Raw genomic sequence first — 57671 nt, 5'->3', positions numbered from 1 at the left:
GTCGGCTCCGTCGCGGTGCTCGACCTGGGCGTGAAGAAGTCCACCCTCGAGAACCTGGCGGCGCGCGGGCTCGACGTGCACGTGCTCCCGCAGCAGGTCAGCGCTCAGGATGTGCTCGGGCTCGGCGTCGACGCGCTGTTCTTCTCGAACGGGCCTGGCGACCCGCAGGCCTCCGGCAAGCACGTCGCCCTGCTGCAGGAGACGCTGCGTGCAGGTCTCCCGTACTTCGGCATCTGCTTCGGTAACCAGCTGCTCGGCCGCGCGCTCGGGCTCGACACCTACAAGCTGCCGTTCGGCCACCGCGGGATCAACCAGCCGGTGCTCGACAAGCGCACCGGCCGGGTGGAGATCACCGCGCAGAACCACGGCTTCGCCGTCAAGGCGCCGATCGATGCCTCCTTCGACTCCCCGGCCGGCTTCGGCCGCGTCGAGGTCAGCCACTTCTCGCTCAACGACCAGGTCGTCGAGGGGCTCAACTGCCTCGACCTGAACGCCTTCAGCGTGCAGTACCACCCGGAGGCGGCGGCCGGCCCGCACGACGCCAACTACCTCTTCGACCGCTTCCTCGACATGATCCGCGCGCAGCACGGCGCCGCCGATCCGTCCACCTCGAACAGCCAGGAGAACGTCTGATGCCCAAACGCGACGACATCCAGTCCGTCCTCGTCATCGGCTCCGGACCCATCGTCATCGGCCAGGCGGTCGAGTTCGACTACTCGGGCACGCAGGCCTGCCGGGTGCTGAAGGCGGAGGGCGTGCGCGTCATCCTCGTCAACTCCAACCCGGCGACGATCATGACCGACCCCGACTTCGCCGACGCCACCTACGTCGAGCCGATCACCTGGCAGGTCATCGAGACGATCATCGCCAAGGAGCGCCCCGACGCCATCCTGCCGACCCTGGGCGGTCAGACCGCGCTCAACGCGGCCATGCAGCTGCACGAGCACGGCATCCTCGAGAAGTACGACGTCGAGCTGATCGGCGCGAAGTTCGAGGCCATCCAGAAGGGCGAGGACCGCCAGATCTTCAAGGAGCTCGTCGTGGAGGCGGGCGCCGAGGTCGCGCGGTCGCACATCGCGCACACCGTCGAGGAGGCGCTGGAGTTCGCGGAGGACCTGGGCTACCCGCTCGTCGTCCGTCCGTCGTTCACGATGGGCGGTCTGGGCTCCGGCTTCGCGTACACGCCGGAGGAGCTGCGCCGGATCGCCGGGGACGGCATCCACCAGAGCCCCACCAGCGAGGTGCTGCTGGAGGAGTCCATCCTGGGCTGGAAGGAGTACGAGCTCGAGCTGATGCGCGACACCGCCGACAACACGGTGGTCGTCTGCTCGATCGAGAACGTCGACCCGGTCGGCGTGCACACCGGCGACTCGATCACCGTCGCGCCCGCGCTGACGCTGACCGACCGCGAGTACCAGAAGCTGCGCGACATCGGCATCGACATCATCCGCGCGGTGGGCGTCGACACCGGCGGCTGCAACATCCAGTTCGCGGTGAACCCGGAGAACGGACGGATCATCGTCATCGAGATGAACCCGCGCGTCTCCCGCTCGTCGGCCCTCGCGTCGAAGGCGACCGGCTTCCCGATCGCGAAGATCGCGGCGAAGCTGGCCATCGGCTACCGGCTGGACGAGATCCCGAACGACATCACGAAGGTGACGCCGGCGAGCTTCGAGCCGACCCTCGACTACATCGTCGTCAAGGTGCCGCGGTTCGCGTTCGAGAAGTTCCCGGCCGCCGACCCGACGCTGACCACCACCATGAAGTCGGTCGGCGAGGCCATGGCGATCGGCCGCAGCTTCAGCTCGGCGCTGCAGAAGGCGCTCCGCTCGCTCGAGAAGCGCGGCTCGTCGTTCCACTGGGGCCCGCCCAGTGCCGACGGGTCCGGGCGCACGGTGGATGAGCTGCTCGCCTCCATCGCGACCCCCACCGACGGCCGCATCGTCGACGTGCAGCAGGCGCTCCGCCTGGGCGCGACGCCGGAGCAGGTCTTCGAGGCGACCAAGATCGACCCGTGGTTCATCGACCAGATCGCGCTGATCAACGAGGTGGCCGACCAGATCCGGGATGCGCCGACCCTCGACACCGAGACGCTGCGGTTCGCGAAGGACCACGGCTTCTCCGACGCCCAGATCGGCGAGCTGCGCGGCTTCGGCGAGGCCGACGTGCGCGAGGTGCGCCACATCCTCGGCGTGCGTCCGGTCTACAAGACGGTCGACACCTGCGCGGGCGAGTTCCCCGCCCTCACGCCGTACCACTACTCCAGCTACGACCTGGAGACCGAGGTGGAGCCGAGCGACAAGCGCAAGGTCGTCATCCTGGGCTCGGGTCCGAACCGCATCGGCCAGGGCGTCGAGTTCGACTACTCGTGCGTGCACGCGTCGTTCGCGCTGCACGACGCGGGCTTCGAGACGATCATGATCAACTGCAACCCGGAGACGGTGTCGACCGACTACGACACCAGCGACCGGCTCTACTTCGAGCCGCTCACGCTGGAGGACGTGCTCGAGGTCATCCACGCCGAGTCGCAGACCGGCGAACTGGTCGGCGTCGTCGTCCAGCTGGGCGGCCAGACCGCGCTCGGGCTCGCGAAGGGCCTGGAGGCGGCCGGGGTTCCCATCCTCGGCACCACCCCGGAGGCGATCGATTTCGCCGAGGAGCGCGGACTGTTCTCCGGCATCCTGGATGAGGCGGGTCTCGTCGCGCCGCGCAACGGCACCGCCGTCGACTACCCGAGCGCCGCCCACGTCGCCGAGCAGATCGGCTACCCGGTGCTCGTGCGCCCCAGCTTCGTGCTCGGCGGCCGCGGCATGGAGATCGTCTACGACAACGCCTCCCTCGCCGACTACTTCGAGCGGGTCGCCGGGCAGGGCATCGTCGGCCCGTCGCATCCGCTGCTCGTGGACCGCTTCCTCGACGACGCCATCGAGATCGACGTGGACGCGCTCTACGACGGCGAGCGGCTCTACATCGGCGGCGTCATGGAGCACATCGAGGAGGCCGGCGTCCACTCCGGCGACTCGTCGTGCACCCTGCCGCCGATCACGCTCGGCCGCCGCGAGATCGACCGGGTGCGCGAGGCGACCCTGAAGATCGCCGAGGGGATCGGCGTGCGCGGCCTGCTCAACGTGCAGTTCGCGATCGGCGCGGGCGTGCTCTACGTGCTGGAGGCCAACCCGCGCGCCTCCCGGACCGTGCCGTTCGTGTCGAAGGCGCTCGGCATCCCGCTCGCCAAGGCCGCGTCGCGGATCATGGTCGGCGAGACGATCGAGGGCCTGATCGCCGAGGGGCTGCTGCCCGCGCAGGACGGATCGCGCATCCCGATGGACTCGCCGGTCGCCGTGAAGGAGGCCGTGCTGCCCTTCAAGCGGTTCCGCACCAAGGAGGGCACGGTCGTCGACTCGGTGCTCGGCCCGGAGATGCGCTCCACCGGCGAGGTGATGGGCATCGACAAGGACTTCCCGACCGCGTTCGCGAAGAGCCAGTCGGCGGCCTACGGCGGCATGCCGCTGGGCGGCACGGCGTTCGTCTCGGTCTCCGACCGCGACAAGCGCGCCGTCGTCCTCCCGGTCCTCCGCCTGCACCAGCTCGGCTTCGAGATCGTCGCGACCGAGGGCACCGCCGAGGTGCTCAACCGCAACGGCATCGCGGCCCGCATCGTGCGCAAGCACAGCGAAGCGCAGGAGAGCGGCGGCGACTCGATCGTCGACATCATCAACCGCGCCGAGGTGGATGTGGTGATCAACACCCCGAGCGGACGGTCGGCGCGTGCCGACGGCTACGAGATCCGCGCGGCGGCCGTCGCCGCGGACAAGCCGCTGTTCACGACCATCGCGGAGCTGAGCGCGGCCGTGGCGTCGCTGGACGCCATCCGCGAGGGCTTCGACGTGAAGTCGCTGCAGGTGTACGCGCAGGAGAGGGCCGCTCGCGTATGACGCCGGCGTTCGGCGACCGGCTCGCGCGCGCGTTCGCCAAGCGCGGGCGGCTGTGCGTCGGCATCGACCCGCACGCGCACCTGCTCGAGGAGTGGGGGCTGCCGGCTTCGGCCGACGGCCTCCGCTCGTTCGGCCTGACGGTGGTCGAGGCCGCCGCTGGCCGGGCGGGCATCGTCAAGCCGCAGGTGGCGTTCTTCGAGCGATTCGGCGCGGCGGGGTACGCCGCTCTGGAGGAGGTGCTCGCGGCCGCGCGTGCGGCCGGGCTGCTGGTGATCGCGGACGTCAAGCGCGGCGACATCGGCACCAGTGTCACCGCGTACGCCGAGGCCTGGCTGACGCCCGGCTCGCCGCTGGAATCGGACGCCATGACGGTCGCCGCCTACCAGGGCGTCGGCTCGCTCGCGGACGCGATGGCGCTCGGAGCGGCCGCGGGGAAGGGCCTGTTCGTGCTCGCCGCGACCTCGAATCCCGAGGCGGCTGCGGTGCAGCAGGCCATCGTCCAGAGCGGGCCGCGGACGGGCCTGTCCGTCGCTCGTGCGATCATCGAAGACGTGCATTCGTTCAATCAGGAGCAGGACGCGCGTGCCGCGTACGGATCGGTCGGGCTGGTGCTCGGCGCGACCGTCGAGCTCGCCGACTACGGGATCGATGTGGCGACGGCGGGGGAGCGCACCCCCGCACTGCCCGTGCTGGCGCCAGGCTTCGGCCACCAGGGCGCGCGGGTCGAGGACGTGTCGCGGCTGTTCGGCTCGCTCGCATCCGGCGTGATCGTCAGCGAGTCCCGCGGGCTGCTCTCCGCCGGTCCCTCCGGCCTGGCGGACGCGATCGGCCGCCGCGCCGAGGAGGTGCGCGCCAGCCATGGCTGAGACCTCGAGCCGCCCCGCACCGCCCGAGGTCGACCGCCAGGCCGCGTCGCAGGCCGCCGTCGCCGCGCGCCGTGCCCGTGCCGCCGTGAAGGCGTCCATCGCCTCCCGCGAGGTGTCGCCGCTGACAGTGCTCGACCGCGCGACCGCCGACCCGGAGGGGGTCGAGGGCCGGCTGCGGGTCACCGAGTTCCTGCTCAGCGTGCCCGCGATCGGCACCACCAAGATGCAGGAGGCGCTAGACCGGCTGGCCATCTCGCCCGCCAAGCGGCTGGGCGGTCTCGGCCGCCACCAGCGACTGCGCCTCCGCCAGTTCCTGATCGAGCGGGAGAACCGCACCGGCCGCCAGCGCAACCGCCTGGTCGTGCTCGCCGGTCCCACGGCCGTGGGCAAGGGCACGGTGTCGTCGTACATCCGCGAGCACTACCCGGACGTGCTGCTCTCCGTGTCCGCGACGACGCGCAAGCCGCGCCCCGGCGAGGTCGACGGCGTCAACTACTACTTCGTCGACGACGCCGAGTTCGACCGGATGATCGTCGAGGGCGAGCTGCTCGAGCACGCGACCGTGCACAACGCCTACCGCTACGGCACGCCCCGCGCCCCGATCGAGAAGGCGCTGGCCGCCGGCCGGAGCGTGCTGCTCGAGATCGACCTGCAGGGCGCCCGCCAGGTGCGCGCCTCCATGCCGGAGGCGCGGCTGATCTTCCTGCTCCCGCCGACGTGGGAGGAGCTGGTGCGGCGGCTGATCGGCCGGGGCACCGAGGACACCGCGGAGCAGCAGCGCCGGCTGGAGACCGCCAAGGTCGAGCTGGCCGCCCAGGACGAGTTCGACTACAAGGTGGTCAACCACGACGTCGCCGAGGCGGCCCGCGAGGTCGTAGACTTGATGAAGGTCCGCGCGGCGCCGTCGCGTCCGTGAGCCGTCTCTCCGCGCCGTCACCGGCGCGCCCACTGTCCCCGGCCGCCTGACGCGGCCGTCGATCGGGCCACCGCGCCCGGTCGCCCAGAACAAGGAGCACCCCGCATGGCAACCAGCAACAACGGCATCATCGACCCGCCCATCGACGACCTCCTGTCGCGCGTCGAGTCGAAGTACGCCCTCGTGATCTTCGCGTCCAAGCGGGCCCGCCAGATCAACGACTACTACGCCGACCTGCACGAGGGCAGCCTGTTCGACAACGTGGGCCCGCTGGTCGACTCCTCCGTCGACGACAAGCCGCTCTCGGTCGCCCTCCACGAGATCAACGAGGACAAGCTCGTCCTGAAGCCGATCGCCGCCGCCGAGTAGGCAGCATCCGCCGCACGCAGCAGTAGAGCCGCAGACGACCGCAGCCGGGCAGCGCCCCGGCCGAGGAGAGGTGCCGCCGTTGAGCCCACGATTGACCATCGTCGTCGGAGTGACCGGCGGCATCGCCGCGTACAAGGCCGTCGGAGTCATCCGGGCCCTGGTCCTCGAAGGCCACTCCGTGCACGTGGTCGCGACCGAGGCGGCGCTGCGGTTCGTCGGGCGTCCGACGCTGGAGGCGATCAGCCGCAACCCCGTCGCGACCGACCTCTACGAGGGCGTCGCCGAGGTGCGGCACGTGGCGATCGGGCAGTCGGCCGACCTCATCGTCATCGCACCGGCCACCGCCAACACGATCGCCAAGCTCGCGGCGGGCATCGCCGACGACCTCCTCGGCAACACGGTGCTCGCGTCCACGGCGCCGCTCGTGATCGCCCCGGCGATGCACACCGAGATGTGGCGCAATCCGGCCACCGTCGCGAACATCGCCACCCTGCGCAGCCGCGGTGTCACGGTGGTCGGCCCCGCCAGCGGCCAGCTCACCGGCAGCGACTCCGGCCCCGGCCGGATGGAGGAGCCGGAGGTCATCGTCCGGTCCGCGCTGCGCGCCGCCGGGATCGTCCCGCGCGCCGTGGAGCCGCCCGCGCCTGCGGCGCTGACCGCATCCGACGCCGCCGTCAACGACGTCGTGGTGCTCTCCGAGCGCCGCCGCGCGAACGAGGCGGCCAAGCGGCCCCGGGGCGGCGTCGACCTCGCGGGCAAGCGCGTCGTGGTCACCGCCGGGGGCACCCGCGAACCACTCGACCCGGTGCGCTTCCTCGGCAACCGCTCCAGTGGGCGTCAGGGCGTAGCGATCGCCGCCGCCGCGCAGGCCCGCGGCGCCGACGTCGTGCTCATCGCGGCGCACCTCGAGGTGGAACCGCCCGAGGGGGTGGAGCTCATCCCGGTGCAAACCGCGCTCGAGCTGCAGGAGGCGGTGCAGGAGGCCGCCCGCGCGGCCGACATCGTCGTCATGACGGCCGCCGTCGCGGACTACCGCCCCGCGGAGACGCGCGACGCGAAGATCAAGAAGTCCGAGCACGGGGACACGCTCACCCTCGAGCTCGTCGCCAACCCGGACATCCTCGCCGGGCTCTCCGCCAACCGTCGCGACGGCCAGGTTGTCGTCGGCTTCGCCGCCGAGACCGAGCCGGACCCGCAGGCGCTCATCCACCTCGGGCGCACGAAGCTCGAAGCGAAGGGCAGCGACTTCCTCGTGCTCAACCAGGTGGGCTGGTCGCAGGGCTTCGCAACGGAGAGCAACGAGGTCGTCGTCCTGCGAAAGGGCGGCGATATAGTGATGGAGGCCTCGGGCAGCAAGCTGTCGGTGGCCGACCGTATCCTCGACGTCATCGCCTAGCCGGCGCGTCCGAGACGATCCGGCCGCGACTCTTACGCCCGTCGTCGACCAGGGAGAACCATGGCAGATCTGCGTCTCTTCACGTCCGAGTCCGTCACCGAGGGCCACCCGGACAAGATCTGCGACCAGATCTCCGACAGCATCCTGGATGCCCTGCTCACCGTCGACCCGCACAGCCGCGCCGCCGTCGAGACCCTGGTGACGACGGGACTCGTCCACGTCGCCGGCGAGGTCACCTCCAGCGGCTACGTCGAGATCCCGGCGCTGGTGCGCAACAAGCTCGTCGAGATCGGGTACGACTCGTCCGACGTCAGCTTCGACGGCACCCAGTGCGGCGTGTCCGTCTCGATCGGAGCCCAGTCGCCCGACATCGCGCAGGGCGTGGACAACGCGCTGGAGACGCGCGCCGAGCAGAGCCACGACGACCTCGACCGCCAGGGCGCCGGCGACCAGGGCATCATGTTCGGCTACGCCACCACGGAGACGCCGCAGTACATGCCGCTGCCCATCTGGCTGGCCCACCGTCTCGCCGAGCGCCTGGCGTCCGTGCGCAAGGACGGCACGCTCGACTACCTGCGGCCCGACGGCAAGACCCAGGTCACGATCGGCTACGAGGGATCCGTTCCCAAGTCGGTGCAGACCGTCGTGCTGTCGACGCAGCACGCCCCGCAGGTGTCGAACGAGCAGCTGCAGGCCGAGATCGTCGAGGAGGTCATCAACCCGGTGCTCCACACGGCCGGGCTCGAGACCTCGCACATCCGCACCCTCATCAACCCGACCGGGCGCTTCGAGATCGGCGGCCCCAAGGGCGACGCCGGGCTGACCGGCCGCAAGATCATCGTTGACACCTACGGCGGCGCGTCCCGCCACGGCGGCGGCGCCTTCTCGGGCAAGGACCCGTCGAAGGTCGACCGCTCCGCCGCGTACGCGATGCGCTGGGTGGCGAAGAACGCGGTCGCCGCGGGCTTCGCCGACCGGCTCGAGGTGCAGATCGCGTACGCGATCGGCAAGGCCGCTCCGGTCGGGCTGTACGTCGAGACGTTCGGCACCGCGAAGGTGCCCGAGGAGCGCATCATCGCCGCCATCCGCGACGTCTTCGACCTGCGGCCGGCCGCGATCATCCGCGACCTCGACCTGCTGCGCCCGATCTACGCGCGCACCGCGACCTACGGCCACTTCGGCCGCGAGCTGCCCGAGTTCACCTGGGAGCGGCTCGACCGCGTCGACGACCTGCGCTCGGCCGCGGGGATCTAGCGGTGGCGGCGGCCGCACGGGTCGCCCGGGTGGTCATCGACTCGCCGCTCCCGCAGCTCGACCACCTCTTCGACTACGCCATCCCGGAGGAGCTCGCCGCCGACGCGGTGCCCGGCGTGCGCGTGCGTGTGCCGCTGCGCTCCGCGGGTCGCGTGGCCGACGGGTATCTCGTGGAGGTGGGCGACCCGGACGACGGGTTCGAGGGGACGCTGAGCCCGCTGGAGGCCGTCGTCTCGCCCGCGCGCGTGCTCACGCCGGGCGTCTGGCGGCTGGCGCGACGCTTGGCGGACCGCAGCGCGGGGACGGCGAGCGACATCCTCCGCCTCGCGGTGCCCGGCCGCATGGTGCGGGTCGAGAAGGCGTGGCTGGCCGCACACGCCGCTCCCGGTGCGTCGAGTCGTGAGTCGTTGTCGGAATCGGGCGCGAGTCGTGAGTCGATGTCGCCACTCGGCGCTGCGGCGCGGGATGCGGCCGCGGCGCCTGCGGCGGCGGCGCCCGCACCCGCGCCCGCGCCCGTCGCGGTGCGCGGGTACGGCGAGCGGGTGCTGGAGGATGCGGTCGCGCTCGACGAGCGGATCGCGCTGCGCGCCATCCCGCGCCTGGTCCCGCTGCCCGACGGCACGTGGGTCGGGGAGTGGGCGGTCACCCTCGCGACCCTGGCGGCCGACTGCTGGCGCGGCGGCCGCACGGCGATCGTCGCGGTACCCGACCATCGCGACCTGGAGCAGCTGGCCGCCGCCCTGGCCGTCGTCGCCCCGCCGGCCGCGGTGGTGCGCGCGGACGCCGGGCAGGCGAACACCGAGCGGTACCGCGGGTTCCTGGAGGCGTTGTCCGGTCCGCGCATCATCATCGGCAACCGCTCCGTGGTCTACGCGCCCGCCGAGCGGCTGGGGCTGCTGGTGGTCTGGGAGGACAGCGACCCGCTCCACGCCGAACCCCTCAGCCCGTACGTGCACACGCGCGACGCCGCCCTCGTGCGCCAGGAGCTCGAGGGATGCGCGCTCGTGCTGAGCGGCAACATCCGCAGCGTCGAGACCCAGCGGCTGGTGGAGCTCGGCTGGCTGCGGGATGTCGGGCCCGAGCGCGTCACCTCGCCGAAGGTCGTACTGACCGCGAACCAGCAGGCACCGGAGCCGATGGCGCGGGCCGCGCGCATCCCGTCGCCCGCCTGGCGCGCCGCGCGTGAGGCGCTGAACGGCGACAGCGGCCGGCCGCGCGGCCCGGTGCTCGTCCAGGTGGCGCGTCCCGGCTACGCGCCCGTGATCGCGTGCGCGAATTGCGGCCAGGCCGCCCGGTGCATGAACTGCAAGGGGCCGCTGCACCAGACGCGCGCCGGCTCCCCGCCGTCGTGCACCGTGTGCGGGCGGCTCGCGACCGATTGGCAGTGCGAGCACTGCGAGCACCGCCGGTTCCGGATGGTGACGGTCGGCTCCGGCCGGACGGCCGAGGAGCTCGGGCGCGCGTTCCCGGGCACGCGGGTCATCCTCGCCGACGGCGACCACCCCGTCCAGCGCATCGGATCGGCGCCCGCCCTCGTCGTTGCCACTCGCGGGGCCGAGCCGATCGCGGAGGGCGGGTATCAGGCGGTGCTGCTGCTCGACGGCGAACGGATGCTCGCCCGCGAGAGCCTGCACGTCGCCGAGGACTGCCTGCGCTGGTGGCAGAGCGCCGCCGGTCTTGCCGCGCCCGGTGCGCCGACGGTGCTGGTCGGCGTGTCCGGGCCGCTCGCGCGCGACTTCGCCACCGGCCGCCTCGTCGAGTTCGCCCACGAAGAGCTGGTCGACCGGCGGGAGCTGCGGTTCCCGCCCGCCGTGCGCCTGGCATCCGTCACCGGCACGGAGGCGACGGTGAACGAGGTGATCGCCGCCGTCGATCCGGCGCTGCTCGTGGATGTGCTGGGTCCGGCCCCGGTCGAGCCGGCCTCGCGCACGGCCCGCTCCGGACCCGACCTGGTGCGCGCCGTCCTCCGGTTCGAGTACGCCCACGGCGGCGACGTGGCGGCGGCCGTCCGGGCCGCCGTCGTGAAGAACGCGACCCGGCGGCGCCGCGCGCCGGCAGGCAAGCCGGGCTACCGGCCGGCGCCGACGCTGCGGGTGCGCTTCGACGACCCCGAGATCCTCTGACCTCCGGTCGACCTCAGCGGTGGATGGACGCGCGGGCGGAGTAGGCTGGATCGCCGTCCCGACCGAAAGAACCTTCCCCATGCGCATCGTCTTCGCCGGCACTCCCGCCGTGGCCATCCCGTCGCTCGAGGCCGTCGCGGCCCGGCACGAGGTGGTCGCCGTCATCACGCGCGAGGATGCGCCGCTCGGCCGTAAGCGCGTGCTCACGCCGTCGCCGGTCGCCGAGGCGGCCGAGCGTCTCGGCCTGCCGGTACTGAAGGCGAACCGGCTGCGCGAGGAGGTCACCGAGCGCATCGCCGCGCTCGAACCGGACCTCGGCGTCGTCGTCGCGTACGGGGGACTGGTGCGCGAGCCGCTGCTGTCGCTCCCGCGCCTCGGCTGGGTGAACCTCCACTTCTCGCTGCTGCCGCGCTGGCGGGGCGCCGCGCCGGTGCAGCACGCCGTGATCGCGGGCGACACGGAGACGGGCGCCGCGGTGTTCCACCTGGTGCCCGAACTGGACGCGGGCGACGTGTACGCCGAGCTGCGGCGTCCCATCGGTCCGGAGGAGACCGCGGGGCACCTGCTCGACGCGCTGGCCGTCGACGGCGCGGCCCTCCTGGCCGACACGACGGATGCGCTCGCGGCGGGCACGGCGCGGGCGACGCCCCAGGCCGGGGAGGTCACCCTCGCGCCCAAGCTGACGATCGAGGATGCGCGGCTCGACCTGACCCAGCCCGCCGACCGGGTGCACGCGCGCCTTCGCGGCGTCACGCCCGAGCCGGGCGCGTTCGTGCTGCTCGGGATCGAGCGGTTCAAGATCCACGAGGCGCACCGCACGACAGGGGAGCCGCCGCTGCCGCCCGGAGCGGTCGAGGCGCGTGACCGCCGCGTCCTCGTCGGGACCGGCACGGACCCGCTGGAACTGATCACGGTGCAGCCCGCCGGCAAGCGCGCGATGCCCGCGGCCGACTGGCTGCGCGGCGCGGCCGGCGCCTCGGGCGCTGCGGTGGTGCTCTCGTGAGCGCGCAGCAGCGGCGCGGACCGTCCCGGCCGCAGCACACCGCGGTGCAGCCCGCCCGTCGGGTCGCCCTGGATGTGCTCACCGCCGTGCGCGAGTCCGACGCCTACGCCAACCTGCTGCTCCCGACCCGGATCGCCCGCGCGGCGCTGTCGACCGCCGACGCGGCGCTCGCGACCGAGCTCACGTACGGCACCCTGCGCATGCAGGGCTACTACGACCGCGTGATCGCCATCGCCGCGGGTCGCCCGGTCGACCGCATCGACCCTCCGCTGCTCGACGTGCTGCGGCTCGGCGCGCACCAGCTGCTGTCGACCCGCGTCGCGGCCCACGCCGCGGTGAACGAGTCCGTCGGGCTGGCGCGCGAGGTGGGGAGCCGCTCCGGCACCGGCTTCGTCAACGGCGTGCTGCGCGAGATCGGCCGGCACACGCCCGAGGAGTGGCGCGACCAGGTCGCGAGCCGGGCGAAGAACGAGGACGACCGCATCGCGGCGCTGGCGTCGCATCCCGTCTGGGTCGTGCGCGCACTGCGGCGGTCCCTCGAGGCGGAGGGACGCGTCGAGGAGCTCGAGGAGCTGCTGAAGGCCGACAACACCGCTCCGCGCGTCAACCTGATCGCACTGCCCGGACTCGCGTCCGAGCCGGACGATGCGCGCCCGGACCGGTTCTCTCCGCCCGGGTTCACCGTCGGCGGCGGCGACCCGCAGGGGCTGGTCGAGGAGTCCGGCGGCCGCATCCGCGTGCAGGACGAGGGGTCGCAGCTCGCGGCGCTCGCGTTGACGCGGGCGCAGCCGGTGCTCGAGGGGGAGCGGTGGCTCGACCTGTGCGCCGGTCCCGGCGGCAAGGCCGCCCTGCTCGCCGCGGAGGCGCTGGCCGGCGGTGCGACCCTCGTCGCCAACGAGCTCGTCCCGGCTCGGGCGGAGCTGGTGCGCCGGGCGCTCGCGCCCGTGCCGCTCGATGTGCCGGTGTGGGAGCTCGACGGCGTCGTAGTAGGTACCGAGCATCCCGAAGCCTTCGACCGCATCCTGCTCGACGCGCCCTGCACCGGCCTCGGCGCGCTGCGCCGCCGCCCGGAGGCGCGCTGGCGCAAGACGCCGCGCGACGTCGCCGAGCTGACCACGTTGCAGACCGCGCTGCTCGACTCCGCGATCGCGGCGCTCAAGCCGGGTGGACTGCTCGCCTACGTCACCTGCTCGCCGCACCTCGGCGAGACCCGCGGCATCGTCGCGTCCGCGCTGGAACGGCACGGCGACGTGCTCGAGCAGGAGGCCACGGCCGAGACGGTGCAGGCGCTCGCGAACGAGCGGCTCGACCTGGCGGGCGACCCGGCGACGGTGCAGCTCTGGCCGCACCGCCACACGACGGACGCCATGTTCATCGCGCTGCTCCGCAAACGCGCCGCGTAGCCGCCGCCTAGGCTGGGAGCATGGGACACGTCCGCATCAATCCGAGCATCCTGGCCGCAGACTTCGTCAACATGCAGAGCGAGGTGCAGCGCATCCGCACCGCCGATCTGGTGCACGTGGATGTGATGGACAACCACTTCGTCCCCAACCTGACCTTCGGCCCCCAGATGGTGGGCCGCATCCAGGACGTCAGCCCCATCCCGCTGGACGTGCACCTCATGATCGACGACCCCGACCGCTGGGCGCCCGGCTACGCGGAGCTCGGGGCGTACTCGGTGACGTTCCACGCGGAGGCGGCGCACGACCCGGTCGCCCTCGCCCGGAAGCTGCGGGCGATCGGCGCCCGCGCCGGCATCGCGGTGAAGCCCGGCACGGGCGTCGAGCGCTACCTCGACCTCCTGGAGGAGTTCGACCAGGTGCTCGTGATGACCGTCGAGCCCGGGTTCGGCGGCCAGTCGTTCATGCCCGAGACGATGCCGAAGCTGCAGGCGCTGCGCGCCGCCGTCGAGGCGCGCGGGCTCGACGTCTGGCTGCAGGTGGACGGCGGGATCACCGAGGAGACGATCGTCACGGCCGCCGCCGCGGGCGCCGACACGTTCGTCGCGGGCTCCAGCGTCTTCCGCGGCGAGCCCGCGGAGCGCATCGCCGCGCTCCGCGACGCCGCCTCCGCCCACGCCCACTGACCCGCGCCGGCCCCTCCAGCCCGTTCAGCCTCTCCCGCGCCTCCGCCCCGGCGCACATTCGTGCTGAATGCACCGAAATCGCGCCCCGCATCCCACATTCGTGACGAATGGCGCTTCCGTGACGTGCGCACATTCGTCACGAATGTCGCGTCGGCGCACCGACCCGCGCCCGGGCCGCCCGGCGCGCGGCGCCGCGGGCGGGGACGGTAGGGTAGCAGGGTGAAAACCTTCGACGACCTCTTCGCCGAGCTCACCGAGAAGGCCCGCACGCGTCCGGAGGGCTCGGGCACCGTCCGCGAGCTCGACAGCGGCGTGCACGGCATCGGGAAGAAGATCGTCGAGGAGGCCGCCGAGGTCTGGATGGCCGCCGAGTACGAGTCCGACGAGGCCCTGGCGGAAGAGGCGTCGCAGCTGCTCTACCACCTGCAGGTCCTGCTGCTCGCCAAGGGGCTGACCCCGGCCGACGTGTACCGACATCTGTGATGGCCTGACCCCATCCCGTCGTCCTCTCACGTCACGAAAGATCCCCCCATGCTGAAGATCGCCGTCCCCAACAAGGGCTCCCTCTCCGAGACCGCGGCGCAGATGCTGCACGAAGCCGGCTACGTCGGCCGCCGCGACCCCAAGGAGCTCATCGTCACCGACGCCCGCAACGGCGTCGAGTTCTTCTACCTGCGCCCGCGCGACATCGCCACCTACGTCGGTTCCGGCGCGCTCGACGTCGGCATCACCGGCCGCGACCTGCTGCTCGACTCCGGATCGTCGGCGGCGGAGATCAGCGCGCTCGACTTCGCCGCGTCCACGTTCCGTTTCGCCGGTCCGGCCGGCGTGTTCTCCGAGCTCGCCGACCTGGAGGGCAAGCGCGTCGCCACCAGCTACCCGGGACTCGTCGGCGCGTTCCTCGGCGAGCACGGCGTCTCCACCACCCTGATCAAGCTGGACGGCGCGGTGGAGTCCGCGGTCCGCCTGGGCGTCGCGGATGCGGTCGCCGACGTGGTGGAGACCGGCTCGACGCTCCGCAAGCAGGGCCTGGAGATCTTCGGCCCGGTGATCCTCGAGTCGGAGGCGGTGCTCATCTCGTCGCCCGCGCCGGCGTCGGGCGTCGACACGCTGGTCCGCCGCCTGCAGGGCGTCATGGTCGCCCGCCAGTACGTGCTGGTCGACTACAACCTCCCGGTGGCGCTGCTCGACCGGGCCGTCGCGCTCACGCCGGGCGTCGAGTCGCCGACCGTGTCGCCGCTGGGCGAGCCCGACTGGGTGGCCGTCCGCGTGATGATCAAGCGGGAGCAGACCAACCGCATCATGGACGACCTGTACGAGCTGGGCGCCCGCGCCATCCTGGTCACGTCCATCCACGCTGCGCGGATCTGATGAGCGTCTCGGTCCGGGTGATCCCCTGTCTCGACGTGGCCGCCGGCCGCGTGGTGAAGGGCGTCAACTTCCAGAACCTGCGCGACCAGGGCGACCCTGTCGAGCTGGCGCGCCGGTACTTCGAGCAGGGCGCCGACGAGCTGACCTTCCTGGATGTGACGGCCACCGTCGACGACCGCGCCACCACCTACGACGTGGTGCGCGCCACGGCCGAGCAGGTGTTCATCCCCCTGACGGTCGGCGGCGGCGTCCGCAGCCCGGAGGACGTGGCCAAGCTGCTCGGCCACGGCGCCGACAAGGTGGGCGTCAACTCGGCGGCCATCGCCCGTCCCGAGCTGATCGCCGAGATCGCCGACCGCTTCGGCGCCCAGGTGCTGGTGCTGTCGCTGGATGTGAAGCGCTCGGCGGCGACGCCGTCCGGTTTCGTCGTGACGACGCACGGCGGCCGCACCGAGACCGACCTCGACGCCCTGGAGTGGGCGGCTCGCGCGATCGAGCTGGGGGCGGGGGAGCTGCTCGTCAACTCGATCGACGCCGACGGCACCAAGGAGGGCTTCGACCTGGAGCTCATCCGCGAGATGCGTGCGATCAGCAGCGTCCCGGTGATCGCCTCGGGCGGGGCCGGCCGCGTGCAGGACTTCGTGCCCGCCATCGAAGCGGGGGCGGATGCGGTGCTCGCCGCGAGCGTGTTCCACCAGGGCGAGCTGACCATCGAACAGGTGAAGGACGAACTGGCCGCGGCCGGGATGGAGGTCCGCCGATGAATGCCACGAACGCCACGAACGGCGCGAACGCCAGCGGGACGAACGCCACGAACATCACCGACCCGGAGGCCGTGCTGGAGCGCATCCGCTTCACCGACGCCGGTCTGGTGCCCGCGATCATCCAGCAGTGGGACACCCGCGAGGTGCTCATGATGGGCTGGATGGACGCGGAGGCGTTCCGCCGCACGATGAGCGAGGGCCGCGTCACCTTCTGGTCGCGCTCCCGCAAGGAGTACTGGCGCAAGGGCGACACCTCCGGTCACGTGCAGTATGTGAAGGGCGTCGCGCTCGACTGCGACGGCGACACCCTCCTGGTGACCGTCGACCAGATCGGCGCCGCCTGCCACACCGGCACGCGGACGTGCTTCGACGCGGATGTGCTGGAGCCTGCGCTGGGCGCGAGTCCCGAGATCGAGGCGGCCGACCTGTGACCGGCGCCGCGATCGACACCGATGCCGCGACGACCACCCGGGCCGCGTTCGACGCCCTGGTCGCCGAGCACCGCGTGGTCCCGGTCGTCCGCGAGCTCTTCGCCGACGGCGAGACTCCTGTGGGCATCTACCGCAAGCTCGCCGCCGGCCGGCCGGGCACCTTCCTGCTGGAATCGGCCGAGCAGGGCGGCATCTGGTCCCGGTTCTCCTTCGTCGGCGCCGCCTCGTTCGGCGTGCTGACGCAGCAGGGGGACGACGTCCGCTGGCTCGACTACGGACTGCCCGCCGAGCGTGCGCTCGGGAGTGACGCCGTCGGGACCGATGGTGCGCTGCGGCCGCTGGACGCCCTCGCGGCGCTGCACGCGCGCTGGCAGACTCCGCGCATCCCGGGCCTGCCGCCGCTGACCGGCGGTCTCGTCGGCTTCATCGGCTGGGAGGCGATCCGGCAGATCGAGCGCCTGCCCGACGCCCCGCCGGCCGACATGGACGTCCCGGGTCAGGCGCTGGCGTTCGTCGCCGACCTCGTGGTGATCGACCACCGCACCGGCACCGTGAAGCTGATCGCCAACGCCCTCGCCGACGGTGCGGAGCAGACCGACGCCCTGTGGCGGGATGCGCAGGAGCGGCTGGACCGCATGCAGCGCGAGCTCGCGCAGCCGTCGGAGGCCTGGCTCGCGCACGTCGACCTCGCCACGCCCGCGGACCCGGTGTCGCGCACCCGGCGGGAGGACTTCCTCGCGTCGGTCGTGACCGCCAAGCAGCGGATCGTGGACGGCGACATCTTTCAGGTCGTCATCTCGCAGCGGTTCGAGCTGGAGTGCACTGCTCCGGCCCTCGACGTGTACCGGGTTCTGCGGGCGCTGAACCCGAGCCCGTACATGTACCTGCTGTCGCTGGAGAAGCCGGACGGCGAGCGGTACGAGATCGTCGGGTCGTCGCCCGAGGCGCTGGTGAAGGTGCAGGAGGGACGCGCGTTCACGCATCCCATCGCCGGCTCCCGGCCGCGCGGCGCGACCCCGGAGGAGGACCTCGACCTTGAGACGTCGCTCCTCGCCGACGACAAGGAGCGTGCGGAGCACCTCATGCTCGTCGACCTGGCCCGCAACGACCTGCTCAAGGTGTGCGAGGCCGGCACGGTCGAGGTCACCGAGTTCATGCGCATCGAGCGGTTCAGCCACATCATGCACATCGTGTCGTCCGTCGAGGGCGACCTGCGGCCGGACGCCACAGCCGTCGACGCCTTCCGGGCGACGTTCCCCGCCGGGACGCTGTCGGGTGCGCCGAAGCCCATGGCGCTGCGCATCATCGACGAGCTGGAGCCCGCCCAGCGCGGCGTCTACGGCGGCGTGATCGGTTACTTCGACTTCGCCGGCGACGCCGACCTGGCCATCGCCATCCGCACCGCCACGATCATGGGCGGCGTCGCGCGCGTCCAGGCGGGCGGGGGACTGGTCGCCGACTCGGTGCCGGAGAGCGAGTTCCAGGAGTCGCAGAACAAGGCGGCGGCGCCGCTGCGCGCGGTGGCGGTCGCCAACGCGATGCGCCCGGTGCCGCGGGACGGCGACCGGTGACCGGCCGCCGCGCCAAGTACTCGACGATGCTGCTCCTCGTCGTGGGGAGCGGTCTCGCCCTCCTCGCGGCGACGCAGCCGTGGTTCACCATCCGGCTCACCGACACGGCCGAGCACTCGAGCACCGTCGCCGTGGCAGGGTCGACCGCCGCTCCGGCGCTCACGGCCCTGGCACTGGCCGGCCTCGCGCTGACCGCCGCGCTGGCGATCGCGGGGCCGGTGTTCCGGATCGTCCTGGCGCTGCTGGGGGTCCTGCTCGGCGTCTCGGTGCTCATCTCGGCGATCACCGCGGTGTCGGATGCGGTGCGCGCGTCCGTGTCGGCGATCACGACGGCGACCGGGGTGGCGGGCGACGCGTCCATCCGCCGCTTGGTGCACTCCGTCGACACCCAGCTGTGGCCGTGGGTCGCCGTGGCCGGCGGGGTGCTCATCGTGCTCGCCTCGGCGGCCGCGGTGGTCTTCTCCCGGCTCTGGCCGGGCGCGTCGCGCAAGTACCAGACCCGGTTCGCCGGCGAGGACGGCCGCTCGGTCGAGGAGATCGCCTCCACCGGTGCCGGGGACGCCGACGAGATGGCGGATGCGGCCGGCCCAGATCGCGCCGCGCACCCCGCGGAGGCGCCCGCGCGCGGCGACGACGAGACGGACGCCGACACGCCCGACGAGCCCAGGACGCTCGACCGCGACACCGCGATCGACAGCTGGGACGAGCTCACCCGCGGCGACGACCCCACCAAGTGAGCCCCGCCGCGAACCACTAGACTGGACGCGTTCCATCCCCTCGTGCGTGCCGTCGGGCGCGCACCCGACATGCAGGAGTCCCATGAGCAGCGAGTCAGTCGAGCCCGGTCACGGTCACTCGCCGGCGGCATGGACGGCCGTGATCATCATGCTCGTCGCCTTCACCATCGGCGCCGTCGCGTTCTTCTTCGACGCGCCGATCATCGTGTGGGCGGCGGCCGGTCTCGCCATCATCGGTCTGATCGTCGGCTGGATCATGAAGCGCGCCGGCTACGGAGTGGGCGGCTCCAAGTACACCCCGAAGGGCCACTGATCCGTGCTCGCCGACCTCGTCGCCGGCGCGCTGGAAGACGCTGACCGGCGCCGCGCCGAGCGGCCGCTGGCCCAGGTGGAGGCCGAGGCGCTCGCGCGTCCCGCGGCCCTCGACGCCCTCGCGGCGCTCGCTCCGGCGGACCGCGTCAAGATCATCGCCGAGGTGAAGCGCGCGAGCCCGTCCCGCGGGTCGCTCGCCGACATCGCCGACCCGGCCGCACTGGCCGTCTCGTACGAGACCGGCGGGGCCAGCGCGATCAGCGTGCTGACCGAGGAGCGCCGCTTCCGCGGCTCCCTCGCCGATCTCGAGGCCGTCCGTGAGGCGGTCTCGATCCCGGTGCTCCGCAAGGAGTTCGTCGCCGATCCGTACCAGGTGTTCGAAGCCCGCGCCGCGGGCGCCGACCTGGTGCTGCTCATCGTCGCCGCGCTCGACCAGCAGCGGCTCGTCGAGCTGCACGGGCTGATCACCGAGCTCGGCATGACCAGCCTGGTGGAGGCGCACACGGCCGACGAGCTCAGCCGTGCGCTCGACACAGGCGCCGGTCTCGTGGGCGTCAACGCCCGCGACCTCACAACGTTCGAGCTGGATCGGGACCTGTTCGGCCTCCTGGCCGACCGCATCCCGTCCGGCGTCATCCGCGTGGCGGAGTCTGCCGTGAAGACGGCCGGCGACGTCGCGCACTACCGGGCGGCGGGCGCCGATGTGGTGCTCGTCGGCGAGGCGCTCGTCACGAGCGACCCCGTCGCGACGCTCGGAGAGTTCCTGGGAGTCTGATGTCCCTCCGCACTGAGCAGGGTCCGTACTTCGGCGACTTCGGCGGGCGGTTCGTCCCCGAGTCGCTGGTCGCAGCGCTCGACGAGCTGTCGGCGGCGTGGGAGGAGGCGAAGGCCGACCCCGCGTTCCATGCCGAGCTGGACGAGCTGCACCGCAGCTACACCGGCCGCCCGTCGATCATCACGGAGGTGCCGCGCTTCGCCGAGCACGCCGGCGGCGCGCGCATCATCCTGAAGCGCGAGGACCTCAACCACACCGGGTCGCACAAGATCAACAACGTGCTGGGCCAGGCCATCCTCACCAAGCGCATCGGCAAGACCCGCGTGATCGCGGAGACCGGCGCCGGCCAGCATGGCGTCGCCACCGCGACCGCGGCCGCGCTGTTCGGCCTCGAGTGCACCATCTACATGGGCGAGGTCGACACCGAGCGCCAGGCCCTCAACGTCGCCAGGATGCGCCTGCTCGGCGCCGAGGTGGTGGCCGTCAAGACCGGCTCGCGCACCCTGAAGGACGCGATCAACGACGCGATGCGCGACTGGGTCACCAACGTCGAGCACACCAACTACATCTTCGGCACGGTCGCAGGCCCCCACCCGTTCCCGGCGATGGTGCGCGATCTGCAGAAGATCATCGGCGAGGAGGCGCGCGAGCAGGTGCTCGCGCTGACCGGCCGGCTCCCGGACGCGGTCGCCGCGTGCGTCGGAGGCGGCTCGAACGCGATGGGCATCTTCCACGCCTTCCTGGACGACGAGGATGTGCGCCTGCTCGGCTTCGAGGCGGGCGGCGAGGGCGCGGAGACCCCGCGCCACGCGGCCACGATCACCAAGGGCCGCCCGGGCGTGCTGCACGGCGCCCGCTCGATGCTGCTGCAGGACGAGGACGGCCAGACCATCGAATCGCACTCGATCTCGGCGGGCCTCGACTACCCGGGCGTCGGTCCGGAGCATGCCTGGCTGGCCCAGATCGGCCGCGCCGAGTACCGCCCGGTCTCCGACGCCGACGCGATGGAGGCGCTCCGCCTGCTCAGCCGCACCGAGGGCATCATCCCCGCCATCGAGTCCTCGCACGCCCTGGCCGGCGCGCTGGCGCTCGGGCGCGAGCTCGGCCCGGACGGGATCGTCCTGGTGAACCTCAGCGGCCGCGGCGACAAGGACATGGAGACCGCCGGCCGCTACTTCGACCTCCTCGACGCCGGCGCGGTGCAGTCGTGAGCGCGGTCGTCGGGAGCCGTGTCGCCGACGTCATCGCCCGGCGCAACGCCGAGGCCGCCGGCGCCCTCGTGGGCTACCTGCCCGCGGGCTTCCCCGACCTGCGCACCAGCGTGGACGCGGCGGTCGCCCTGGCGGAGAACGGCGTCGACGTCATCGAGCTCGGCCTGCCCTACTCCGACCCGGTGATGGACGGCGCGGTCATCCAGGCCGCCACCCAGCAGGCGCTCGGCGCCGGCTTCCGCCTGCGCGACGGCTTTACCGCCGTGCGCGAGATCACGGCCCGGGTCGACATCCCCGTCCTCGTGATGACCTATTGGAACCCGGTGCTGCAGTACGGCGTCGACCGGTTCGCCGACGACCTCGTCGAGGCCGGGGGAGCCGGGCTGATCACGCCCGACCTCATCCCGGACGAGGGCGCCGACTGGCTCGCCGCCTCCGACCGCGCCGGGCTCGACCGCGTCTTCCTCGCGGCGCCCAGCTCGACCGACACGCGGCTCAAGCAGGCCGTCGACGCGAGCCGCGGCTTCGTCTACGCCGTCTCGACCATGGGCATCACGGGCGCCCGGACGGATGTGGATGCGGCGGCGCGCACGCTCGTCGGCCGCCTCCGCGACGCGGGCGCGACCAGCGCGTGCGTCGGGCTCGGCATCTCGTCCGCGGCGCAGGTCGCCGAGGTGCTCGAGTACGCCGACGGCGCGATCGTCGGATCGGCGCTGGTCAAGGCGCTCGGCGACGGCGGCGTCGCCGAGGCCGGCCGCGTGGCCGCGGCCCTGGCCGGTGGCACGAGCCGCTCCTGACCGCGTTCTAGACTGAACGGGCGACGCGCGACGTTCCGCGTCGCATCCCCATGATCGAAAGGTAGTCATCCGGTGGCCCTGACCATGAGCAGCTGGTTCGCCAGCATCCCCAGCCCCGGGCCGGAGTGGCAGCAGATCCCGATCGACATCTTCGGGCTGCACTGGCGCATCCAGACGTACGCCATCATGATCCTGATCGGCATCGTCATCGCGGCGATGTGGACCTCCCGCCGCCTCACCAAGCGCGGCGCCGAGCCGGGTGTCATCCTCGACATCCTGATCCCGGTGGTCGTGCTCGGCATCGTCGGAGCCCGCCTCTACCACGTGGTCACGCACCCCGGCGACTACTTCTACCCGGGCGCCGACCTCTGGAAGGTCTTCGCGATCTGGGAGGGCGGCAACGCCATCTTCGGCTCGCTGCTCGGCGGCGCCGTCGGCGCCTGGATCGGCTGCCGCTGGACGGGCATCCGCTTCTGGACCTTCGCCGACGCCCTCGCCCCGGCGCTGCTGCTCGCGCAGGCGATCGGACGCCTCGGCAACTGGTTCAACCAGGAGCTGTTCGGCCTCCCGACCGACCTGCCGTGGGGGCTGCAGATCGACTCCGGCAACAAGGCCATCCCGGTCGGGCTGCCCGACGGCACGCTGTTCCAGCCGCTCTTCCTGTACGAGATCATCTGGAACGTCATCGGCGTCGTGCTGCTCGTCCTGATCGAGCGGAAGTGGCACCTGCAGTGGGGCAAGCTGTTCGCTCTGTACCTGGTCTGGTACGGCGTCGGCCGGTCCTACCTCGAGTCGATCCGCATCGACCCGAGCGAGTTCTCGCTCCTCGGCATCCCGACCAACGTCTGGGCCGCCTTCGTCGCGGTCGTGCTGGGCCTCGTGATCTTCTACGTGCAGTCCGGCCGTCACCCCGGAATCGAGCCCAGCCCGTACCGGCCGGGTCGTGAATGGGTGCGGCCGGATGCTGAGGTAGACTCTGACGACACGGACCTGGACGAGAAGGACACCACCGACGACGACGGTGTGCCTGCCGGGTCCGCTTCGGCCAAGGCCACAAGCCCCACGAACGGATGAAACCCGACGGCTCGAAGTAACCACCGTCGAGGCGATCCCACGCACCTGACCGCACCGGACGGGGCCACACACGGCCCCCGGCGAGCGGCGGAATCCACAGCCCGGGCCGATGGCGTCCCCGCACCCAACATCCCCACATCCACGACACTGTGAGGACGGTCGACAGATGGCGCTCACGCCTCCCCATTCCCGCTTCGGGACCGTGCCAGGCCCGCAGGGCCTGTACGACCCTGCCCACGAGAAGGACGCCTGCGGTCTCGCCATGGTCGCGACCCTCCGCGGCACGGCCGGGCACGACATCATCGACGCCGCGCTCGAGGCGCTGCGTCACCTGGAGCACCGCGGCGCGGTCGGCTCCGACGCCGGCACCGGTGACGGCGCGGGCATCATCACCCAGGTCCCGGACGCGTTCCTGCGCGCCGTCGCCGGGTTCGAGCTGCCGGCCGCCGGTCGCTACGCCGTCGGCAACGCGTTCCTCCCGAACGACGACGCCGAGCGCGCCGAGGTCAAGGCGGCCATCGAGGCGATCGCCGGCGAGCACGAGCTGACGGTGCTGGGCTGGCGCGAGGTGCCGGTCCGTCCCGAGGAGCTCGGCACGCTCGCGCGGCAGGCCATGCCCGCCATCGAGCAGCTGTTCGTCGCCTCCACGCGGGTGGGGGACGACGGCGAGCCGGTCTCCGGCATCGCGATCGATCGGCAGACCTTCTTTCTGCGCAAGCGCGCCGAGCGCGAGCTCGACCTGTACTTCTCGTCGCTGTCGAGCCGCACGCTCGTCTACAAGGGCATGGTGACGACGCTCCAGCTGGAGCCGTTCTATCCCGACCTGTCGGACGAGCGCTTCGCCTCCAAGCTCGCGCTGGTGCACTCCCGCTACTCCACGAACACGTTCCCGTCGTGGCCGCTGGCGCAGCCGTTCCGGATGATCGCCCACAACGGCGAGATCAACACCGTGCAGGGCAACCGCAACTGGATGCGCGCGCGCCAGTCGCAGCTGGAGAGCGAGCTTCTCGGCGACCTGCGCCCGATCTTCCCGATCGTCACGCCGGGCGCGAGCGACTCGGCTTCGTTCGACGAGGTCGTGGAGCTCATCTCGCTGAGCGGCCGCCCGCTGCCGCACGCCGTCATGATGATGGTGCCGGAGGCGTGGGAGAACCAGACCGAGATCGACCCGGTCCGCCGCGCGTTCTACGAGTACCACTCGATGCTCATGGAGCCGTGGGACGGCCCCGCCGCGATCGTCTTCACCGACGGCTCCCTCGTCGGCGCGACCCTCGACCGCAACGGGCTGCGTCCCGGCCGGTACGTCGTGACGAACGACGGGCTCGTCGTGCTCGCCTCCGAGATCGGCGTGCTCGACATCGACCCGAGCCGCGTGGTCCGCAAGGGCCGCCTCCGCCCCGGTCGCATGTTCCTCGTCGACACGGTCGCCGGCCGGCTGATCGAGGACGAGGAGATCAAGTCCGAGCTCGCCGCCGGCGCGCCCTACGGGGAGTGGCTCGACGAGGGCAGGATCAACCTCAAGGACCTCCCGGAGCGCGAGCACATCGTCCACACCCCGGCGTCGATCGTGCGCCGCCAGCGGACGTTCGGCTACACCGAGGAGGAGGTCCGCATCCTCCTGAAGCCGATGGCGACCACCGGCGCGGAGCCGCTCGGCGCGATGGGCTCGGACACGCCGGTCGCGGTGCTCTCCGAGCGCCCGCGCCTGCTCTTCGACTACTTCACGCAGCAGTTCGCCCAGGTGACGAACCCCCCGCTCGACTCGATCCGCGAAGAGGTCGTCACCTCGCTCAAGCTGGGCCTCGGCCCCGAGCGGAACCTGCTGACCGCCGGTCCCGAGCACGCCAAGCAGGTCGTGCTCGACTTCCCGGTGATCGACAACGACGAGCTGGCGAAGATCCAGCACATCGACCCGCGCCCGGGCAGCCGCCTGACCACGACCGTCCGCGGCCTGTACCGGTCGGACGCCGGACCGGACGCGCTCGAGCGCCGGCTGGCCGAGATGTGCGACGAGGTCGACGAGGCGATCGCGGCCGGCGCGCAGTTCATCGTGCTGAGCGACCGCGACTCCACGAAAGACCTGGCGCCCATCCCGTCGCTGCTCATGCTCGCCGCGGTGCACCACCACCTGATCCGCTCCGAGACCCGCATGAAGGCCGGTCTCATCGTGGAGGCGGGTGACGTGCGCGAGGTGCACCACGTCGCGCTGCTGATCGGCTACGGCGCCTCGGCGATCAACCCGTACCTCGCGATGGAGACCTGCGAGGAGCTCGTCCGCAGCGGCATGATCACCGGCGTCACGCCCGAGAAGGCCGTCAAGAACGTGATCAAGGCGCTCGGCAAGGGCGTGCTCAAGATCATGTCCAAGATGGGCATCTCGACCGTCTCGTCGTACGCCGGCGCCCAGGCGTTCGAGGCCGTCGGCCTCAGCCAGGAGTTCGTCGACCAGTACTTCACCGGCACCACCAGCAAGCTCGGCGGCGTCGGGATCGACGTGATCGCGGCCGAGAACCTGGCACGCCACGAGAGCGCCTACCCGGCGGAGGGCGCCGCGCTGGCGCACGAGCGCCTGGCGACCGGCGGCGAGTACCAGTGGCGCCGCGACGGCTCGCCGCACCTGTTCAACCCGGAGACGGTGTTCCGCCTGCAGCACGCGACGCGTACCCGGCGCTACGACGTCTTCCGCGAGTACACCCGGCTGGTCGACGACCAGGCCGAGTCGCTGATGACCCTGCGCGGGATGTTCTCGCTCAAGACGGGCGAGCGGCCCCCGGTCCCGATCGACGAGGTCGAGTCGGTGGAGTCCATCGTCAAGCGGTTCTCCACGGGCGCCATGAGCTACGGCTCGATCTCGCAGGAGGCGCACGAGACGCTCGCGATCGCCATGAACCGGCTCGGCGCCAAGTCGAACACCGGTGAGGGCGGCGAGGACCTCGACCGCCTGCTCGACCCGGAGCGCCGCAGCGCGATCAAGCAGGTCGCGTCCGGCCGGTTCGGCGTGACGTCGATGTACCTGACGCACGCCGACGACATCCAGATCAAGCTCGCCCAGGGTGCGAAGCCGGGGGAGGGCGGCCAGCTGCCGCCCACCAAGGTGTACCCGTGGGTCGCCCGCACCCGTCACGCGACCGCGGGCGTCGGTCTGATCTCGCCGCCCCCGCACCACGACATCTACTCGATCGAAGACCTCAAGCAGCTCATCTTCGACCTGAAGCGCGCCAACCCGGGCGCCCGCATCCACGTCAAGCTCGTCTCCGAGTCGGGCATCGGCGCGGTCGCGGCGGGCACCGCCAAGGCGCTGGCCGACGTCATCCTGGTCTCCGGGCACGACGGCGGCACGGGAGCCTCTCCGGTGAACTCGCTGAAGCACGCGGGCACGCCGTGGGAGCTGGGCCTCGCCGAGACCCAGCAGACGCTGATGCTGAACGGGATGCGCGAGCGCGTCGTCGTGCAGGTCGACGGCCAGCTGAAGACCGGCCGCGACGTCATCGTCGGTGCGCTGCTCGGCGCGGAGGAGTTCGGCTTCGCGACCGCGCCGCTCGTCGTCTCGGGCTGCATCATGATGCGCGTCTGCCACCTCGACACCTGCCCGGTCGGCGTCGCCACGCAGAACCCGGAGCTCCGTGCCCGGTTCTCGGGCAAGCCGGAGTTCGTGGTCAACTTCTTCGAGTTCATCGCGGAGGAGGTGCGCGAGTACCTCGCCGCCCTCGGCTTCCGCTCGCTCGACGAGGCGATCGGCCACGCCGAGCTTCTCGACGTGGACCGCGCGATCGACCACTGGAAGGCGTCCGGCCTCGACCTGTCGCCCATCCTGCACGGCCCGGCGTTCGGTCCGGAGGCGCCGCGGCGCAACGGCCGCACGCAGGACCACGAGCTGGAGCGGCACTTCGACGTGCAGCTGATCGAGGCGGCACACGACGTGCTGGAGCACGGCGGCCACCTGGAGCTGTCCCTCCCGATCCGCAACACCGAGCGCGCCGTCGGCACGATGCTCGGCCATGAGGTGACCCTGCGCCACGGCGAGAACGGGCTGCCGACGGGATCGATCGACATCACGCTGACCGGCTCGGCCGGCCAGTCGCTCGGTGCGTTCCTCCCGGCGGGCATCACGCTGCGGCTGGAGGGCGACTCCAACGACTACGTCGGCAAGGGCCTGTCCGGCGGCCGCATCGTCGTCCGCCCGCCGCGGGACAGCGTGTTCCCGGCCGAGCGCAACGTCATCGCGGGCAACGTGATCGGCTACGGCGCGACGCAGGGCAGCATGTTCATCCGCGGCATCGTGGGGGAGCGGTTCCTGGTCCGCAACTCGGGCGCGACCGCGGTCGTCGAGGGCGTGGGCGACCACGCGCTCGAGTACATGACCGGCGGCCTCGCCGTGATCCTCGGCGGGACGGGTCGCAACCTGGGCGCCGGGATGTCCGGCGGCACGGCGTACGTCTACGACCTGAAGCCCGAGCGCGTGAACCGCGACGCGCTCGCGAGCGGCGAGCTGGAGCTCCTGCCGCTCGGCAGCGCCGACATCGAGATCGTGCGCGACCTGCTCGAGCAGCACGTCGCGGAGACCGGCTCGGCGCTGGCGACGGGGATGCTCGAGGACTTCGACGCGACCGTCGCGAAGTTCGTCAAGGTGCTGCCGCGCGACTACGCGGCCGTGCTGCAGATGCGTCAAGAAGCCGTCGACGAGGGACTCGACCCCGACGGCGACATCGTGTGGAACAGGATTCTGGAGGTGACCGGTGGCTGACCCGAAGGGCTTTCTGAAGGTGACCGAGCGCGAGCTGCCGAAGCGCCGCCCGGTCTCGGTCCGGCTGATGGACTGGAAAGAGGTCTACGAGGCCCAGGACCCGGCGCAGCTGCGCCGGCAGGCGGGCCGCTGCATGGACTGCGGCGTCCCGTTCTGCCACTCGGGCTGCCCGCTGGGCAACCTCATCCCCGAGTGGAACGACCTCATGTGGCGCGGGGAGGGCCGTCAGGCCATCGACCGCCTGCACGCGACCAACAACTTCCCGGAGTTCACGGGCCGCCTGTGCCCGGCGCCGTGCGAGTCGTCGTGCGTGCTCGGCATCAATCAGCCGGCCGTCACGATCAAGCAGGTCGAGGTCTCGATCATCGACCAGGCGTGGCAGAACGGCTGGGTGCAGCCGCACCCGCCGGAGCGCCTGACCGGCAAGACCGTCGCCGTCGTCGGCTCGGGCCCCGCCGGCCTCGCCGCCGCCCAGCAGCTGACCCGTGCCGGCCACACGGTGGCCGTGTACGAGCGCGACGACCGCATCGGCGGCCTGCTGCGCTACGGCATCCCGGACTTCAAGATGGAGAAGAAGCACCTGGAGGCGCGGCTCAACCAGATGATGGCCGAGGGCACCCGCTTCCGTGCGGGCGTCGACATCGGCACCGACATCAGCTGGGACGACCTGCGCGCCCGGTACGACGCGGTCGTCGTCGCGACCGGCGCCATGGTGCCGCGCGACCTGCCGATCCCGGGGCGCGAGCTCTCGGGCGTCCACTTCGCCATGGAGTACCTGGTGCAGCAGAACAAGGTGGGCGCCGGCGACCAGATCGCCGACCAGATCACCGCCGACGGCAAGCACGTCGTCGTCCTCGGCGGCGGCGACACCGGCGCCGACTGCATCGGCACCGCGCACCGCCAGGGCGCCGCGAGCGTCACCAACCTGGCCATCGGCAAGCAGCCGCCGGCGGAGCGCCCCGAGCACCAGCCGTGGCCCACCACGCCGACGCTGTTCGAGGTCCAGTCGGCGCACGAGGAGGGCGGCAAGCGCGAGTACCTCGCGTCGACCGTCGAGTTCGTGGCGAACGAGTTCGGCGAGGTCCGCGCGCTGCGCGTGGCCGAGACCGAGTACCTCGACGGACGCCGCGTGCCGAAGGCCGGCACCGAGCGCGAGATCCCCGCCGACCTGGTGCTGCTGGCCCTCGGGTTCACCGGCCCGGAGCAGCAGGACCTCTCCTCGCAGCTGGGCCTGCCGTTCGACCAGCGCGGCAACGTCGCGCGCGACGGCCAGTACCAGACGGAGCAGGAGGGCGTCTTCGTGGCCGGTGACGCCGGGCGCGGTCAGTCCCTCATCGTGTGGGCAATCGCAGAGGGCCGGGCAGCGGCGGCCGCCGTGGACCGGTATCTTGAAGGGGAGACGCAGTTGCCGTCTCCGATCCGTCCCACCGACCGCGGCATCCTCGTCTGAGCGAGGCGATGCCCGCACGACCGGGCGCCACCACGAAATCACGCGCCGTCGGCGCAGAATCACGGAGCGAACAGAAAAGCATGAGAAGGGCCAAAATCGTCGCGACCCTCGGGCCGGCGACCTCCAGCTACGACAACATCCGCGCGATCATCGACGCGGGTGTGGACGTGGCCCGCATGAACCTGAGCCACGGCAGCTACGAAGTGCACGAGGCGGTCTACGCGAACGTGCGCAAGGCCGCCGATGACGCGGGCAAGCCGGTCGCTGTCCTCGTCGACCTCCAGGGCCCGAAGATCCGACTCGGCAAGTTCGAGGCCGGCCCTTACGAGCTCGCCGAGGGCGACATCTTCAAGATCACCACCGAGGACATCATCGGCACGAAGGAGATCTCCTCGACCACCTTCAAGGGCCTGCCCGACGACGTGAAGCCGGGCGACTACCTGCTGATCGACGACGGCAAGGTCCGCGTCCGCGTGGTGGAGGTCGACGGCCCGGTGGTCACCACCGAGGTGATCGTGGCCGGTCCCGTCTCGAACAACAAGGGCATCAACCTCCCGGGCGTCGCCGTGAACGTCCCGGCGCTGTCCGAGAAGGACGAGGCCGACCTGCGCTGGGGCCTCAAGCTCGGCGCCGACCTGATCGCCCTGTCGTTCGTGCGGAACGCCAAGGACATCGAGCGCGTGCACGAGATCATGGCGGAGGAGGGGCGCAAGATCCCCGTCGTCGCCAAGGTCGAGAAGCCGCAGGCGGTGGATGCGCTGGAGGAGATCATCGAGGCGTTCGACGCCATCATGGTCGCCCGTGGCGACCTCGGTGTGGAGCTCCCGCTCGAGGCGGTCCCGATCGTGCAGAAGCGCGCGGTCGAGCTGGCCCGCCGCGCCGCCAAGCCCGTCATCGTCGCGACGCAGATGCTCGAGTCCATGATCTCGAGCCCCGTGCCGACCCGTGCCGAGACCTCGGACGTCGCGAACGCGGTGCTCGACGGTGCGGACGCGGTCATGCTCTCCGGCGAGACCAGCGTCGGCGAGTACCCGACGGTCACCGTTCAGACCATGGCGCGCATCGTCACGTCCACCGAGGAGCACGGTCTGGAGCGCATCCAGCCGCTCGGCACCCGGCCGCGCACCCAGTCGGGCGCGATCACGCTGGCCGCTGTCGAGGTCGCGGACTTCGTCGAGGCCAAGTTCCTCTGCGTGTTCACCGAGTCGGGGGAGTCGGCCCGCCGCATGGCCCGCCTGCGCAACAAGATCCCGATCCTGGCTTTCACGCCCGAGGAGTCGGTCCGCCGCCGCATGTCGCTGTTCTGGGGCGTCGAGTCCTTCGTCGTCGGCCGCGTCACCCACACCGACCAGATGGTCGCGCAGGTGGACGAGGCGCTCAAGTCGACCGGCCGTGCCGTCGACGGCGACAAGGTGATCATCATCTCCGGCTCCCCTCCCGGGATCCCCGGAACCACCAACGACATCCGCGTGCACAAGGTCGGCGACGTCCTCTAGCACCGGTCCAAGAGGCCCCGCTCCGTGCGGGGCCTCTTGCATGTCGTCCCCAGGTATGACGCGGCGTCCGACCAGGGGATGAACTCCCGTTCTCCCATGGAACCCGGAGGGTCGGCGGGGGTGCTTCGCGCGTATCCTCGGGCTATGGAACACCGTTGGATGCGCTGGGCGCCCGCCGTCGTCGTCCCCGTGGCGATCGCCGCGGCCGTGATCGTCGCGCCCCTCGCGGCGGGGGCGAGCGACCTCCCCGTGAAGTCGCCGGCGGACGTGCTCCGCCTCGTCGCCGCGAGCGACACCCGCTCCTTCTCCGGCACCGTCGAGCAGAGCTCCGAGCTGGGGCTGCCGAGCCGGCCGTCCACCTCGTCGTCCTCCACGTCCGACGACGCGAGCGCCGCGAACCTCCTCGAACTTGCCCTGGCGGACCACACCGCGAAGGTGTGGGTCGACGGGCCGACGCGTGTGCACGTCCAGGTGCTCGACAAGCTGGCCGAGCGGGACGCGATCCGCAACGGCTCCGACGTGTGGCTGTACCAGTCGGCCAAGAAGCAGGTCGCGCACGCGACGCTGCCCTCCCGCACCGCAGAGCCCGCCACCCCGGACGCCACAACGCTGACGCCCTCGGCCATGGCGCAGCGCTTCCTGGATGCGGTCGACCCCTCGACCTCGGTGACGCTCGGTGACCCGGTGCGGGTCGCCGACCGCGACGCCTACGACCTGGTGCTGACGCCGAAGACGGACGCGACCCTCGTCGGCTCGGTGTCGATCGCCGTCGACGGCAAGACCGGCATCCCGCTCAAGGTATCGGTGCTCGCCCGCGGGGCGACCACTCCGGCGTTCGAGGCCGGGTTCACGGCGTTCAGCACCGACAAGCCCGACGCCTCCCTGTTCTCCTTCACGCCACCGAAGGGCGCGACCGTCTCGGAGCACAAGCTCCCGACGCGCGACGGAGCCGCACATCCCTCGGCCGGGCACCCGAAGCCGACGGTGACGGGCAGTGGATGGTCGACGATCGTCGCCCTCCCGGCCGGCTCCGCGCCCGCCTCGCTGACGGACGACCCGCCGGTCGCCCAGCTGACCCAGCCGGTCGACGGAGGGCGTGCCCTCAGCTCGTCGCTGGTCTCGGTGCTGGTGACCCCGGACGGGCGCGTGCTCGCCGGCGCGGTCCCCGTGTCCGCCCTGCAGGCGGCGGCCGCCGCACCCGCGCGGTGACCGACGCGGCGATCGCGACCAGCGGCCTCACCAAGCGCTTCCGGTCGCGGGCGGTCGTCGACGGCCTCGACCTGAACGTGCCGCGTGGGTCCGTGTTCGGCTTCCTCGGCCCGAACGGCTCGGGCAAGACCACGACCATCCGGATGCTGCTGGGCCTGATCGCGCCGTCGGCAGGCGACATCCAGGTGCTCGGTGAGCGGATGCCCGACCGCGGCTCCCGCATCCTGCCCCGGGTGGGCGCACTGGTCGAGGGCCCGGCATTCGCGCCGTACCTCTCCGGCACCGCCAACCTGGTCCGCCGCGACACCGCCGACCGCTACGCCCCGCGCGCGACGCGCACCGCCCGGGTGACGGCCGCGCTCGACCGCGTCGGGCTCGCGCACGCGGCCGGCAAGCACGTCCGGGCGTACTCGCTCGGCATGAAGCAGCGGCTCGGCATCGCCGGCGCGCTGCTGACCGACCGCGACCTCCTGGTGCTCGACGAGCCGACCAACGGCCTCGACCCGCAGGGGACGCGCGAAGTGCGATCCCTGGTCCGCTCGCTGGCCGACGAGGGGACGACGGTGTTCGTCTCCAGCCACCTGCTCGCCGAGATCGAGCAGGTGTGCACGCATGCCGCCATCATGCGCGCCGGGCGGCTGGTCGCGCAGGGCTCGCTCGACGAGCTGCGGCGCGGCTCGGGCCCGCGGGTGGCCGTCGAGACGCCGGACACCTCCCTGGCGATCGGTGTGCTGAACCGTCTCGGACTGGACGCGGTGGCGACCGGCTCGGGCGTGGAGGCGTCGCTGTCCCATCCCGGGCCGGCGGCTGAGGACCTGTCGGCGGCGCTCGTCCGTGACGGCGTGCGGCTCCGCGGGTTCGCCGTGCGGTCGTCCAGCCTGGAGGAGCGGTTCGTCGAGCTCACGGGGGAGGGATTCGATGTCGAGCAGTGACGCGGTCGGAGGGTCCGGCGCGGCCGTGGCGGCGCCGTCCGCGGCTGTCGAGGCGCGGGTGGATGCGTCCCGCCGGGAGCGCCCGTCCGCGGGCTGGGCGCTGCTCGGCTCGGAGCTGTCGGTGATGTTCCGCCGCTGGCGCACCTACGCGATGCTCGCGGCCCTGGCGGCCGTGCCCATCCTGATCGCCGTCGCCGTGCGGCTCACGGGCGGCAGCTCGCGCGGGCCCGCGTTCCTGAACGAGATCAGCAGCAACGGGCTCTTCGTCGCCTTCACAGCGCTGGTCGTCTGCGTCCCGCTGTTCCTGCCGCTGACGATCGGCGTGGTCGCGGGCGACACGATCGCGGGGGAGGCGAGCCACGGCACCCTGCGCTATCTCGTGATCGCGCCGGCCGGACGGCTCCGGCTGCTCGCGGTCAAGTACGCGGGCAGTGCAGTGTTCTGCATCGCCGCGGCCCTGGTGGTCGGGGTGGCGGGGGCGCTGATCGGGACGCTGCTGTTCCCGATCGGCCCGGTGACCCTGCTGTCGGGGGTGCAGGTCAGTCTGGGGGATGCGTACCTCCGACTGGCGCTGATCGCGCTGTACATCGTGGTGTCGCTGCTGGGGCTGTGCGCGATCGGGCTGTTCCTGTCCACGCTGACCGACGTCCCGGTCGGGGCCATGGCCGCCACCGCCGTCCTCGCGGTGATGTCGCAGGTGCTCGACCAGCTGCCGCAGCTCGACGCGCTGCACCCGTGGCTGTTCAGCCACTACTGGCTCGGCTTCGGCGACTTCCTGCGCCAGCCACTCGCCTGGGACTCGTTCACGTCGAACGCCGTCCTCCAGCTCGGCTACATCGCCGTCTTCGGCGCCCTCGCCGTCGGCCGCTTCACCACCAAAGACATCCTCAGCTGACCCTCGGCGTCCCCCCCTCCGTCGAGTACACGAAAAGTGCCCGCTCCGACCGCCTTTTGCGTGCACTTTTCGTGTACTCGACGGTGGGTGGGAGGTGCGGGGTCAGGGGACCGATTCGGCGGTCTGCTCGAGGGGGGAGCGGGGCTGCTCGCGCTGGGTCGCGATGGCGGTTCCCGCGGCGGCGCAGACGATCAGGATGCCGAACAGCTGCACGAGGGAGAACCGCTCGCCGAGCACGATCACCCCGAAGATCGTCGCGACCACGGGGCCGAAGCTCGTGATCACGGCGTAGAGGCGCGGAGTGAGCCGGCGCAGGATGAACGTGTCCAGGCTGTACGGCACCGCCGACGACAGCACGCCGAGGGCGAGCAGCAGCAGGAGGACGCGCAGGTCGAGGGCGCTGTAGTCGACCACGAACAGGGCCAGCGGCACGGTGAGCACCGTCGACACGATGCTCGCGACGCTGAGGCCCTCGAGTCCGGGCAGCCGCGTGGCCACCTGGCGGGTGAGCAGGATGTACGCCGCCCAGGCGGCCGCGGCCGTCAGCGCCAGCACGACGCCGATGGGGTCGATCGCACCCTCGGTCGCGGTCAGCAACAGGACACCCGCGGCCGCCGCGACCGCGCATCCGGCGTCGAGGAGCCGACGCGACCCGACGAGGGCGAGCGCGAACGGCCCGAGGAACTCGATCGTCGCCGCGATCCCGAGCCCGAGCCGTCCCACGGCCTCGTAGAAGCTCAGGTTCATCGCAGCGAGCACGACGCCGAGCGCGAGCGCCGGCCACAGCCGGCGCCAGGTCAGATCGGCGCGGCGCGGGCGGTAGAACGGGAGCACCGCGACGGCGGTCACGATCTGGCGGGCTGCCACGACGACGACCGAGCCGACGACGGGGATGAGCAGCCCGGCGAGCGCCGAGCCGAAGTTGATGCTGACCTCCGTCGCCACCTGGGTGCTCGCACCGACGATGCGGTCGCGACGGGTGGAGCTCACCGTCCGAGTCTATCCGCGCATCCACCCCGTCCCCGCCGCCCGCGCGCATCCTCACGCCCCCTCCGTCGAGTACACGAAAAGTGCACGCGACACGCCGCGGGAGCGTGCACTTTTCGTGTACTCGACGGGGGGACGGATCGGGGAGCACAGACGGATCGGCGCGAGGCGCGAGGCGCGCAGCGCGCTCAGAGCGCGCGGCGCATGAGAGCGCGCGTCGCGCTCGGGCGCCGCACCACCTCGAAGCCGCCGTCGCGGAACAGCGAGACGGTCCCGTGGAAGCGCTCGGCGTTCGAAAGCGAAGGCCGCACCTCCGGGTCGACCGGGTAGCCCTCGACCACCTCCGCGCCCTGCGCGCGGGCGTGGTCGACCGCGCCGCGCAGCAGCGCCCGCGCCACACCCCGTCGGCGGAAGTCGATCCGGACGACGAAGCACGTCACCGCCCACGGATCCGCGGGATCGCCCTCGAGCCGTTTGGTGATCGGCGAGCGCGCCAGGTTGGGATACGTCGAGTACGGCTCCACGGCCGCCCAGCCCGCGGGCTCGCCGTCCACCCAGGCGAGGACACCTGGCGAACCGGACCGCACCTGGTCGTGCAGCCCGTCGCGGCGCTCGTCCACCGACAGTTCGCCGAAGCGCTTCCCCGGCATCCGGAACCACTGGCACCAGCATCCCGCCGGGTCGCCGCGCGTGCTGAACACCGTCTCGAGGTCGCCCCACAGGCCGTCGTCGACCGGCCGGACCACTGTGTCGCTCATGCCCCGACGCTAGCGCGCGCCCCCGACACCGGCCAAGCGCTGTCCGTGAGCGCCAGCCGGGCCACCAGCGACGGATGCTCGACGTGGGCGAAGTGCCCGGTCGCGGGCAGCGTCACGGACCGCAACCGCGGAACGATGCGCGCCAGCCGCCGGTGGTCGGCGGCCGGCACGAACACGTCCCGGCGGCCGCGGATCGCCAGCACCGGGCAGTGGATGCGCCCCCAGCGCCCGGCCGCTGGGTACCGGCGAGCGCACGCCAGCGCCCGCGCGAACGCCGCCGGACGCAGATCGCGCGCGAGCTCGTGCACGACACCCGGCACCCTCCGTGCGAACAACGGCGCGGCGAGCACCGCCAGCACCCCGGCGCGCTCCAGCCACCGGACCAACCGCGGACCTCGGGGCCCGAGCGCCGCGAGCACCCGCATCCCGACGCCCAGGAGCAGCAGCGGCGCCGCGCTCGCGAACAGGCGCAGCGGCCCGAGCGCATCCGCCCTGCCGCCGAATGTCGTCCCGGAGACGAGCACCACCGATTCGGTCGCGTCTGGTTCCTGCGCCGCGAGCTCCAGGGCCACGAACCCGCCCAGCGAGTGTCCGACCACCCGCCAGCGCCGGTACCCCAGGGCGCGCATGACCTCGACCGACGCCCGTGCGAGAACCTCCGCGTCCAGGGTCGCGACCTCGGCGGAGGAGTCGCCCCACCCGGGCAGGTCCGGTACGACGAGGTCGGGCACCGCGCCACCCTGGTCCGCCGAAGCGGCGGAGATCATCGGCAGCCAGGTCGTCCACGAGCCGGCCGCTCCGTGCAGCAGCAGCGTGGCGACCGCATCCGGCGCGGATTCACGTGCTGTTCGGCGCACGGCCACCGGCCCGGCACCCGTCTGGACGATCGTCTGTTCCACTCCTGTTGTTCGGAGCGGACCGGCCGTAGGATGCGCGACAAGCCACCCCGCGTCCGGAGGCACCCGCGCGCGACAGGCCGACCGGAGGGAGCACGATGACCGACACGACGACCACGTCCGCGCAGCACGGCCTCAGCGAGGAGATGCTCGACCGGCTGGACGCCTGGTGGCGCGCCGCCAACTACCTGTCGGTCGGCCAGATCTATCTGCTGGACAATCCGCTGCTCCGCCGGCCGCTCTCCCGCGACGACATCAAACCGCGTCTGCTCGGCCACTGGGGTACGACGCCGGGCCTGAACTTCATCTACGCGCACCTCAACCGTGCCATCCGGGAACGCGACCTCGACACCCTGTTCGTCGCGGGCCCGGGTCACGGCGGCCCCGGAGTCATCGCGAGCGCCTACCTCGACGGCACCTACAGCGAGATCTACAGCGCCATCGACCAGAGCGAGGACGGACTGCGCCGGCTGTTCCGGCAGTTCTCGTTCCCCGGCGGCATCCCGAGCCACGCCGCGCCGCAGACACCCGGCTCCATCCACGAGGGCGGCGAGCTGGGGTACGCGCTGTCGCACGCCTACGGCGCCGCCTTCGACAACCCGGACCTGCTCGTGGCGGCGGTCGTCGGCGACGGCGAGGCCGAGACCGGACCGCTCGCGACCGCCTGGCACTCGAACAAGTTCCTGAACCCGGCCCAGGACGGCGTGGTGCTGCCGATCCTGCACCTCAACGGCTACAAGATCGCGAACCCGACGGTGCTGGCGCGCATCCCCGAGTCGGAGCTGCTCGACCTGATGCGCGGCTACGGTCACGAGCCCTACATCGTCTCGGGCGGCTTCGACGGCGAGGACCCGCGCGAGGTGCACAAGCGGATGGCGGCGACGCTCGACGAGATCCTCGACCGCATCGCCGCGATCAAGCAGGCCGCCGCCGCGGGCGAGCTCGACTCCCGCCCGGCGTGGCCCATGCTCATCCTCCGCACGCCGAAGGGATGGACGTGCCCGGCCGAGATCGACGGACACCCCGCCGAGAACAACTGGCGGTCGCACCAGGTGCCGCTGGCCGACGCGCGCGACACCGAGGCGCACAACCGGCTGCTGGAGAAGTGGCTGCTCTCGTACCGCCCCGAGGAGCTCTTCGACGAGCACGGCAGCCCGGTGGAGCTGATCAGGTCGCTGGCACCGGAGGGGGAGCGGCGGATGAGCGCCAACCCGGTCGCGAACGGCGGCCTGCTGCGCCGCGACCTGCGGTTGCCGGACTTCCGCGACTACGCGGTCGACGTCGACGTGCCGGGCGACACCGTCGCCGAGGCGACGCGCGTGCTGGGCGACTGGTTCCGGGATGTGATGATCGCGAACCCGACGGCCTTCCGGCTGTTCGGTCCGGACGAGATCGCCTCCAACCGTCTGCAGGCGGTCTTCGAGACGACCTCGAAGCAGTGGAACGCCGAGTACCTGCCGATCGACGACGACAACCACCTCGCCCCGCAGGGTCGCGCGATGGAGGTGCTCAGCGAGCACCAGTGCCAGGGCTGGCTCGAGGGCTACCTGCTCACCGGCCGCCACGGCGTCTTCACGTCGTACGAGGCGTTCGTGCACATCGTCGACTCCATGTTCAACCAACACGCCAAGTGGCTGAAGTCCGCGAGCGAGGTGCCGTGGCGGCGGCCGGTCGCCTCCCTCAACTACCTGCTCAGCTCGCACGTCTGGCGGCAGGACCACAACGGCGCCTCCCACCAGGACCCGGGCTTCATCGACCACGTCGTCAACAAGAAGGCCGACGTGGTCCGGGTCTACCTGCCGTTCGACGCGAACACGCTGCTGTCGACCTACGACCACTGCCTGAAGTCGGTCGACTACGTGAACGTGGTCGTCGCGGGCAAGCAGCCGTCACCGCAGTGGCTGAGCATGGAGGAGGCGATCGCGCACTGCACGCGCGGGATCGGCATCTTCCCGTGGGCGGGCACGGAGGTGGAGGGCGAGGAGCCGGATGTGGTGCTCGGCTGCGCGGGCGACATCCCGACCCTGGAAGTGCTGGCGGCCGCCGACATCCTGCGCCGCCGCCTGCCCGACCTGAAGGTGCGCGTGGTCAACGTCGTCGACCTGATGCGCCTGCAGAGCGAGGGCGAGCATCCGCACGGGCTCGACGACCGCGAGTACGACGCGCTGTTCACCACCGACAAGCCGGTCATCTTCGCCTACCACGGCTATCCCTGGCTCATCCACCGTCTGACCTACCGCCGCAACGGCCACGCCAACCTGCACGTGCGCGGCTACAAGGAGGAGGGCACGACCACCACGCCGTTCGACATGGTGATGCTCAACGACCTCGACCGCTACCACCTGGTCATCGACGTGATCGACCGGGTGCCCGGGCTCGCCTCCCGCGAGGCGGGGCTGCGCCAGGAGATGCAGGATGCGCGGCTCCGGGCGCGCCAGTACACGCGCGAGCGCGGCGAGGACATCCCCGAGGTCGCGGAGTGGAAGTGGGGCGGCGGCGAGCGGACGACCCGCATCGACACCACCGGCGGGGACAACGACTGAGCGCCGGGGCGTCCGGGCCGCCGGCGGCGCCGGCCGTCAGAGCGGGCGAGCGGTCTCCGGGTCGACGACCGTCAGCTCCGCGATCTTGGCAGCGCGTCCGTCGCCGGACGAGCGTCCGGTGAGCCGGCGTCCGATCCACGGCAGCACGTAGCGGCGGTAGTAGTCCGCGGTGCGGCGCGTGCGCTCACCGGCCGGCGCCGAGGCGACCTCCTCGACGCCCCACTCGGTGGGCACCGGGACACCGAGAGCGGTCAGCACGTTGCTCGCGACGCGCGCGTGGCCGAGCGGTCCGAGGTGCAGCCGATCGGCGGACCAGTAGCGGATGTCCTCCAGGCCCTCGTCGGCCCAGTTGTCCACGAACGTGATGCCGTCGCGGGGGAGCATCTCGCGCACCGCGATGGCCAGCTCCTCGCCGCGCCGGCGGATCAGCCCGCCGAGGGGGAGATGCGCGCTGGGGTTCGCGCCGCTCAGCAGCAGCATGTGACTGCCGGAGGCCACGACCCGGTCGGCCGCATCCATCAGGGTCTTCGCGACGCTCTCGATCGAGACGCGCGGCCGCATGATGTCGTTGCCGCCGCCGTTCAGGCTGACCAGGTCGGGATGCTGCGCGATCGCCGGCTCCACCTGCTCGGCCACGATCGGCCCGAGCTTCCTGCCGCGGATCGCGAGGTTCGCGTACCGGAACGGCCCGTCGGAGGCGGCGGCCATCCCGAGCGCGACGAAGTCGGCCCAGCCGCGCACGCGCCCGTCGGGGAGGTCGTCTCCGACGCCCTCGGTGAAACTGTCGCCGATGGCGATGTAGCTGGTGAATCCGGCGCTGCTCGACACAGGTGCAACGCTACCGCGCGCGGCTACCATGGGCGGCATCGGCGACGACGCCCGGAGGGGGATCCCATGCAGAAGGTCAGTCCGTTCCTGTGGTTCGAGCACGGTGTGGAGGAGGCGGCGGAGCTGTACACGTCGCTCATCCCGGATTCGCGCATCCTGGAGGTCCAGCGGTTCGGGGAGGGGATGCCCGACGGCCTCGTCGTGCTGCGCTTCACCCTGGCGGGCGTCGAGTACCAGGCGATGAACACGGGACCTGCGGACGGGTTCACGGAGGCGTTCTCGCTCTCGGTGCTGTGCGACGACCAGGCCGAGGTCGACCGGCTGTGGGAGGCACTCACCGCCGACGGCGGCGAGGAGAGCATGTGCGGCTGGCTGAAGGACCGCTGGGGCGTCAGCTGGCAGATCGTGCCGCGCCGGCTGGTCGAGCTGCAGTCCGACCCGGACCCGGCACGTGCCGCGCGCGCGAATCAGGCGATGCTCGGGATGCGGAAGCTCGACATCGCGGCGCTGGAAGCGGCCGCGGACGGGCGCTGACGGCCGTCGACGGTCCCGGACCGTCGCTGACGCGCGGGCGTCAGCGTGCGATCAGGTCCTGCCAGCTGAGCAGGTGCTCCACCGTCACCCCGCCGTAGCCGCGCAGCCCGCCGAGCGCCGTGCGCACCTTCGCGGTCTCGCTCTCGAGCAGGGCCGCGCTGTCGTCGCCGAACGTCGCCGACGGGCCGCCCGCGACCTCCGGGGTGTCGGTCTCGACGCCGATGCTGAACGGGATGCGCTTGGCGGCCGCCGCGGTCGCGGCGGGCTTCGCCAGGGCGATGATCCCGTCGGTGCCCGCGGCGTGATCGCTGAACGCGACGATCGCCACCGACTTCAGGTGGGGGAGCAGTGCGTCGAAAGCGGTCCCGCCGCCCGGCTGCGGCTTGGCCGCGAGCCACCAGGGCAGGTCGGCGCCGATGGGCACGGACCCGGCCGCGGTGCGGGCCGCGTCGTACATGGCCTGCAGCTGCGCCACCACGGCGGGAAGCTGGTCGTCGGAGGAGACCACCCAGGGCTCGACGTCGAACTGCACCGCGTCGAACGGCGCGGCCCGCAGGGCGGCGGAGGTCCAGGTCGCGGCCAGCGACGGGTCGTCCGCCCAGGCGGGATCGCCTCCGAGCGCCGCGACCTTCGTCACGCCGGCCGCGTGCAGCGCATCCACCGCGTCGGTCAGCCAGGTCGAGAACGGACCCTCGTCGGCCGCCCACGGGACCGACAGGAAGACGGTGCGCAGGTGGTGCGCCGCCGCGAAGTCGGCCAGCGCCTGCGGCTCGAACTGCGGCAGACCCTCGCCGCGCGCGTCCTCGGCCGGGTCGATGGGGTTGCCCCACGCCCACATCCCCGTGATCGCGGAGCTCGGCGTCGTGCTGTCCGTCCGCTGCGTGACCGCGCCCGCCGGCGCGGCGGCCACGAGCGATCCACCGACCACGAGCGCGAGCGCGGCCGAGGTGATCGCTGAGCGGAGAGTCGGAGCTCGCATGGCACACCCTTAGAACGCGGAACGGAAACGGTCACCGCAGATTCGGGTGTGCGGTACGACCATCATCGCAGTCTCCGCGACGGCGTCTATGCCGCATTCGGGGTACAGGCGTTCGCTCAGCGACCCCCGGACGTCAGTCGCGCCAGCCGAGCTCGGGGGCGATCCGGGTGACGATCGTCTCCAGCAGGTGTGCGTTGTAGTCCACGCCCAGCTGGTTCGGCACGGTCACCAGCAGGGTGTCCGCGTCCGCGACCGCGGCATCCTGGCGCAGCTCCTCCACGATCCGCTCGGGCTCTCCCACGTAGCTCTTGCCGAAGCGGGCCAGGCCGCCGTCGAGGTGCCCGACCTGGTCGTGCCGCTCGGTGAGGGCCGAGGCGCCGAAGTAGCGGCGGTCGAGGTCCGTGGTGATCGGCAGGATGCTGCGGCTCACCGAGACGCGCGGCTCGCGCTCCCAGCCGGCAGCGGCCCACGCGTCGCGGTACTGCTGCAGCTGCTCGGCCTGCAGGTCGGAGAACGGCACGCCGGTGTCCTCCGTCAGCAGCGTCGAGCTCATCAGGTTCATGCCCTGCTCGGCGGCCCACACCGCCGTGGCACGGGTGCCCGCGCCCCACCAGATCCGGTCGCCGAGGCCGGGGGACTGCGGCTCGATGGCGAGCGCGCCGCGCTGGCCCCCGGTCGTCGCCGGGTTCGCCTCCGCGACTCCGGCGCCGGCGATCGCCGCGCGGAACAGCTCCGTGTGGCGCCGGGCCATGTCCGCATCCGTCTCGCCCTCGGCCGGCACGTAGCCGAACGACTCCGAGCCGCGCAGCGCGGTCTCGGGTGAGCCGCGGCTGACGCCCAGCTGCAGCCGGCCGCCGCTGATCAGGTCGGCCGCCGCGGCATCCTCGGCCATGTAGAGCGGGTTCTCGTAGCGCATGTCGATCACGGCCGTGCCGATCTCGATGCGCGACGTGCGGGCCCCGATGGCCGCGAGCAGCGGGAAAGGAGACGCCAGCTGCGGCGCGAAGTGGTGCACGCGGAAGAAGGCGCCGTCGGCGCCCAGCTCCTCGGCGGCCACGGCCAGGTCGATCGCCTGGTGCAGGGCGTCCGCCGCGGTGCGCGACACGGAGCCGGGGATGGGCTGGTAATGCCCGAAGCTGAGGAACCCGATGCGTTTCACATCCAGTCCAAGCGACCCTGGGCGCGGCGTATTCCGCGCGCTAGAGTCCCGGTGTGGCGGAGTGGCTGTGCGCGACATGCGCGGTGGAGTTCGGCGCGGGGGAGCAACCGCCCGCGTCCTGTCCGATCTGCGAGGACGAGCGGCAGTACGTGCCGCCGACCGGGCAGGAGTGGACGACGCTGCAACGCCTGCAGCGCGGCGGCGAGCGCGTCTCGATCACCGAGCTCGAGCCGGACCTGTACGGCCTCCGCAGCGAACCTCGGGTCGGCATCGGGCAGCAGGGGCTGCTGCTGCGGACCCCCGACGGCAACCTGCTCTGGGATCCGCCCGGCTACGTCGACGAGGCCGCGGCCGCCGCGGTGCAGGATCTGGGCGGCGTCGCGGTCATCGCGACGAGCCACCCGCACATGTTCGGCGCGCAGGTGACCTGGTCCCGGATGCTCGGCGACCCGCCGGTGCTGGTGAACGCCGCCGACCGGCACTGGGTGCAGCGGGAGGACCCGGCCATCCAGTCCTGGACCGGCGAGGTCGAGGTGCTGCCCGGCGTCACCCTGCGGACGGTCGGCGGCCACTTCCCGGGCAGTGCGGTCGTGCACTGGGATCGGGGCGTCGTGCTCAGCGGCGACACCGTCTTCCCGGGGCCGTCGCAGCGCTGGGTGACGTTCCAGCGCAGCTTCCCGAACGACATCCCGCTCTCCGCGGCGGTGGTCCGGCGGATCGCGGACGCGGTGTGCGACCGGCCGTTCGACCGGATGTACGGCAACCTCGGCAACGTCGTGCCGAGGGACGCGCGGGATGCGGTGCTCCGCTCGGCCGACCGCTACATCGGCTGGGTGAGCGGGGCGTTCGACCACCTCACCTGACGCGGCTCAGCGGACGGGCGCGTCAGAGGAACGGCGCGAGCTCCATCTCCATCGCCGGCTTCGGCTTAGCTCCGACGATGGTCTTCACCACCTCGCCGTCGCGGAACACCTTCATCACCGGCAGGGCCAGCGCCTTGTAGGCGACGGTCGTGTCCATGTTCTCGTCCGCGTTGATCTTCACGATGCGGATGCGGTCGCCGTGCTCGTCCTGCAACTGCTGCAGGATGGGCGACAGGGCCCGGCACGGACCGCACCACTCCGCCCAGAACTCGACGACGGTGGTGCCCGGGGCGGCGAGCACATCCTCCTGGAAGCTGGCGTCGGTGACGCTCTCGATCGTGGTCATGGCGGCACGCTAATCCCTGACCCTCGGGGCAGAGTCAAGGGGCGACACGCCGAAGCGGTGCCCCGCCCATCCTGTGCGAGCATGGATGCAGGAGGTGCGTATGGAGATCCTGAGCCCGCAGCAGATCCGCGAGTCGTTCGTCAACTGCTCCCGCAGCGAAGCCGAGGAGCTGCCCCTGCCTCCCGGCCTGCACGAGGTCGACTGGGCGAGGCGCGAGTACCTCGGCTGGCGCGACCCTCGGCTCCCGCAGCGCGGCTACGTGGTCATCCCGACGGACGACGGCCCCGTGGGCATCGTGCTGCGCGCGTCCGAGGCGTCGATGCGGTCGCACGCGCCGTCGATGTGCGGCTGGTGCCAAGATGTGCACCTCACGAACGACGTCTGGTTCTGGTCCGCGCGCCGGGCGGGCGCGGCCGGCCGCAATGGCGACACCGTCGGCACGCTGGTCTGCGGCGCGTTCGAGTGCAGCGCAAACGTGCGGCGCACCCCGCCGCCGTCGTACGTCGGCTTCGACGCCGACCTGGTGGTGGAGGAGCGGATCGCCGGCCTGGCCCAGCGGGCCCGCCGTTTCGCCGCGACGGTGGTCGGCGCGCGCATCTGACGCGCGCGCATCCGACGTCGTGCCGCCGGTGGGACTCGAACCCACACGCCCTTCCGGACAAAGCATTTTGAGTGCTCCGCGTCTGCCATTCCGCCACGGCGGCGCACAACAACACCTGAACAATACCGTAGGCTTTTGTGCGTGACTGACCAGGAGAACACCGCCACCGCACCCCGCCGCGTCGTCGTGGCGGAGGACGAATCGCTCATCCGCCTCGACATCGTCGAGATCCTGCGCGACAACGGTTTCGAGGTCGTGGGTGAGGCCGGCGACGGCGAGACCGCTGTGGCCCTGGCGACCGAGCTGCGTCCCGACCTGGTCATCATGGACGTCAAGATGCCGCAGCTCGACGGCATCTCCGCGGCGGAGCGCCTCTCGAAGGACCACATCGCCCCCGTCGTCCTGCTGACCGCATTCAGCCAGAAGGAGCTCGTCGAGCGGGCCACCGAGGCGGGCGCGCTCGCGTACGTCGTCAAGCCGTTCACGCCGAACGACCTGCTCCCGGCGATCGAGATCGCCCTCGCGCGCTACCAGCAGATCATCGCCCTCGAGGCCGAGGTCTCCGACATGGTGCAGCGCTTCGAGACCCGCAAGCTGGTGGACCGCGCCAAGGGCCTCCTCAACGAGAAGATGGGCCTCAGCGAGCCCGAGGCGTTCCGCTGGATCCAGAAGGCGTCGATGGACCGCCGCCTCACCATGCACGACGTCGCCCAGGCGATCATCGAGCAGCTCGCCCCCAAGAAGTAGCCGCCCGCCCCGCCCTGCCCCGCTCCCGGGGCGCGTCCTGGGCCCGCCACTTGGGGCGAAGATTTGTGCCAAATCGCGGTTATGCGCGTGCCATAACCACGATTTGGCACAAATCGTCAGCGCGCGGGTCGCGTCACAGGTCCTTGATCAGGTTCGTGATGCGGATGGTCGAGCAGCGGCGGCCGCGGTCGTCCGTCACCGCGATCTCGTGCGTCGTCAGCGTGCGGCCGAGGTGGATGGGCGTGCACACGCCCGTGACGTAGCCGCTCGTCGCCGAGCGGGTGTGCGACGCGTTGATCTCGATGCCGACCGCGAGGCGTCCTTCGCCCGCGTAGAGGTTGGCCGACATCGAGCCGAGGGACTCGCCGAGCACCACGTACGCACCGCCGTGCAGCAGGTCCGCCGGCTGCGTGTTGCCCTCGACGGGCATGCGGGCCACGGCCCGCTCGACGGTGAACTCGAGCATCTCGATGCCCATCTTCTCGGCCAGCCGGCCGAGCCCCCTCTGCTGCACATACGTGAGTGCGTCGTCGGTCATCCTCGGCCTCTCCTGACGGTCGTCTGCACTGTCACCGGCCCCTTGTAGGCTTGCCTGGTGTCAGACTCCGAAAAGCCTACCCTTCTCGTCATCGACGGCCATTCGCTGGCATTCCGGGCCTTCTACGCGCTTCCTGTCGACAGTTTCGTGAACCGCGAAGGGCAGCACACCAACGCGATCCACGGCTTCATCGCCATGTTCATCAACCTGCTGCAGCAGCAGAAGCCGACCCACCTCGCGGTGGCCTTCGACATCTCCCGCTACTCGTTCCGCACGCGCGAGTACCCGGAGTACAAGGGCACCCGCGGCGAGACCCCCTCCGAGTTCGCCGGCCAGGTACCGCTGCTCGAGGAGGCGCTCCACGCGATGAACGTCACCACCATCGCGAAGGAGGACTACGAGGCCGACGACATCCTCGCCACCCTCGCCCGGCAGGGCGTGGAGCAGGGCTTCAAAGTGCTGCTCGTCTCGGGCGACCGCGACACCATCCAGCTCGTCAACGACGACGTGACGCTGCTCTACCCGAACGTCCGCGGCGTGTCCGAGCTCAAGGTGTACGACCCGGCGGCCGTGCGCGAGAAGTACGGCATCGAGCCGCACCAGTACCCCGAGATCGCGGCCCTCGTCGGCGAGACCAGCGACAACCTGATCGGTATCGACAAGGTCGGCGAGAAGACCGCCGTCAAGTGGGTGCAGCAGTACGGCACGGTCGAGAACATCGTGGCGCACGCCGACGAGATCAAGGGCGTCGTCGGGCAGAACCTGCGCGACCAGAAGGAGAACGCGCTCCGCAACCGGCGCCTCAACCAGCTCCTCGACGATGTCGAGCTGCCGATCGGTCCCAGGGACCTCGAGCGCAAGCCGCTCAACGAGAACGCGGTGCGCGACATCTTCGCGCGCCTCCAGTTCAAGACCCTGCTCGACCGGCTCATGAAGACGGCGGCCGAAGAGGGGATGCTCGACGGCGCCGTCTCCGTCGCCGAGGTGGGCGACGCGGGCGCGGTGAGCGCGCCGGCCGTTCGCACGATGGTCGACGAAGAGCTCGCGAACTGGCTGTCGAAGGCGTCGGCCGACGGAGCCGCCATCGCCGTGCAGCTCGAACGCGGCCCGGCCGGGGTCACCGGCTTCGGCCTGGCGACCGCCGACGACAGCGTCTACGTGCCGTGGGTGACCGGCCGGCCCGACTACGCCGCACTGGAGGAGTGGCTCGCGAGCAGTGCGCCCAAGTACTTCTTCCACGCCAAGCCGCAGTTCAAGGCGCTCAGCCGTGCCGGTTTCGTGGTCGACGGACTCGCCTTCGACACGCGCATCGCCTCCTGGCTGGTGAAGCCAGGCGCCGCGGCGCAGTCTCTCGCGGAGCAGGTCTACGAGGTGCTCGGCGAGACGCTACCGGTCTCCGACCCGAACCAGCTCGTCCCGATCAACGACGCGGTCAGCCCGGCGACCGAGGCCTGGTACATCCGCCGCGTCGCCGAGGGTCAGATGATCGCGCTCGACGAGGGCACCCGGGGCGTGCTCGACGACATCGAGCTGCCGCTGGTCGCCGTGCTCGCCGAGATGGAGCTGAACGGCGTCACGATCGACTCCGAAGTGCTCGCGCGCCTCCGCGGACAGCTCACCGACAAGGCCAACGACTTCGCCGCGCAGGCGTACGCGCAGATCGGTCACGAGATCAACCTCGGCTCGCCGAAGCAGCTTCAGCAGGTGCTCTTCGAGGAGCTCGGGATGCCGAAGACCCGCGCGACGAAGACCGGCTACTCGACCGACGCGGGATCGCTGGCGGACCTGCAGGAGAAGAACCCGCATCCGTTCCTCGGCCTTCTGCTGCGGCACCGCGACGCGACCAAGCTCAAGCAGATCGTCGAGACGCTGGAGCGGTCCGTCGAGAGCGACGGCCGCATCCACACCACGTACGACCAGACCGGCACGAGCACGGGCCGCATCTCCTCGAACGACCCGAACCTGCAGAACATCCCGATCCGCACTGAAGAGGGGCGGGAGATCCGCTCGGCCTTCATCCAGGGCGAGGGATTCGAGACGCTGCTCACCGCCGACTACTCGCAGATCGAAATGCGCATCATGGCGCACCTGTCGGAGGACCCGGGGCTGATCGAGGCGTTCAACGCGGGGGAGGACCTGCACCGGTTCGTCGGCTCGCGCGTGTTCGGCGTCCCGCCGGCGGAGGTCACCGCGGCGATGCGCACGAAGGTGAAGGCGATGTCGTACGGGCTCGCCTACGGGTTGAGCGCCTTCGGCCTGTCCAAGCAGCTGCGCATCGAGACCTCCGAAGCACGCCAGCTGATGAGCGACTACTTCGAGCGCTTCGGTGCGGTGCGCGACTACCTGCGCAACGTCGTGGAGCAGGCGCGCGTCGACGGCTTCACCGAGACGATCTTCGGTCGCCGCCGTCCGTTCGCCGACCTCACGTCGACGAACCGCGTGCTGCGCGAGAACGCCGAGCGGCAGGCGCTCAACGCGCCGATCCAGGGCTCGGCCGCCGACATCATGAAGGTGGCCATGCTGGGGATCGCGGGCGACATCATCGATCAGCGCCTCGAATCCCGGATGCTGCTGCAGGTGCACGACGAGCTCATCTTCGAGGTCGCGCACGGCGAGTGGGACGCCCTGGAGGCGATCGTCCGCGCCCGGATGGCGGGCGCGGCCGACCTGCGGGTGCCCCTCGACGTGCAGGTGGGCCGGGGCGCGAACTGGGACGCCGCCGCGCACTGAGCCGTTCCCTCCACAGGCGACGGGTTGTCCACAGTGTGCGATTTCCCCTGCCTGCGGGGTGGACCGATCGGTAGGGTCGGAGCATGACCAACGATCAGAAGCGCGAACCTACCCCGGTCGACACGATCGCCGAGGAGTGGGTGGACACCCAGCTCGAACTGTTCCCCGAGTACCACGTTTGGCTCGGTCGACCCGGCCGCGAGGGCGAGTACGCCGACTACTCTCCCGCGGGCGCCGAGACCGCCATCGCCAAGGTGAAGGAGGCTCTGGCCCGCATCGAAGCGGCGGAGCCGGTCGACGACATCGACCGCATCACCAAGATGGACCTCGCGCGGGAGCTGCAGCTCACCGTCGAGAAGCACGACGCCGGCTTCGCGCAGCGCGACCTCAACGTCATCGCCTCGCCCGCGCAAGAGCTGCGCGACATCTTCGACCTGGTGCCGACCGACACCGAGGACGACTGGGCGAACGTCGCCAAGCGCCTGCACAACCTGCCCGCCGCGATGAACGGCTACATCGAGACGCTGCGCAGCGGAATCGCGAACGGGAACGTCCCCGCGATCCGCCAGGTGCGCGAAGTGCTCGCCCAGGCGCGCAAGCAGGTCGCCGACAGCGGCTTCTTCTTCGAGTTCACCGGCGACGCACGGCCCCTCAACGGAGTGCTGCCCGAGTCGCTGAAGTCCGACCTCGCGGCGGGCGCACAGGAGTCGGCGCAGGCGTACGCGTCGCTCGCCGACTTCCTCGAGAACGAGCTGGCGCAGCACGCGCCCGAGAAGGACGCGGTCGGCCGGGAGCTCTACGCCCTGGCGTCGCGCGGCTTCCTCGGCGCGACGGTCGACTTCGACGAGACCTACGAGTGGGGCATCGAGGAGCTCGCCCGCATGCGCGCCGAGCAGGAGTCGATCGCGCGGGAGATCAGGCCGGGCGCCACCGTCCTCGAGGCGATCGAGTTCCTGGACGGCGACCCGAGCCGCAAGCTGCACGGTACCGACGCGCTGCAGCGCTGGATGCAGGAGACCAGCGACCGCGCGATCGAAGAGCTCGGCAAGTCGCACTTCGACATCCCGGCCGAGATCCGCCGGCTCGAGTGCATGATCGCGCCGACCCAGGAGGGCGGCATCTACTACACCGGTCCCAGCGACGACTTCGCGCGCGCCGGCCGGATGTGGTGGAGCGTTCCCGAAGGTGTCACGGAGTTCGACACGTGGCGCGAACTGACGACGGTCTACCACGAGGGCGTCCCGGGTCACCACCTGCAGATCGCCCAGGCCACCTACAACAAGGCGCAGCTGAACTCGTGGCGCCGCATCGCCGGCACGTCCGGCCACGCGGAGGGCTGGGCGCTCTACGCCGAGCGGCTGATGGAGCAGCTCGGCTACCTCGACGACCCGGCCGACCGGCTCGGGATGCTCGACGGCCAGCGGATGCGCGCCGCGCGCGTCGTGCTCGACATCGGCGTGCACCTCGAGAAGCCGCTGCCCGACGGCTCGCGTCCGTGGACGGGGGAGGACGCGTTCCCCTTCCTTCGCGAGAACGTCAACATGAACGACGGCTTCGTCCGCTTCGAGGTGAACCGCTACCTCGGCTGGCCGGGGCAGGCTCCGTCGTACAAGATCGGTCAGCGCATCTGGGAGCAGCTGCGCGACGAGTACGCGCGCCGCGAGGGTGCGTCGTTCGACATCAAGGCGTTCCACAAGAAGGCGCTCGACATCGGCGGCGTCGGCCTCGACACCCTGAAGGCGGCGCTGCTCGACTGAGCGGCAGCCCCCGCACCCGGTGACCTCGCCCTACCGCGCCGTGCTCGGCGCGGCGTTCGACGACCTGCATCCACGGCTGCAGACGTACTTCGACGCCATCCCGTCCGGCTCCGTGGGGCGAGGAGCCGGTGTGTTCGACACGGTCGGCACCCCGAGACGCTGGCTGTGGCCAGTGCTCGCGCTCTTCGCGCGGTCCCGGGTGCTGTTCCCGGTCTGGCAGCGCGAGGTCCCGTTCACGGTGGCGAACCGTCCGGTCGTCCGGCCGGACGGTTCGCCGGCGGTCGCGGCGGAACGGGCGTTCGCGTTCCGCGGGCGCTCGGCGGTCATGGTGGATGAGATCGGCGTCTCCGAGGTCGGCGTGGGCCGCCGCGGCGGCAGCGAACTCGTCGACCGGCTCGGCGACCCGGTGCGCGCCGAGGCGCGCTTCCGCGCCACCGTCCGCGACGGAGGTCTCCGCCTGCGCTCGACGGAGGTGCACGTGGTTCTCGCGGGCCGGCGGGTGCGCATCCCGTCGCCGATCGCTCCGGTCGTCGTGCTGACCGAGCGGTGGGATGAGGACGCCGGGCAGCAGCGCGTGTCCATCACCGTGACGCTCCCGGTCATCGGCCGGATCTACCAGTACGGCGGACTCTTCCGCTACAACGTGACACCCGAGGGGGACCAGCAGCAGTGAGTGAGCGCATCGTCATCGCGGGGGCGTCCGGCTTCATCGGCCGCTACCTCGCACAGCACTACCGGGAGGCCGGCGCGGACGTGGTCCTCGTCGGGCGCGACGGCCCCGACGTGCGCTGGGACGACGCGGCCGGGCTCCGGGAAGCCGTCACCGGCGCGGCGGCCGTGATCAACCTCGCGGGCAAGAGCGTGAACTGCCGTTACAACGACGCCAACCGGGCGGAGATCTTCCGGTCGCGCCTGGTCACCACGCGAGCGGTGCGCGAGGCGATCGCGACGAGCGACGCGCCGCCGCCGGTCTGGTTCAACGCCTCGACCGCGACCATCTACCGGCACGCGGAGGACCGGCCGATGACGGAGGCGACCGGCGAGCTGGGCACGGGCTTCTCCGTCGAGGTGGCGAAAGCCTGGGAGCGCGAGCTCTTCGAGGGCGACCTCCCCGGCACGCGCCGCGTCGCCCTGCGCATGGCCATCGTGCTCGGCGACGGCAGCGCGCTCGGCCCGCTCGTCGCGCTGGCCCGCTTCGGGCTGGGCGGCCCACAGGTCGACGGCCGGTGGTTCGCCACGGCGGCGCGCCGCAACGCCGGCACATTCCACGAGTTCCGCGCCCGCGGCGGCCGCCAGCGCTTCAGCTGGGTGCACATCGCCGACGTGCTCGGCGCCATCGAGTTCCTGCGCGCGCATCCCGAGCTCGACGGCGCCGTGAACGTCTCATCGCCGCATCCCAGCGACAACCGCACGCTGATGGCGACACTGCGCCGCCTGCTCGGCACGCGCGTTGGGCTCCCGGCGTTCCGGTGGATGCTCGAACTGGGCTCGGTGGCGATCCGCACCGAGACCGAACTCGTGCTGAAGAGCCGCTGGGTGGTGCCCGAGCGCCTCCTCGACGCGGGCTACGAGTTCGCGTACCCGGAACTGGAGCCGGCATTGCGCGACATCCTCGCCGGCCGCAGGTTGCTGCACGCCTCCGCAGCCCGGTAGACTAGAACGTCACTTGTGTGACACCTCTATCCGCCTGCCGTTCGCGGAACATCCAGAAACAACGACGCGACCGGCCTGATTCCTGTCCATAACGGAGCACCCACTACATGACAACCGCAACGACCGACAAGGCACCCAAGCAGGTCGCCGTCAACGACATCGGATCTGCTGAGGACTTTCTTGCCGCGGTCGAAAAGACGCTGAAGTTCTTCAACGACGGAGACCTGATCGAAGGCACCGTCGTCAAGATCGACCGCGACGAGGTCCTCCTCGACGTCGGTTACAAGACCGAGGGCGTCATCCCCTCGCGCGAACTCTCCATCAAGCACGACGTCGACCCCACCGAGGTCGTCGAGGTCGGCGACACCGTCGAGGCTCTCGTTCTCCAGAAGGAGGACAAGGAGGGTCGCCTCATCCTGTCCAAGAAGCGTGCGCAGTACGAGCGCGCCTGGGGCGATGTGGAGAAGATCAAGGAGGCCGACGGTGTCGTCACCGGTACGGTGATCGAGGTCGTCAAGGGCGGCCTGATCGTCGACATCGGCCTGCGTGGCTTCCTGCCCGCGTCGCTCATCGAGCTGCGCCGCGTCCGCGACCTCACCCCGTACCTGGGTCAGGAGATCGAGGCCAAGATCCTCGAGCTCGACAAGAACCGCAACAACGTGGTGCTCTCGCGCCGCGCGCTGCTGGAGCAGACCCAGTCCGAGTCCCGCACCACGTTCCTCAACAACCTGCACAAGGGCCAGGTCCGCAAGGGCGTCGTCTCGTCGATCGTCAACTTCGGTGCGTTCGTCGACCTCGGCGGCGTCGACGGTCTCGTCCACGTGTCGGAGCTGTCCTGGAAGCACATCGAGCACGCCTCCGAGGTCGTCGAGGTGGGCCAGGAGGTCACCGTCGAGATCCTCGAGGTCGACCTCGACCGCGAGCGCGTCTCCCTGTCGCTGAAGGCGACGCAGGAGGACCCGTGGCAGGTCTTCGCCCGCACCCACGCGATCGGTCAGGTCGCACCGGGCAAGGTCACCAAGCTCGTCCCGTTCGGTGCGTTCGTCCGCGTCGCGGACGGCATCGAGGGCCTCGTGCACATCTCCGAGCTGTCCGGCAAGCACGTCGAGCTGGCCGAGCAGGTCGTCTCGGTGGGCGACGAGGTGTTCGTCAAGGTCATCGACATCGACCTGGAGCGCCGCCGCATCTCGCTGTCGCTCAAGCAGGCGAACGAGGGCGTCGACCCGGAGGGCACCGAGTTCGACCCGGCGCTCTACGGCATGGTCACCGAGTACGACGACCAGGGCAACTACAAGTACCCGGAGGGCTTCGACCCGGAGACCAACGAGTGGAAGGAAGGCTTCGAGGCGCAGCGCGACGAGTGGGAGCAGCAGTACGCTGCGGCCCAGGCGCGCTGGGAGGCGCACAAGCGCCAGGTCGCCAAGGGCCTCGAGGAGGCTGCCGCCGACAGCGGTTCGTCCTCGTACTCCTCCGACTCCGGCGCCGGCGGAACGCTCGCCGACGACGAGTCGCTCGCGGCTCTGCGCGAGAAGCTCAGCTCCAACTCCTGAGCATCCTCTCTCAGAAGCGGCCGGTCCTTCGGGGCCGGCCGCTTCGGCGTTCCCGGGGGAGCGGACCGAGCCGCGACTGCAGCGACTGCGGCGGTTCGTCACGACTGCCGCGCGTCGCGCAGGCGCAGACGTGACGCGGCACCGCAGTCGCTCCCGCGGGCGGCGGGGGACGAGCGGGGGACGGGGTGCGGATAGGCTGGGCGCGTGCAGCTGATCGGACTCACCGGGGGGATCGCCTCCGGCAAATCGACCATCGCCTCCCGCCTCGCCTCGCACGGCGCCGTCGTCGTCGACGCCGACCGCATCGCGCGCGAAGTGGTCGAGCCCGGGACGCCGGCGCTGGCGGAGATCGCCCGCCGCTTCGGCGACTCCGTGATCGCCGCGGACGGCAGCCTCGACCGTCCGGCGCTCGGCGCGATCGTGTTCGGCGACCCCGCCGCGCTGCAGGACCTCAACGCGATCACCCACCCCGCCGTGCTGCAGGCCTCGACCGCGCGCTTCCGTGCCGCCGCCGAGGCGGACCCGGACGCGATCGTCGTCTACGACGTCCCGCTGCTGGTCGAGTCGGCGAACGAGTACCCGTTCGACCGCATCGTCGTCGCGCACGCCGACGCGGCGACCCGCATCCACCGCCTCGTCACCCTGCGCGGGATGGACGAGGGGGAGGCGGAGCGCCGCATCCGCTCGCAGGCGTCCGACGACCAGCGGCTGGCCGTCGCCGACGTCGTGATCGACACCGGTGGCACGCTGGAGCACACGCTGGAGCAGGTGGATGCGCTCTGGGAGGAGCTGCGCGGCACCGCACGGTGACGCCCGTTCCGCTGTGAGCGAGAGCCGGCCGAAGTGTCGGTGGTCCTTCCTAGACTGGAGACATGCTTCCCACGCGCTCCGTCCGTCCCTTCGAGGTCGTCAGCGAGTACAGCCCGAGCGGTGACCAGCCGCAGGCGATCGCCGAACTCGCCGGGCGCATCAACGCCGGCGAGACGGATGTGGTGCTGCTCGGCGCGACCGGTACCGGAAAGTCGGCGACGACCGCCTGGCTGATCGAGCAGGTGCAGCGCCCGACGCTGGTGCTGGCGCACAACAAGACGCTGGCGGCGCAGCTGGCCAACGAGTTCCGCGAGCTGCTGCCCAACAACGCCGTCGAGTACTTCGTCTCGTACTACGACTACTACCAGCCCGAGGCATACGTGCCGCAGACGGATACCTTCATCGAGAAGGACAGCTCGATCAACGCCGAGGTCGAGCGTCTCCGGCACTCGACCACGAACTCGCTCCTCAGCCGTCGCGACGTGGTCGTCGTGTCTACCGTGTCCTGCATCTACGGCCTCGGTGCGGCCGAGGAGTACCTGGAGGCCATGGTCGCGCTCCAGGTCGGCCAGAACGTGGGGCGGGATGCGCTGATCCGCCGCTTCGTCAACATGCAGTACGAGCGCAACGACGTCGACTTCTCGCGCGGCAAGTTCCGCGTGCGCGGCGACACGATCGAGATCATCCCCGTCTACGAGGAGCACGCGATCCGGATCGAGCTGTTCGGCGACGAGATCGAGGCGCTCTACTCGCTGCACCCGCTGACGGGCAACGTGATCACGAAGATGGATGCGGTGTCCGTCTTCCCGGCGACGCACTACGCCGCGAGCCCGGCCACCATGCAGCGCGCGATCGGCACCATCCAAGAGGAGCTGCACGAGCGCCTCCAGGAGCTGGAGCGCGAGGGCAAGCTGCTCGAGGCGCAGCGGCTGCGGATGCGCACCCAGTTCGACCTGGAGATGATGGAGCAGATCGGCTTCTGCTCCGGCATCGAGAACTACTCGCGCCACATCGACGGCCGCGCCCCGGGCGAGGCGCCGCACTGCCTGCTCGACTACTTCCCAGACGACTTCCTCGTGGTGATCGACGAGTCGCACGTCACCGTGCCGCAGATCGGAGCCATGTACGAGGGCGACGCGTCGCGCAAGCGCACCCTGGTGGAGCACGGCTTCCGCCTGCCCAGCGCGCTCGACAACCGTCCGCTCAAGTGGAACGAGTTCAAGGACCGCGTCGGCCAGACCGTCTACCTCTCCGCGACCCCCGGCAAGTACGAGCTGGGCATCGCCGACGGCGTGGTCGAGCAGATCATCCGCCCGACCGGCCTGATCGACCCGGAGATCGTCGTCAAGCCGACGAAGGGGCAGATCGACGACCTGCTCGAGGAGATCCGGCTCCGGGTGGAGCGCGACGAGCGCGTCCTCGTCACCACGCTCACCAAGAAGATGGCGGAGGAGCTCACCGACTTCCTGGCGGAGGCGGGCGTCCGGGTGCGCTACCTGCACTCCGACGTCGACACGCTGCGGCGCGTCGAACTCCTCTCCGAGCTGCGGGCCGGCGTCTACGACGTCCTCGTCGGCATCAACCTGCTGCGTGAGGGACTCGACCTCCCGGAGGTGTCGCTGGTCGCCATCCTCGACGCCGACAAGGAGGGCTTCCTCCGGTCGTCGACCTCGCTGGTGCAGACCATCGGCCGTGCCGCCCGAAACGTCTCGGGCCAGGTGCACATGTACGCCGACGTGCTCACGGACTCCATGAAGAACGCGATCGAGGAGACCGACCGTCGCCGCGAGAAGCAGATCGAGTACAACCGGGTCAACGGCATCGACCCTCAGCCGCTGCGCAAGCGCATCGCCGACATCACGGACGTGCTCGCTCGCGAGGAGGCCGACACGGCACGGATGCTGGCCGGCCGCGAGCAGAAGCGGAAGAGCCCGACGCCCAACCTGCGCAACGGCGGCATCGCCGCGCAGGGTGCCGCGGAGCTCGAGGGGCTGATCGCGGACCTCAACCAGCAGATGCTGGCGGCCGCGGGCGAGCTCAAGTTCGAGCTGGCCGCACGGCTGCGCGACGAGCTCTCCGACCTGAAGCGCGACCTGCGGCAGATGGAGAAGGCCGGCCACCTGGGCTGAGCGCCCGTCCCCGAAGTGCACGCTGTTGCGCGGCCGCACCGCGTGTCGACCGCAACGACGTGCACCTCGCCGCGCCGGCCGCGCCCGGCTACGCGCGCATCCCTTCTCGCTGAGGTGCACGTTGTTGTATGCCCAAGCGGCGTGTCGACCGCAACTGCGTGCACCTCGCCGCTGCGGTAGTGGCCGGCGGCCCTCGAGTCGTGAGTGGATGTCGCAACTCCCGCGCGATTCGCGCATCTACTCACGACTCGGGCGCCCGTCAGGCGCCAGCACCGCACCGGGCGCACGCGCGCATCCCTTCTCGCTGAGGTGCACGTTGTTGTGTGCCCGAGCGGCGTGTCGACCGCAACAACGTGCACCTCGGCGCGCGGCGCATGCGGCCGCGCCCTCGAGTGGTGAGTGGATGTCGCAACTCGCGCGAGATTCGCGCACCTTCTCACGACTCGGGCGCCCGTCAGGCGCTGGCGCCGGGCACTTCCTCGGATTCGTACGACCGGTGGCGAGCGCGCGCTACGGTGGCAGGGTGGCTTCGACGGGGACGGGACAGCGGCGGTGGACGCTCGCCGTGTGCGCCGTGCTGGTCGGGATCGCCGTGGTGGCCGTCGCGTTCCAAGGGGTTCCCGCCTTCACCGGGCCGCGGGTGTTCCTTCCGCCGGGACCGGTGGTGACAGACCGGCCGGAGCAGAACTTGACCGGGACCCCCGAACCGCAGCGGCCCCAGCAGCAGCTCCGCATCGACCTCTCCTGGCTGCTCGTCGCCCTCATCGTGCTCGCCGTGATCGTCGCGCTGGCCATCCTGTGGCGGTACCGCCGGCGAAGCCGCCCGGCGCCCGATCTGCCCTCGCTGGCCGGGCTGGCCGAGACGGAGCTGTCGGCACCCGCGCCCGAGCCCACCGCCGAACCGGAGCCCGAGCACGTCCGCCGCGGCCTCGACCGCGCGAGTGCGGAGCTCGCGGCGCCGCGCGAGCCCCGCGACGCCATCGAACGCGCCTGGCTGGGGCTGGAGGAGGGCGCCGCCGACTCGGGCGTCCAGCGCCTGCCCGCCGAGACGCCCGCCGAGTTCGCCTCCCGGGTCGTCGCACGGGTGGCGGCCGATCGGGACGCGGCCCAGCGGTTCCTCGGACTCTACGTCCGCGCCCGGTTCAGCACGGCACCGGTGACCGATGCCGACGTGGCCGCGGCCCGGGACGCGGTCGCGGCGCTCCGCGCATCCTGGAGCACCACATCCCCGGGCACCACGGCGGGGCGGCGCCGATGAGCGCGCGACGCGGCGGAGGGCGGGTGAGCACCCGCCGCCGCCTCCCACCGCGGATGCTGCGCCGCCTGATCCTGTCCGCGCTCCTCGGCATCGCGCTCGGCGCCGCCGCCTGGTATCTCGGCATGGATGCGCCGCACGCCATCGGTCTGGGCGCCGCGGCGTTCGCCCTGTGCGCCTGCCTCTCCGCGCTCGGCGAGGCCGCCGACGTGGTCTGGGCCGTGCCGGCTCCCGAGCCTCGACCCGGCGCCCGGCGCGACCTGGTGCAGCTGGGCTGGTCCCTCGGCTCCC

The 57671-nt window shown here is 71.5% G+C and carries 50 protein-coding genes and 1 tRNA gene (2 of these 51 running past the window's edge); 42 read left to right on the top strand and 9 right to left on the bottom strand.

Going from position 1 to position 57671, the window contains the following annotated elements:
• From carA to J2W45_RS05070, 28 genes are all read left to right on the top strand, one after another.
• On the top strand, positions 1–633 hold the 3' portion of the coding sequence (gene carA / locus J2W45_RS05205; protein ID WP_310129578.1) for a glutamine-hydrolyzing carbamoyl-phosphate synthase small subunit. 582 nt of this gene lie to the left of the window's left edge; only the last 633 of its 1215 coding nucleotides appear in the window; its start codon lies beyond the left edge, outside the window; it ends in the stop codon at positions 631–633.
• On the top strand, positions 633–3935 hold the full coding sequence (carB, locus tag J2W45_RS05200; protein ID WP_310129576.1) for a carbamoyl-phosphate synthase large subunit: 3303 nt from the start codon (positions 633–635) through the stop codon (positions 3933–3935). The genes carA and carB overlap by 1 nt, the downstream gene beginning before the upstream one ends.
• Positions 3932–4801 (top strand): orotidine-5'-phosphate decarboxylase, encoded by an 870-nt coding sequence (gene pyrF / locus J2W45_RS05195; RefSeq protein ID WP_310129575.1) that lies wholly within the window; start codon positions 3932–3934, stop codon positions 4799–4801. The genes carB and pyrF overlap by 4 nt, the downstream gene beginning before the upstream one ends.
• A complete protein-coding gene (gmk, locus tag J2W45_RS05190; protein WP_310129574.1) occupies positions 4794–5717 on the top strand; it encodes a guanylate kinase in 924 nt (307 codons plus the stop codon). The genes pyrF and gmk overlap by 8 nt, the downstream gene beginning before the upstream one ends.
• Positions 5718–5822: 105 nt before the next feature.
• Positions 5823–6086 carry a DNA-directed RNA polymerase subunit omega gene (gene rpoZ, locus J2W45_RS05185; protein WP_089910506.1) on the top strand — a complete coding sequence of 88 codons (264 nt, stop codon included), beginning with the start codon at positions 5823–5825 and terminating at the stop codon, positions 6084–6086.
• Positions 6087–6177: 91 nt separating this feature from the next.
• A complete protein-coding gene (locus tag J2W45_RS05180; RefSeq protein ID WP_310134922.1) occupies positions 6178–7482 on the top strand; it encodes a bifunctional phosphopantothenoylcysteine decarboxylase/phosphopantothenate synthase in 1305 nt (434 codons plus the stop codon).
• Positions 7483–7542: 60 nt separating this feature from the next.
• The gene (metK, locus tag J2W45_RS05175) at positions 7543–8736 is read left to right on the top strand and encodes a methionine adenosyltransferase (RefSeq protein ID WP_310129573.1); all 1194 of its coding nucleotides are present in this window, start codon (positions 7543–7545) and stop codon (positions 8734–8736) included.
• 2 nt (positions 8737–8738) lie between these two features.
• On the top strand, positions 8739–10859 hold the full coding sequence (locus J2W45_RS05170) for a primosomal protein N' family DNA-binding protein (protein ID WP_310129572.1): 2121 nt from the start codon (positions 8739–8741) through the stop codon (positions 10857–10859).
• Positions 10860–10938: 79 nt separating this feature from the next.
• Positions 10939–11862 carry a methionyl-tRNA formyltransferase gene (fmt, locus tag J2W45_RS05165; protein ID WP_310129570.1) on the top strand — a complete coding sequence of 308 codons (924 nt, stop codon included), beginning with the start codon at positions 10939–10941 and terminating at the stop codon, positions 11860–11862.
• The gene (locus J2W45_RS05160; protein ID WP_310129567.1) at positions 11859–13265 is read left to right on the top strand and encodes an RsmB/NOP family class I SAM-dependent RNA methyltransferase; all 1407 of its coding nucleotides are present in this window, start codon (positions 11859–11861) and stop codon (positions 13263–13265) included. Before fmt ends, J2W45_RS05160 begins: the two co-directional genes overlap by 4 nt.
• Positions 13266–13285: 20 nt before the next feature.
• Positions 13286–13948, top strand: a complete 663-nt coding sequence (gene rpe, locus J2W45_RS05155) for a ribulose-phosphate 3-epimerase (protein ID WP_310129566.1) — start codon at positions 13286–13288, stop codon at positions 13946–13948.
• A gap of 219 nt (positions 13949–14167) precedes the next feature.
• On the top strand, positions 14168–14431 hold the full coding sequence (locus tag J2W45_RS05150; RefSeq protein WP_310129564.1) for a phosphoribosyl-ATP diphosphatase: 264 nt from the start codon (positions 14168–14170) through the stop codon (positions 14429–14431).
• Positions 14432–14479: 48 nt separating this feature from the next.
• On the top strand, positions 14480–15319 hold the full coding sequence (gene hisG / locus J2W45_RS05145) for an ATP phosphoribosyltransferase (RefSeq protein WP_310129562.1): 840 nt from the start codon (positions 14480–14482) through the stop codon (positions 15317–15319).
• On the top strand, positions 15319–16083 hold the full coding sequence (gene hisF / locus J2W45_RS05140) for an imidazole glycerol phosphate synthase subunit HisF (RefSeq protein WP_310129561.1): 765 nt from the start codon (positions 15319–15321) through the stop codon (positions 16081–16083). Before hisG ends, hisF begins: the two co-directional genes overlap by 1 nt.
• On the top strand, positions 16080–16514 hold the full coding sequence (gene hisI / locus J2W45_RS05135; protein ID WP_310129559.1) for a phosphoribosyl-AMP cyclohydrolase: 435 nt from the start codon (positions 16080–16082) through the stop codon (positions 16512–16514). The genes hisF and hisI overlap by 4 nt, the downstream gene beginning before the upstream one ends.
• Positions 16511–18085, top strand: coding sequence for an anthranilate synthase component I (locus tag J2W45_RS05130; RefSeq protein WP_310129557.1), 1575 nt, complete (start codon positions 16511–16513; stop codon positions 18083–18085). The genes hisI and J2W45_RS05130 overlap by 4 nt, the downstream gene beginning before the upstream one ends.
• On the top strand, positions 18082–18822 hold the full coding sequence (locus J2W45_RS05125) for a Trp biosynthesis-associated membrane protein (RefSeq protein WP_310129556.1): 741 nt from the start codon (positions 18082–18084) through the stop codon (positions 18820–18822). Before J2W45_RS05130 ends, J2W45_RS05125 begins: the two co-directional genes overlap by 4 nt.
• A gap of 82 nt (positions 18823–18904) precedes the next feature.
• On the top strand, positions 18905–19135 hold the full coding sequence (locus J2W45_RS05120; RefSeq protein WP_310129554.1) for a DUF6704 family protein: 231 nt from the start codon (positions 18905–18907) through the stop codon (positions 19133–19135).
• 3 nt (positions 19136–19138) lie between these two features.
• Positions 19139–19909 carry an indole-3-glycerol phosphate synthase TrpC gene (gene trpC, locus J2W45_RS05115; protein ID WP_310129552.1) on the top strand — a complete coding sequence of 257 codons (771 nt, stop codon included), beginning with the start codon at positions 19139–19141 and terminating at the stop codon, positions 19907–19909.
• Positions 19909–21120: a tryptophan synthase subunit beta gene (gene trpB, locus J2W45_RS05110; RefSeq protein WP_310129551.1), complete on the top strand. Its 1212-nt coding sequence runs from the start codon at positions 19909–19911 to the stop codon at positions 21118–21120. Before trpC ends, trpB begins: the two co-directional genes overlap by 1 nt.
• Positions 21117–21917 (top strand): tryptophan synthase subunit alpha, encoded by an 801-nt coding sequence (gene trpA / locus J2W45_RS05105; protein WP_310129550.1) that lies wholly within the window; start codon positions 21117–21119, stop codon positions 21915–21917. The genes trpB and trpA overlap by 4 nt, the downstream gene beginning before the upstream one ends.
• Positions 21918–22001: 84 nt before the next feature.
• Positions 22002–22991, top strand: a complete 990-nt coding sequence (lgt, locus tag J2W45_RS05100) for a prolipoprotein diacylglyceryl transferase (protein ID WP_310129549.1) — start codon at positions 22002–22004, stop codon at positions 22989–22991.
• Between the two features lie 166 nt (positions 22992–23157).
• A complete protein-coding gene (gene gltB / locus J2W45_RS05095) occupies positions 23158–27735 on the top strand; it encodes a glutamate synthase large subunit (protein ID WP_310129548.1) in 4578 nt (1525 codons plus the stop codon).
• A complete protein-coding gene (locus J2W45_RS05090) occupies positions 27728–29185 on the top strand; it encodes a glutamate synthase subunit beta (RefSeq protein WP_310129547.1) in 1458 nt (485 codons plus the stop codon). The genes gltB and J2W45_RS05090 overlap by 8 nt, the downstream gene beginning before the upstream one ends.
• Before the next feature lie 80 nt (positions 29186–29265).
• A complete protein-coding gene (gene pyk, locus J2W45_RS05085) occupies positions 29266–30681 on the top strand; it encodes a pyruvate kinase (RefSeq protein ID WP_310129545.1) in 1416 nt (471 codons plus the stop codon).
• Positions 30682–30825: 144 nt separating this feature from the next.
• The gene (locus tag J2W45_RS05080; RefSeq protein WP_310129544.1) at positions 30826–31890 is read left to right on the top strand and encodes a LolA family protein; all 1065 of its coding nucleotides are present in this window, start codon (positions 30826–30828) and stop codon (positions 31888–31890) included.
• A complete protein-coding gene (locus J2W45_RS05075) occupies positions 31887–32822 on the top strand; it encodes an ABC transporter ATP-binding protein (protein WP_310129542.1) in 936 nt (311 codons plus the stop codon). Before J2W45_RS05080 ends, J2W45_RS05075 begins: the two co-directional genes overlap by 4 nt.
• A complete protein-coding gene (locus J2W45_RS05070) occupies positions 32809–33717 on the top strand; it encodes an ABC transporter permease (protein ID WP_310129539.1) in 909 nt (302 codons plus the stop codon). The genes J2W45_RS05075 and J2W45_RS05070 overlap by 14 nt, the downstream gene beginning before the upstream one ends.
• A 102-nt stretch (positions 33718–33819) precedes the next feature.
• Here J2W45_RS05070 and J2W45_RS05065 read toward each other — a convergent pair whose 3' ends face one another.
• The 3 genes from J2W45_RS05065 to J2W45_RS05055 all read right to left on the bottom strand — a co-directional run bounded on the left by J2W45_RS05065 (position 33820) and on the right by J2W45_RS05055 (position 36361).
• Complete coding sequence (locus J2W45_RS05065) at positions 33820–34707, bottom strand: EamA family transporter (RefSeq protein ID WP_310129537.1); 888 nt, start codon at positions 34705–34707, stop codon at positions 33820–33822.
• Positions 34708–34892: 185 nt separating this feature from the next.
• A complete protein-coding gene (locus tag J2W45_RS05060; RefSeq protein WP_310129535.1) occupies positions 34893–35462 on the bottom strand; it encodes a GNAT family N-acetyltransferase in 570 nt (189 codons plus the stop codon).
• On the bottom strand, positions 35459–36361 hold the full coding sequence (locus J2W45_RS05055) for an alpha/beta fold hydrolase (RefSeq protein WP_310129534.1): 903 nt from the start codon (positions 36359–36361) through the stop codon (positions 35459–35461). Before J2W45_RS05055 ends, J2W45_RS05060 begins: the two co-directional genes overlap by 4 nt.
• Positions 36362–36456: 95 nt before the next feature.
• Between J2W45_RS05055 and J2W45_RS05050 the strand changes: the two genes are divergently transcribed.
• Positions 36457–38901 carry a phosphoketolase family protein gene (locus J2W45_RS05050; RefSeq protein WP_310129532.1) on the top strand — a complete coding sequence of 815 codons (2445 nt, stop codon included), beginning with the start codon at positions 36457–36459 and terminating at the stop codon, positions 38899–38901.
• A gap of 36 nt (positions 38902–38937) precedes the next feature.
• On the opposite strand, the gene J2W45_RS05045 is transcribed toward J2W45_RS05050, so the two are convergent.
• Positions 38938–39729 (bottom strand): SGNH/GDSL hydrolase family protein, encoded by a 792-nt coding sequence (locus J2W45_RS05045; protein ID WP_310129530.1) that lies wholly within the window; start codon positions 39727–39729, stop codon positions 38938–38940.
• A 66-nt stretch (positions 39730–39795) separates the two neighbouring features.
• Between J2W45_RS05045 and J2W45_RS05040 the strand changes: the two genes are divergently transcribed.
• Positions 39796–40263 (top strand): VOC family protein, encoded by a 468-nt coding sequence (locus tag J2W45_RS05040; RefSeq protein WP_310129527.1) that lies wholly within the window; start codon positions 39796–39798, stop codon positions 40261–40263.
• A gap of 40 nt (positions 40264–40303) precedes the next feature.
• On the opposite strand, the gene J2W45_RS05035 is transcribed toward J2W45_RS05040, so the two are convergent.
• Positions 40304–41242 carry a hypothetical protein gene (locus J2W45_RS05035; RefSeq protein WP_310129525.1) on the bottom strand — a complete coding sequence of 313 codons (939 nt, stop codon included), beginning with the start codon at positions 41240–41242 and terminating at the stop codon, positions 40304–40306.
• A 133-nt stretch (positions 41243–41375) separates the two neighbouring features.
• The gene (locus tag J2W45_RS05030) at positions 41376–42407 is read right to left on the bottom strand and encodes an LLM class flavin-dependent oxidoreductase (RefSeq protein WP_310134919.1); all 1032 of its coding nucleotides are present in this window, start codon (positions 42405–42407) and stop codon (positions 41376–41378) included.
• Between the two features lie 47 nt (positions 42408–42454).
• Between J2W45_RS05030 and J2W45_RS05025 the strand changes: the two genes are divergently transcribed.
• The gene (locus J2W45_RS05025; protein ID WP_310129522.1) at positions 42455–43264 is read left to right on the top strand and encodes an MBL fold metallo-hydrolase; all 810 of its coding nucleotides are present in this window, start codon (positions 42455–42457) and stop codon (positions 43262–43264) included.
• Between the two features lie 22 nt (positions 43265–43286).
• Here the strand turns inward: J2W45_RS05025 and J2W45_RS05020 are convergent, their stop codons facing one another.
• A complete protein-coding gene (locus J2W45_RS05020; RefSeq protein WP_310129520.1) occupies positions 43287–43610 on the bottom strand; it encodes a thioredoxin family protein in 324 nt (107 codons plus the stop codon).
• 100 nt (positions 43611–43710) lie between these two features.
• Between J2W45_RS05020 and J2W45_RS05015 the strand changes: the two genes are divergently transcribed.
• Entirely contained in the window at positions 43711–44211 is a 501-nt protein-coding gene (locus tag J2W45_RS05015; protein ID WP_310129519.1) for an FBP domain-containing protein, read from the top strand.
• A 20-nt stretch (positions 44212–44231) separates the two neighbouring features.
• On the opposite strand, the gene J2W45_RS05010 is transcribed toward J2W45_RS05015, so the two are convergent.
• Positions 44232–44314: transfer RNA gene (locus J2W45_RS05010), tRNA-Leu, on the bottom strand.
• Between the two features lie 38 nt (positions 44315–44352).
• Here J2W45_RS05010 and J2W45_RS05005 point away from each other — a divergent pair.
• Positions 44353–44958: an ANTAR domain-containing response regulator gene (locus J2W45_RS05005; protein WP_310129517.1), complete on the top strand. Its 606-nt coding sequence runs from the start codon at positions 44353–44355 to the stop codon at positions 44956–44958.
• 133 nt (positions 44959–45091) lie between these two features.
• Here the strand turns inward: J2W45_RS05005 and J2W45_RS05000 are convergent, their stop codons facing one another.
• The gene (locus J2W45_RS05000; protein WP_310129515.1) at positions 45092–45496 is read right to left on the bottom strand and encodes a hotdog fold thioesterase; all 405 of its coding nucleotides are present in this window, start codon (positions 45494–45496) and stop codon (positions 45092–45094) included.
• A gap of 57 nt (positions 45497–45553) precedes the next feature.
• Here J2W45_RS05000 and polA point away from each other — a divergent pair, with 57 nt between their 5' ends.
• From polA to J2W45_RS04955, 9 genes are all read left to right on the top strand, one after another.
• On the top strand, positions 45554–48226 hold the full coding sequence (gene polA / locus J2W45_RS04995) for a DNA polymerase I (protein ID WP_310129514.1): 2673 nt from the start codon (positions 45554–45556) through the stop codon (positions 48224–48226).
• Positions 48227–48309: 83 nt separating this feature from the next.
• On the top strand, positions 48310–49983 hold the full coding sequence (locus tag J2W45_RS04990) for a DUF885 domain-containing protein (RefSeq protein WP_310129513.1): 1674 nt from the start codon (positions 48310–48312) through the stop codon (positions 49981–49983).
• 19 nt (positions 49984–50002) lie between these two features.
• The gene (locus tag J2W45_RS04985; RefSeq protein WP_310129512.1) at positions 50003–50656 is read left to right on the top strand and encodes a DUF4166 domain-containing protein; all 654 of its coding nucleotides are present in this window, start codon (positions 50003–50005) and stop codon (positions 50654–50656) included.
• The gene (locus J2W45_RS04980) at positions 50653–51636 is read left to right on the top strand and encodes an epimerase (RefSeq protein ID WP_310129510.1); all 984 of its coding nucleotides are present in this window, start codon (positions 50653–50655) and stop codon (positions 51634–51636) included. Before J2W45_RS04985 ends, J2W45_RS04980 begins: the two co-directional genes overlap by 4 nt.
• A gap of 107 nt (positions 51637–51743) precedes the next feature.
• A complete protein-coding gene (gene rpsA, locus J2W45_RS04975) occupies positions 51744–53186 on the top strand; it encodes a 30S ribosomal protein S1 (RefSeq protein WP_310129508.1) in 1443 nt (480 codons plus the stop codon).
• 204 nt (positions 53187–53390) lie between these two features.
• The gene (gene coaE / locus J2W45_RS04970) at positions 53391–53996 is read left to right on the top strand and encodes a dephospho-CoA kinase (RefSeq protein WP_310129506.1); all 606 of its coding nucleotides are present in this window, start codon (positions 53391–53393) and stop codon (positions 53994–53996) included.
• 62 nt (positions 53997–54058) lie between these two features.
• On the top strand, positions 54059–56125 hold the full coding sequence (gene uvrB, locus J2W45_RS04965; protein WP_310129504.1) for an excinuclease ABC subunit UvrB: 2067 nt from the start codon (positions 54059–54061) through the stop codon (positions 56123–56125).
• Positions 56126–56648: 523 nt separating this feature from the next.
• Complete coding sequence (locus J2W45_RS04960; RefSeq protein ID WP_310129502.1) at positions 56649–57383, top strand: DUF4129 domain-containing protein; 735 nt, start codon at positions 56649–56651, stop codon at positions 57381–57383.
• A protein-coding gene (locus tag J2W45_RS04955; protein ID WP_310129500.1) for a hypothetical protein crosses the window boundary here: on the top strand, positions 57380–57671 show its beginning. 383 nt of this gene lie beyond the right edge of the window; 292 of the gene's 675 nt are visible here — the first part of the coding sequence; the start codon lies at positions 57380–57382; its stop codon lies beyond the right edge, outside the window. The genes J2W45_RS04960 and J2W45_RS04955 overlap by 4 nt, the downstream gene beginning before the upstream one ends.

The organism is Leifsonia shinshuensis (assembly GCF_031456835.1).
Classification (GTDB): domain Bacteria; phylum Actinomycetota; class Actinomycetes; order Actinomycetales; family Microbacteriaceae; genus Leifsonia; species Leifsonia shinshuensis_C.
The sequence above is the reverse complement of the archived record's forward strand: the minus strand, read 5'-3'. Positions and strand labels throughout refer to the sequence as shown.

Bases quoted from the DNA above. Each gene is read 5' to 3' on its own strand.
- fmt (WP_310129570.1), top strand. From the start codon at position 10,939: ATGCGCATCGTCTTCGCCGGCACTCCCGCCGTGGCCATCCCGTCGCTC.
- J2W45_RS05120 (WP_310129554.1), top strand. From the start codon at position 18,905: ATGAGCAGCGAGTCAGTCGAGCCCGGTCACGGTCACTCGCCGGCGGCA.
- rpoZ (WP_089910506.1), top strand. From the start codon at position 5,823: ATGGCAACCAGCAACAACGGCATCATCGACCCGCCCATCGACGACCTC.
- hisG (WP_310129562.1), top strand. From the start codon at position 14,480: ATGCTGAAGATCGCCGTCCCCAACAAGGGCTCCCTCTCCGAGACCGCG.
- J2W45_RS05060 (WP_310129535.1), bottom strand. From the start codon at position 35,462: ATGAGCGACACAGTGGTCCGGCCGGTCGACGACGGCCTGTGGGGCGAC.
- J2W45_RS05020 (WP_310129520.1), bottom strand. From the start codon at position 43,610: ATGACCACGATCGAGAGCGTCACCGACGCCAGCTTCCAGGAGGATGTG.
- metK (WP_310129573.1), top strand. From the start codon at position 7,543: ATGGCAGATCTGCGTCTCTTCACGTCCGAGTCCGTCACCGAGGGCCAC.
- J2W45_RS05050 (WP_310129532.1), top strand. From the start codon at position 36,457: ATGACCGACACGACGACCACGTCCGCGCAGCACGGCCTCAGCGAGGAG.
- J2W45_RS05040 (WP_310129527.1), top strand. From the start codon at position 39,796: ATGCAGAAGGTCAGTCCGTTCCTGTGGTTCGAGCACGGTGTGGAGGAG.
- lgt (WP_310129549.1), top strand. From the start codon at position 22,002: ATGAGCAGCTGGTTCGCCAGCATCCCCAGCCCCGGGCCGGAGTGGCAG.
- hisF (WP_310129561.1), top strand. From the start codon at position 15,319: ATGAGCGTCTCGGTCCGGGTGATCCCCTGTCTCGACGTGGCCGCCGGC.
- J2W45_RS04990 (WP_310129513.1), top strand. From the start codon at position 48,310: ATGACCAACGATCAGAAGCGCGAACCTACCCCGGTCGACACGATCGCC.
- pyk (WP_310129545.1), top strand. From the start codon at position 29,266: ATGAGAAGGGCCAAAATCGTCGCGACCCTCGGGCCGGCGACCTCCAGC.
- J2W45_RS05035 (WP_310129525.1), bottom strand. From the start codon at position 41,242: ATGCGAGCTCCGACTCTCCGCTCAGCGATCACCTCGGCCGCGCTCGCG.
- rpe (WP_310129566.1), top strand. From the start codon at position 13,286: ATGGGACACGTCCGCATCAATCCGAGCATCCTGGCCGCAGACTTCGTC.
- J2W45_RS05080 (WP_310129544.1), top strand. From the start codon at position 30,826: ATGGAACACCGTTGGATGCGCTGGGCGCCCGCCGTCGTCGTCCCCGTG.
- pyrF (WP_310129575.1), top strand. From the start codon at position 3,932: ATGACGCCGGCGTTCGGCGACCGGCTCGCGCGCGCGTTCGCCAAGCGC.
- gmk (WP_310129574.1), top strand. From the start codon at position 4,794: ATGGCTGAGACCTCGAGCCGCCCCGCACCGCCCGAGGTCGACCGCCAG.
- trpB (WP_310129551.1), top strand. From the start codon at position 19,909: ATGTCCCTCCGCACTGAGCAGGGTCCGTACTTCGGCGACTTCGGCGGG.
- uvrB (WP_310129504.1), top strand. From the start codon at position 54,059: ATGCTTCCCACGCGCTCCGTCCGTCCCTTCGAGGTCGTCAGCGAGTAC.
- J2W45_RS05000 (WP_310129515.1), bottom strand. From the start codon at position 45,496: ATGACCGACGACGCACTCACGTATGTGCAGCAGAGGGGGCTCGGCCGG.
- carB (WP_310129576.1), top strand. From the start codon at position 633: ATGCCCAAACGCGACGACATCCAGTCCGTCCTCGTCATCGGCTCCGGA.
- rpsA (WP_310129508.1), top strand. From the start codon at position 51,744: ATGACAACCGCAACGACCGACAAGGCACCCAAGCAGGTCGCCGTCAAC.
- hisI (WP_310129559.1), top strand. From the start codon at position 16,080: ATGAATGCCACGAACGCCACGAACGGCGCGAACGCCAGCGGGACGAAC.
- J2W45_RS05070 (WP_310129539.1), top strand. From the start codon at position 32,809: ATGTCGAGCAGTGACGCGGTCGGAGGGTCCGGCGCGGCCGTGGCGGCG.
- gltB (WP_310129548.1), top strand. From the start codon at position 23,158: ATGGCGCTCACGCCTCCCCATTCCCGCTTCGGGACCGTGCCAGGCCCG.
- J2W45_RS05015 (WP_310129519.1), top strand. From the start codon at position 43,711: ATGGAGATCCTGAGCCCGCAGCAGATCCGCGAGTCGTTCGTCAACTGC.